Genomic DNA, 53,983 nt, shown 5'->3' on the forward strand with positions numbered 1-53,983 from the left:
CCGGCTTCACGACCACCCTGCAGACCTTCACCTCCAGCGGCGCGACCGGCTACAACCTGATCGCCGACTGGCCGGGCGGCGACCCGAACTCGGTCCTGATGTCCGGCTCCCACCTGGACTCGGTGACCGCGGGCCCCGGCATCAACGACAACGGTTCCGGCTCGGCCGCCATCCTGGAGACCGCGCTCGCCGTCTCCCGGGCCCAGCTCCAGCCGACGAAGCACCTGCGCTTCGGCTGGTGGGGCGCGGAAGAGCTGGGCATGATCGGCTCGAAGTACTACGTCAACAACCTGCCGGCCGCCGAGAAGTCGAAGATCTCCGGCTACCTGAACTTCGACATGATCGGCTCGCCGAACCCGGGCTACTTCGTCTACGACGACGACCCGACGATCGAGCAGACCTTCAAGAACTACTACGCCGGCATCGGCGTCTCCACCGAGATCGAGACCGAGGGCGACGGCCGCTCCGACCACGCGCCGTTCAAGAACGCGGGCATCCCGGTCGGCGGGCTGTTCTCCGGCGCCGACTACACCAAGACGGCGGCCCAGGCGCAGAAGTGGGGCGGCACCTCCGGTCAGGCCTTCGACCGCTGCTACCACTCCTCCTGCGACACCGCGGCGAACATCAACGACACCGCCCTGGACCGCAACTCCGACGCCGTCGCCTACGCGGTCTGGAACCTGGGGGCGGCCACCCCGGTCCCGCCGGGCCCGTCCTTCGAGAACACCGCGGACGTGAACATCCCGGACTCCCCCGCCGCCGCGGTGACCTCGCCCATCACGGTCTCGGGTGTCACGGGCAACGCCCCGGCCACCACCAAGGTCGACGTGAACATCGTCCACACCTATCGCGGTGACCTGGTCCTCGACCTGATCGCCCCCGACGGGACGGCGTACCGGCTGAAGAACTCCAGCTCGGACTCCGCCGACAACATCGTCGCCTCGTACACGGTCAACGCGTCGAGCGAGGTGGCCAACGGGGTGTGGAAGCTCCAGGTCAAGGACGTGGCGGCGCAGGACGTCGGCTACATCAACAGCTGGAAGATCACCTTCTGAGACGTGATCCGCGCGTCATGACGGGGGGAGGGCGGCAGACCGGCCCTAATGGTCTAGACCTCTAGGGCTCCGGTGTGGTCTGACCGGACCATGCCGGAGATCATCGCCGCCCTGCTCGGCATGGTCGCCCAAGCCGCCGCCGCCCTCAACCCCGCACTCCTCGTGCGGGGGCGGCGGCGGCTCCGGCGGCTCACGGACCACGCCCAGGGCCGCTCCGTGCTCGTCCCCTGCGATCTGCGCGACCGCGAGCTGACCGGCGGTACCTGGGCCGAGGGCCACTTGGAGCTGCCGCCCGGCGGACCGGGCGGACCGGTGGGCCGGCGCGCGAAGGGGCGTACGACGTCGCGGACCGCGGGGTTCCCGCCGCTGGAGGCCGTCTCCGCCGACGAGATCAGCGTTGCCTTCCGCTCCGAGGACGGCGCCACCGAACTGCGGCTCCACCCGGGCGAGGCGCCGATGGTGCTACGCGTCCTGCGCGCCGCCCCGTAGCGAGGCCGGCAGGGGCTCCTGGATCCGGGCCCGCAACTCCTCGGCGACCGCCTCGACATCGGCGTGCCCCAGCTTCGCGGCCTCCACCAGATCGCCGAGCTCCTCCGGCGACGGCAGCTGCTTGGCCCCGGCCACGCGCAGGTACGAGCGGGTCGCGGCGGCGGCGTAGAACTCGTTCATCGGGGATTCCAGCGCCGGGCACACCGCGAGGGTGTGCAGAAACGCGGCGGCCCGCCACGCGGTGTCCGGGGCGGGCTGCTCGGGCACCAGGACGAGGTCGTTCTGGTGCCGGGCCACGGCGGCGGCCACTCCGGAGGGATCCCACACGGCGGGATCGGACGGGAGGTGGTGGGCCAGAGCGGTCCAGGCCCACTCCATGGTGATCTTCACTGCCCGAACCGCTCCTGGAAGTAGCCCCAGTGGTCGGCGAACTCCTCGATCCCGGACAGGAAGTTCTTCCGGTCCTCGTCGAGCTCGCGTTCCGTGACTTCGGTGATCAGCGCGGTGACCGTCGTCCCCAGCGCCGCCGCGCGTGCCTTCAGGCGTTCGTGGAACTCTTCTTCCAGGCGGATGGTGACGTGTCTCGACATGCTTTTCACGGTACAGCGGGCCTGCTGTACGCAGGGCCGGAACGACGGAAGGGTGGGCAGGGACACATGTCCCCGCCCACCCTTGCCCGTCCCGCGGCTACTTGTTGGTGTCGGCGGCCTTCACGAGCGCGTCCTTGGTGACGGCTCCGACGTAGACCTTGCCGTCGTCCGTGATCAGCGCGTTGACCACGCGGGTCTTGAAGATCCGGCCCTCGCCGAACTTCCCGGAGACCTTGTCCCCGAGGGCGTCGAGGAACTGCTTGGCCTCCTTGGGGGCCTTCTCGTCCTTCGTCGCGCCCTCCAGGTCCTTCAGAGCGGTGGCCGAGCCGGTCTCGATCCGCGCGATCGACGTCCAGCCCTCGCCGAGCACCTTCATGTCGCCCTCGCCGGCGCCGCCGGTGAGGCCGCCGAGGCCCGGGATGGACTCCAGGGCGCCCAGGCCCCTGTCCTTGTCGCCCTTGCCGTGGTTCCCGCCGCCCTCGTTGACCTTGGCGTCCTTGGGCGGGGTGAAGGCGAAGGTGTCGGCGGCGGGCTTGGCGAAGTCCACCTTGGTGAAGCCCGCGTCCACGATCGGCTTGCCGCCGTCGGTGGACAGGAGCTGCACGCGCAGCGGCACGCCGTTCTTGGCGTCCACCGCGATCTTCACCGAGGCGACCGTGGAACCGGACGCCTTCGGCTTCAGGACCAGCTGGTAGGCGTCACGGCCGGCCACCTGGGCCGTGTCGCCGACGCTGACGTCCGTGGTCGGTCCGGCGGCCTTCAGGAGCTCCTGGGCGATCTCCTGCGGGGTGGCGGCGAGCCGGTCGCCGGTCTTGCGCTCCGCGCTCTTGCCGCCCTTGCCCGCGTCGGCCGGGGCCTTCTCGTGGAAGACCTCCTTGGACTTGGAGTCGTATCCCCAGACGTCGTCGCCGTTGTGGACGAGGCTGTACTCGTCCTTGCCGTCGACGAAGGTGAGCTTCTGCCGGTCCGGGCCGTCGGCGGCCACCCGGAAGGTGTGGGTGCCGCTCGCCAGCTGCGCGATCTTGTCCTCGGGGTCGGCGGAGCCTCCCGTGACCCCGCCGCCGCCGAGCAGGCCGGAGGCCAGCGACGGCAGGCCGAGGTCCGTGCTGATCTTGGCGCTGCCGGACAGCTGCTGTACGTCCGAGGCGGCGATCTTCTCGATGAGCTGCTGGGCCGTCACCTGCGGCAGGTCCGGCCCGCCGGAGTTCGCGAAGGCCGGGACCATCGCGATCGTGCCGGCGACCACACCGAACACCGCGACCGGTACGGCGTACCGAGCGGCCTTGCGGGTCTTTGAGTTCGTTGCCATGTCTGTCTGCCCTACCTCTGTGTGTACGGCGGCGACCTACCCGTCTTGCATGTACACGTCCACCCCGCGCCGCCACTCTCACCCGATCTGGTGGGGATGTGTCTCTATCTGACCAAAGCCAGGGGGTGAAGGCGTCAGCCCCCGGAGCCAACTGCGCGTACGCCCCAGGGATGACAAGAGGCGGGCCCGGCATCCCCTACCCGTAGGGGATGCCGGGCCCGCGCCTGCGTCTTCGGCAAGAACCGCGCCGGGTCAGCCCGCGCGGTGGACCACCGCGTCGCACAGCTCCACCAGCGCCGACTTCGCGAAGCAGTCCGGCAGCGGCGCCAGCGTGGCCCGCGCCTCTTCGGCGTAGCGGACGGTGTCCCGGCGGGCCTGCTCCAGGGCGGGGTGGGCCCGCAGCCGCGACAGCGCCTCGGCGTGGCGGACGTCGTCCGTCAGATCGCCGTCCAGGAGCCGTACGAGGTCCAGGTCGTCCGGGTTGCCGTCGCGTGCGGCCATCTCGCGCAGCCGCAGTACGGGCAGCGTCGGGATGCCCTCGCGCAGGTCGGTGCCCGGGGTCTTGCCGGACTCGTGCGCGTCGGAGGCGATGTCGAGGACATCGTCGGCGAGTTGGAAGGCGGTGCCGAGCCGCTCGCCGTACTGGGTCAGGATGTCGACGACCGACTCGTCGGCGCCGGACATCAGCGCGCCGAAGCGGCCCGAGACGGCGATCAGCGAACCGGTCTTGCCCGCGATGACATCGAGGTAGTGCTCGACGGGGTCTCGGCCGTCGCGCGGGCCGGCCGTCTCCAGGATCTGGCCCGTCACCAGCCGCTCGAAGGCCTCCGCCTGGATCCGTACGGCCTCGGGTCCGAGGTCGGCCAGGATGTGCGAGGCGCGGGCGAACAGGAAATCACCCGTCAGGACGGCCACGGAGTTGCCCCAGCGGGCGTTGGCGCTGTCCACGCCGCGGCGCACGTCCGCCTCGTCCATGACGTCGTCGTGGTAGAGCGTCGCCAGGTGGGTGAGCTCCACGACGACGGCGGAGGGCACGATCCCGGGTGCGTAGGGATCGCCGAAGCGGGAGGCAAGCATCACGAGCAGCGGCCTGAACCGCTTGCCTCCGGCGCGCACCAGATGCTGCGCTGCCTCGGTGATGAAGGGGACTTCGCTCTTGGTGGCTTCCAGCAGACCCGCCTCGACGGCGGCCAGTCCGGCCTGGACATCGGTCTCAAGAGCCTGGTCCCGCACGCTCAGTCCGAACGGCCCGACGACGGTCACGAGGGGTACTCCTGTCTGCTGACGATCACGTTGACGATCACATGGATTGTCGATGTGTCGCTGCCATCACTCAAGCCAGCGTATCGGGTCCCTTTTCGATCACCCAGGGCGGCTGTCCGGTCACCACTCGAGCAGTGCCCGATGCGCACCGGTATGTTCGTGAGGAGCCGAAACAACCGGAGAATACGTTTTGTCCAGAACTGCAACCGATATAGACGAGCCCGCGGACCCGGAGGCGGACCAGCCGCCTCCCGGCGACGACCACGCCTTCCTCGGACACCCCCGGGGCCTCGCCACGCTGTCCGGACTGGAGGTCTGGGAGCGTTTCTCCTTCCTGGGCATGCAGGCCATCCTCGTCCTCTACTTCGCGGACACGGTGGCCCACGGCGGCCTGGGGATGGACCCGGGTACCGCGGCCTCGGTCTCGGCGGCCTACGGGACCATGGTCTACCTCGTCTCCGTCGCGGGCGGTTGGCTCGCCGACCGGATCCTCGGTTCGTACCGCGCCGTGCTGTGGGGCGGAATCCTGATCGCCTGCGGCCACTACGCCATGGCCGTGCCCACGGCCGGCATGACCTGGGTGGGCCTCGGCCTGATCAGCGCCGGCACCGGCCTGCTCAAGCCGAACGTGGCCAGCATGGTCGGCAAGCTGTACAAGACGGACGACCAGCGGCGCGACGCCGGCTTCGCCCTCTACTACATGGGCATCAACATCGGCGCCTTCGCCGGCCCGCTGATCACCGCATGGCTCGGTGAGCACAAGGGCTGGCACTGGGGCTTCTCGGCCGCCGCCATCGGCATGACCGCGGGCCTGGTCCAGTACGTCCTCGGGCGCCGCCACCTGGCCGGCCGCAAGCACTCCGCCACGCTTGTGAATCAGGCCGGCGCGCTCGCGCCCGAGGCGATGCGCTCCGCAGTGACGAAGATCATCGGCGGGTTCCTCGCCTTCGCCGCGCTCGCCACTCTTCTGGCGGTACTGGGCTGGCTGACGATGGGCCGGTTCGTGGACCTGCTCACCCTGATCTCGGTGATCGCGCCGATCGTCTACTTCGCGGTCATGTTCCGCAGCCCCCGGGTGACGGCCGAGGAGCGGGGGCGCCTGCGGCCGTACGTCGTACTCTTCATGGCCTCGGTCGCCTTCAACTTCATCCTCTTCCAGGCGTACTCGACGATGATGCTGCTCGCCTCGACGAACGCCCGCACCGAGATCCTCGGCTTCACCTTCCCCGCCGGCTGGTACGCCTCCGCGCTCGGCGCCTTCGAGGTGCTCCTCGCCCCGGTCGTCGCGGCGCTGTGGGTCCGGATGGGCCGCCGCCAGCCGCACGCCTCCAACAAGATCGCCATCGGCGTGATCCTGGGCGGCCTGTCGTTCCTGCTGATGGTCATCCCCACCTCGGGGCACACCGGGGACACCTACAAGATGGCCGCCTGGTGGATCATCGGCTCCTACCTGCTGCTCGGACTCGGCGACATCCTGCTGGAGACCTCCGGCATGTCGGCCACCACGAAACTCGCCCCCAAGGCGTTCGGCAGCCAGACCATGGCCCTGTGGTTCCTCTCGCTGGCCCTGGCCAACGGCATCCAGGCGCAGGTCGTCAAGGTCTACGGCCAGGTCTCCAACCCCGCCTACTTCGGCGTCAACGGCGCCGTCGCGGTCGCGGTGGGACTGGCCGTGATCGCGCTCGCGCCGTGGCTCAAGCGCACGATGCACCCCGTCCACTGACCGTCCGCCGAGGTGATTGGTGGTCAACCCCCGATGATCATCCGTACCGACTTCCCCTACGAAACCATCCGCGAGGACGTCCGGATTCCGATGCCCGGGGGTACCTCCCGGGCCGAAGGCTCCGGGGGAGGCATCGAGCTGTACGCCCGCGTGTGGCGCCCGGTGACGGACGAGCCCGTCCCGGCACTGCTGGAGTACCTCCCGTACCGGCTGACCGACTGGACCGCGCCGCGCGACTGGCAGCGCCACCCGTGGTACGCGGGGCACGGCTACGCCTCCGTACGGGTCGACGTGCGCGGCCACGGCTGCAGCGGCGGCGACCCGGGCGACGAGTACGACGCCCGGGAACTCGCCGACGGGGTCGCGGTGGTGGAGTGGCTGGCCGCCCAGCCCTGGTGCACGGGGTCCGTGGGCATGTTCGGGATCTCCTGGGGCGGCTTCAACAGCCTGCAGATCGCCGCGCTCGCCCCGGAGCCGCTCAAGGCGGTCGTCACCGTCTGCTCCACGGACGACCGGTACGACAACGACGTGCACTACATGGGCGGCTCGCTGCTCGCCGTCGACATGCACGCCTGGGCGGCGACCATGCTCGCCTTCTCCTCCCGCCCGCCGGACCCGCTCTACGTGGGCGAGGGCTGGCGCGACCAGTGGCTCTCGCGCCTCGGCGCCGTCGAACCCCTCCTCCACACCTGGCTCTCCCACCAGACCCGCGACGCCTACTGGCGCCACGGGTCCGTGTACGAGGACTACGGGGCCGTCCGCGCGGCGGTGCTCGCGGTGGGCGGCTGGCACGACCCGTACCGGGACACGGTGCTGCGGCTGGTCTCCGCCCTGCCCGCCGACCGGGTGCGCGGGCTGATCGGCCCCTGGTCGCACCAGTACCCGGACCGGGGGCTGCCGCCCGGTCCCGCCATCGGCTTCCTCCAGGAGACGCTGCGCTGGTGGGACCACTGGCTCAAAGGCGCCGACAACGGCGTGATGGGCGAGCCGGCGCTGCGGTCGTGGATCTCCGAGTCCCACCCGCCCGCGACGACCTACGAGACCCTGCCGGGCCGGTGGGTCGGCGACCCGTCCTGGCCCTCCCCGAACGTCGACCCGGTCACGTACGCCTTCCAGGGCGCGCCGGTGATCGTGGCCTCCCCGCAGCACACGGGCCTGGACGCGGGCCGCTTCTTCCCCTTCGGCAACGACGCCGACCTGCCGCCAGACCAGCGGGAGGAGGACGCGAAGTCGGCGTGCTTCGAGTTCCCCGTGGGCGAGGGCTCCGGGCCGGTGGAGATCCTGGGCCGGCCGGTGGTCCGGCTGCGCCTGCGGATGGACGTGCCGTACGGGCAGGTCGTGGCGCGGCTGTGCGACGTGGCTCCGGACGGGTCCTCCACGCTGGTCACGCGGGGCGTGCTGAACCTGTCCGCGCGCCAGGGACGGGACAAGGCGGTGCCGTGGCCCGTGGGCTCGTACGAGGACGTGCACTTCGAGCTGAACGGCATCGGGCACTCCTTCCCGCCGGGGCACCGGATCCGCCTCGCCCTCTCCTCCGCGTACTGGCCGTGGATCTGGCCGCGGGCCGGCTCGGAGCGGGGCTGGATCGTGGACCCGGCGGGCAGCGCGGTGGAGCTCCCGGTCCGCGATCCGTCCTCCGACGGGGAGCCGGTCCTCTTCGAGGCTCCCGAGCAGTCGGAGCCGCTGGGGGTCGTCTTCCCCGCCACGCTGGACGAGCCTCGGCCTGAACGGGTGGTCGTACGGGACGTCGCGCGGGGCGTGTGGCGGCTGGAGGTCGACCCGCGGTACGGCGGGACGCGGGTGTATCCGGACGGGCTGGAGTTCAGCGAGGACGCGCTGGAGGTCTACGAGATCCAGGAGGCGGATGCGCTGTCGGCGCGGACGCACTCGGAGTGGACCGTGCGGTTGCACCGGCCGGAGCTCGGGTGGGACGTGTCGGTGGTGACGCGGTCGGAGATCTCGTGCGACGAGGGGGGCTTCGTGACGTCGAACGAGGTGGTGTGCCGGGAGGGGGACGAGGTCCTCTTCCACCGCACGTGGGAGCGCCGCCTCCCCCGCGCGGCGGTGTGACGGGGCCCCGGGCCCGGGGCCCCGGGCTCCGCCCGGACCCCGCGCCCCAAACGCCGGCGGGGCTGGATCGGTCAACCGAAGAGGCGTTCCAGGACCACCGCGATGCCGTCCGATTCGTTCGAGAGGGTGACCTCGTCGGCTACGGCCACCAGTTCGCGGTGGGCGTCGGCCATCGCGACTCCGTACGCCGACCACGCGAACATCGGGATGTCGTTCGGCATGTCGCCGAAGGCGATCGTCGACGACGCGGTGACGTCCAGGAGTTCCGCCGCCACCGCCAGGCCGCTCGCCTTGTCGATGCCCGGCGGCTGCAGTTCGACCGTGTGCTCCCCGGCCATGGTGACGTTGACCAGGTCCCCGACCACCGCCCGCGCCACCTCCGTCAGCTCGTCGTCGGACAGCCGGGGGTGCTGGAGCAGCACCTTGTTGATCGGGGCGGCCCAGAGGCCGGACCGCGAGGCCACCCGCACCGTCGGCAGGTGCGGGTGCCACATCCGGTAGCCCGGCCCTATCAGCATCTCCGCGTCGAGGCCCTCCTGATTGACCGCCGCGAAGACCTCGCCGACCTCCGCTTCGATCTTCCCGAGGGCGACCTCGGCCAGCTCCCGGTCCATGGCCACGGAGTGCAGCAGCAGCCCGGCCGCCGCGTCGTAGACCTGCGCTCCCTGCCCGCACACCGCGAGCCCCCTGTAGCCGAGGCCGTCCAGGACGTGGCGAACCTGCGGGACGGGGCGGCCTGTCACGATGATGTGCCGGGCGCCGGCCGCGCGGGCGGCACGGAGCGCCGAGCGGGAGCGGGCCGAGACGGTGTCTCCGGCGCGCAGCAGAGTCCCGTCCAGGTCGGTGGCCACGAGTGCATAGGGGAGGGCGGAAGTCACGCGTTCAAGGATACGGACCCCCTCGGACAAGTCCTACAAATAGCGCCCGAATCCGGCCTCCCGCACGCCCCACCAGCCCCGTAACGTGTCAACCAGCCCCCGGGACACCCCCGGACCGCGTCGAAAGCGAGGCAGTACCCCATGCCCCAGCAGAGCCCCCTCGATGTTCCCGAGGGCGACCCGTTCGGGCCGCACAACCTCCCCTACGGCGTGTTCTCCACCGCCGGGGAGGACCGGCGCCGGATCGGCGTCCGCATCGGCGGGTACGTGCTCGACGCCGGGGCGGCCGCCGCCGCGCTCGGGTCCCCGTACACCGGACTGCTCGGACAGCCCACGCTCAACCCGCTGCTCGCCGCGGGCCGCACCGCCTGGCACGACGTGCGCCGCGCCCTGACCGCCTGGGTCACCGACCCCGGCCACCGGCCCACCGTCGAGCCGCACCTGCTGCCGCTGGACGAGGTCGTGCTGCACCTCCCCTACGAGGTCGCCGACTACGTCGACTTCTACGCGAGCGAGCACCACGCCACCAACGTCGGGAAGATCTTCCGCCCGGACGGTGACGCCCTGACCCCCAACTGGAAGCACCTGCCCATCGGTTACCACGGCCGGTCGGGAACGATCGTCGTGTCCGGGACTGATGTCGTACGGCCCTCTGGCCAGCGCAAGGCCCCCACCGACCCGGCGCCCGTCTTCGGGCCGTCCGTCAAGCTCGACATCGAGGCCGAGGTCGGCTTCGTCGTCGGCACGCCCTCCGAGATGGGCCGCCCGGTGGCCCTGGGCGACTTCGAGGACCACGTCTTCGGCCTGTTCCTGCTCAACGACTGGTCCGCGCGCGACATCCAGGCCTGGGAGTACGTACCGCTCGGCCCCTTCCTCGGCAAGTCCTTCGCCACCTCCGTCTCCGCCTGGGTGACGCCGCTGGAGGCCCTGGACGGTGCCCGGGTCGCCCCGCCCGCCCGCGACTTCCCCCTCCTGCCCTACCTCGACGACGACGCCGCCGACCGCCCCGGCGGCTTCGACCTGCGCATCACCGTCTCCATCAACGGGCAGGAGGTGGCCCGGCCGCCGTTCGCGTCGATGTACTGGACCGCCGCCCAGCAGCTCGCCCACATGACCGTCAACGGCGCCTCCCTGCGCACCGGCGACGTGTACGGCTCGGGCACCGTCAGCGGCCCGGACGTCGACGAGCGCGGCTCGCTGCTGGAGCTCACCTGGAACGGCCGCGACGCCATCGAACTCGCCGACGGCAAGCGCACCTTCCTGGAGGACGGCGACACCGTCACCCTCACCGCCTGGGCGCCGGGCTCCGACGGCACCCGCGTGGGCCTCGGCGAGGTCACCGGCCGCATCGTGGGCACCCGGTAGTCCGCTCCTTGGTTGGCCGGCGGGGCCGTATACGGCCCCGCCGGCGTTTGAACCGCGGGGTACCGAACGGCCGCTTCGCGCTCCACGACCCGGACGTCCGCTGCCGGCCCGGAACCACCCGTCCGGCCTGAACGTCCGCGCCGGACCCCCGTTCGGAGGCATGCCGCGTGCAGCCCCGCCCCGGCGCCGGGATGGTGGACGAAAGCCCCCGAACGGCAGGAGCCCCGATGTCCCTCCGCCCCCGCAAGGCCTTCCTGACCTGCACGGCTGCCATATCGCTCGGCCTGACCGCCCTCGCGCCCGCCCACGGCGTCGAGGGGCCCGCTCCCGACCCGACCGACAAGCGGGCCATGCGGGACATGGCGACGGCGATCCGGGTGACGGCCAAGTACGCGGACGAGCAGGCGGCCCTGCAGGACGGGTACGTGCCGCACGGCCAGGCGTGCATGAACAACCCGTTCGGGGTGGGCTCCATGGGCTACCACTACGTCAAGGAGGCCTACTGGGGTTCGACGGACCCCAGCAAGCCCGCCGCGCTCCTCTACAGCACCGAGAAGGACGAGCAGGGCCGCCGCAAGCTGCAGGCCGTGGAGTGGATGTCCACCGACCGCGACCAGGACCTGAAGACCACCGACGACCGGCCGAGCATGTTCGGGCTGCCGTTCGACGGGCCGATGCCGGGCCACTGGGCGGGCATGCCCAAGCACTACGACCTCCACCTGTGGGCGTACGAGAACAACCCGGCGGGCCGCTTCCACAACTGGAACCCCGCCCTGACCTGCCCCAAGGCCTCCGACACCCCCGCCCAGTCGTCCCATCCGCACTGATCCCCCGGTCAGCGCGACGCTCCCGTTCACACGTGCGGGCGGTCCCGGGACGATCCCCGGCGATACGCTGGACACACTCGCGAGACTGCACCACATGGGAGCACTACCGATGAGCGTCGAACCCGAGGCTTTCGAGCCGGCGTACCACTGGCCGATCCCCCCCGTGGGTGGCTGGACCGCCGACGACCTGGACCGGCTTCCCAATCTGCCTCCGCATACGGAGCTGATCGACGGGAGCCTGGTGTTCGTGAGTCCGCAGACTCTGTTCCATTCACGAGCAGTGAGCTTCTTCGAATGGCAACTCCAGTCCCTGGTGCCGCCGGGGCTGGAGGTCATCCGTGAGTTCACCATCGACATCGACCGCTACAACCGGCCCGAGCCCGATGTGATCGTCGTCGGCGAAGAGGTGGTCGACGACCCGGAGCAGACCCGCTTTCCGGCTACGGCCGTGCGGCTGGCCATCGAGGTCATGTCACCCGAGTCCATCGCCCGCGACCGGGACACCAAGCCGATCAAGTACGCCCGGGTCAAGATCCCCCATTTCTGGCGGGTCGAGAACAAGGACGGCCGCGCCGTGGTTTACGTCTACGAGCTCGACCCCACCACCGGGGCCTACGTCGCCGCCGGAATCTTCCACGACCGCCTCAAGGTCTCAGTCCCGTTCCCCATCGACCTCGATCTCACCGAGATCACCGCGAAGCGACGCAGGGCCGAGTAGCCCCGCGCAGACGTCAGGGCCCGGCCCCCCTCGAAGGGGAGCCGGACCCTGACGCGTACCTGATCCAGCCGGTCAGCGTACGAACGTGCTCGCCTGGCCCGCGAGGTCCAGGAAGTACTGCGGGGCCACACCCAGGACCAGGGTGACCGCGACGCCCACCGCGATCGTCGTCATCGTCAGCGGGGAGGGGACGGCCACGGTCGGACCGTCCGCCTTCGGCTCGCTGAAGAACATCAGGACGATCACCCGGATGTAGAAGAACGCGGCGATCGCGGACGAGATGACACCGACCACGACCAGCGCTCCCGCGCCGCCCTCCGCCGCCGCCTTGAACACGGCGAACTTGCCGGCGAAGCCCGACGTCAGCGGGATGCCCGCGAAGGCGAGCAGGAAGACCGCGAAGACCGCCGCCGTCAGCGGCGAACGACGGCCCAGCCCCGCCCACTTGGACAGGTGCGTCGCCTCGCCGCCCGCGTCGCGCACCAGGGTGACCACCGCGAAGGCTCCGATGGTCACGAAGGAGTACGCGCCCAGGTAGAAGAGGACGGACTTGACGCCCTCCGCCGAGGTGGCGATCACACCGGCCAGGATGAAGCCGGCGTGCGCGATCGAGGAGTAGGCGAGGAGCCGCTTGACGTCGGTCTGGGTCACGGCGATCACCGCGCCCGCGAGCATCGTGACGATCGCGACGGCCCACATCACCGGCCGCCAGTCCCATCGCAGGCCCGGCAGGACCACGTAGAGGAGGCGGAGCAGGGCGCCGAAGGCCGCGACCTTGGTGGCCGCCGCCATGAAGCCGGTGACGGGGGTCGGGGCGCCCTGGTAGACGTCCGGGGTCCACATGTGGAAGGGGACCGCGCCGACCTTGAAGAGCAGCCCCATCAGGATGAGCGCGCCGCCGATCAGCAGCAGCGCGTCGTTGCCCATGGTGTCGGCGAGCGCCGGATCGACGTTCGCCACGGTGCCGTCGACGACCTCGGCGATGACCGCGTACGAGACCGAGCCCGCGTACCCGTACAGGAGCGCGACGCCGAAGAGGAGGAAGGCGGAGGAGAAGGCGCCGAGCAGGAAGTACTTGACGGCCGCCTCCTGCGACATCAGCCGCTGGCGGCGGGCGACGGCGCAGAGCAGGTACAGCGGGAGGGAGAAGACCTCCAGGGCCACGAACAGCGTCAGCAGGTCGTTGGCCGCGGGGAAGATCAGCATCCCGGAGATCGCGAACAGGGCGAGCGGGAAGACCTCGGTGGTGGTGAAGCCCGCCTTGACGGCCTCCTTCTCGCTCTCGCTGCCCGGTACGGACGCCGCCTGGGCGGCGAAGGAGTCCACCCGGTTCCCGTGGGCGGCCGGGTCCAGGCGCCGCTCGGCGAAGGTGAAGATCGCGACGATCGAGGCCAGCAGGATGGTGCCCTGCAGGAAGAGCGCCGGGCCGTCGACGGCCACGGCCCCCATGGCCGCGATGTGCGCCTTGGTGCTGCCGTACCCGCCGGCGGCGAGCCCGACGACCGCCGCGAAGGCCGAGGCCAGCGCGGCGACCGCCAGGAACACCTGGACGTAGTAACGGGCCTTGCGCGGTACGAAGGCCTCGACGAGGACTCCGATGACCGCCGCTCCCAGCACGATGAGCGTGGGCGAGAGCTGGGCGTACTCGATCTGCGGCGCCGGGATCTTGTCGATCGGCGCCGCGGCCGCCAGTGTCGGCAGCAGGTTCTGGGCAGCAGTCACGGTGCTCACTTCGCCGCCTCCCCGTTCTTGGCGTGCTTGGCCTCGACAGCCACCTCGGGCTTCGGGTCCGTCTGCTTCACGTCCGACATGGTGTGCTCCACCGCCGGGTTGACGATCTCGGTCAGCGGCTTCGGGTAGACGCCCAGCCCGATCAGCAGCGCGATCAGCGGGGCGACGACCAGTACCTCCCGCAGGCGCAGGTCCGGCATGGTGCGGACCTCCTCCTTCAGCGGGCCGGTCATGGTGCGCTGGTAGAGGACCAGCGTGTAGAGGGCTGCCAGCACGATGCCGAGGGTGGCGATGATGCCGGCGACCGGGTACCGGGCGAACGTGCCGACCAGGACCAGGAATTCACTGACGAACGGGGCGAGGCCCGGCAGCGACAGCGTGGCGAGGCCGCCGATCAGGAAGGTGCCGGCCAGGACCGGGGCCACCTTCTGCACGCCGCCGAAGTCGGCGATGAGCCGCGAGCCGCGCCGCGAGATCAGGAAGCCGGCGACCAGCATGAGCGCCGCGGTGGAGAGCCCGTGGTTGACCATGTACAGCGTCGCGCCCGACTGGCCCTGGGAGGTCATCGCGAAGATGCCGAGGACGATGAAGCCGAAGTGCGAGATCGAGGCGTAGGCGACCAGCCGCTTGATGTCCCGCTGGCCGACCGCGACCAGCGCGCCGTAGACGATGCTGATCAGGGCCAGGACGATGATCACCGGCGTGGCCCACTTGCTGGCCTCGGGGAAGAGGCCGAGGCAGAAGCGGAGCATCGCGAAGGTGCCGACCTTGTCGACGACCGCGGTGATCAGGACGGCGACCGGCGAGGTGGCCTCGCCCATCGCGTTCGGCAGCCAGGTGTGCAGCGGCCACAGCGGGGCCTTCACCGCGAAGGCGAAGAAGAAGCCGAGGAAGAGCATCCGCTCGGTGTTGGTCGCCATGTCGAGGGTGCCCGCGGCGCGGGCGGCGGCGATCTCCTGGAGCGAGAAGTTCCCGGCGACCACGTACAGCCCGATGACGGCGGCCAGCATGATCAGGCCGCCGACGAGGTTGTAGAGGAGGAACTTGACCGCCGCGTACGAGCGCTGCGCGGCCGCGTTCTCATCGGACCCGGAGTGGGCCCGGTCCCCGAAGCCGCCGATGAGGAAGTACATCGGGATGAGCATGGCTTCGAAGAAGATGTAGAAGAGGAAGACGTCGGTGGCCTCGAAGGAGATCACCACCATCGCCTCGACCAGCAGGATCAGGGCGAAGAAGCCCTGGGTCGGCCGCCAGCGGGACGAATGCGTCTCCAGGGGGTCGGCGTCGTGCCAGCCGGCCCCGATGACGAAGGGGATCAGCAGCGCGGTGAGCGCGATGAGCGCCACCCCGATGCCGTCGACGCCCAGTTCGTAGCGGACCCCGAAGTCGGGGATCCAGGAGTGGGACTCGGTGAGCTGGTAGCGGTCGCCACCGGGCTCGAAGCGGACGGCGACGAGCACGGCCAGGGCCAGGGTCGCCAGCGAGAAGAACAGGGCGAGCCATTTGGCCGCGGTCCGGCGGGCGGCCGGGACGGCCGCCGTCAGGATCGCGCCGACCGCGGGGACCGCGGCCGTCACCGTCAGAAGCGGGAAACTCATCTCACACCGCCCTCATCAGCAGGGTCGCGGCGATCAGGATCGCCGTGCCCCCGAACATCGAGACCGCGTAGCTGCGGGCGTAGCCGTTCTGCAGCTTGCGCAGCCGGCCCGAGAGCCCGCCGACTCCGGCGGCCGTCCCGTTGACCACTCCGTCGACCAGGCTGTGGTCGACGTAGACGAGGGAGCGGGTCAGGTGCTCCCCGCCGCGCACGAGGACGACGTGGTTGAAGTCGTCCTGGTACAGGTCCCGTCGGGCCGCCCGGGTGAGGAGCGAGCCGCGCGGGGCGGTGACCGGGACGGGCCTGCGGCCGTACATCGCCCAGGCGAGGGCGACGCCGACGACCAGGACCACCATGGTGGCCAGGGTCACCGTCAGGGCGCTGACCGGCGGGTGGCCGTGCTCGTGCCCGGTGACGGGCTCCAGCCACTTCAGGAACCGGTCGCCGACTCCGAAGAACCCGCCGGCGAAGACCGACCCGAACGCCAGGATGATCATCGGGATGGTCATCGACTTCGGGGACTCGTGCGGGTGCGGCATGTCTCCCGGGTGTGCCTCGACGCCGGGCTCCACGCCGGGTGTCGTCTCCGGGTCCGGGGCGGGCTGCCAGCGCTTCTCGCCGAAGAAGGTGAGGAGCATGACGCGGGTCATGTAGAACGCCGTGATCGCCGCGCCCAGCAGGGCCACCCCGCCGAGGATCCATCCCTCGGTGCCGCCCTTCGCGAAGGCCGCCTCGATGATCTTGTCCTTGGAGAAGAAGCCCGACAGGCCCGGGAAGCCGATGATGGCCAGGTACCCGAGTCCGAAGGTGGCGAAGGTGACCGGCATGTACTTCCGCAGGCCGCCGTACTTGCGCATGTCGACCTCGTCGTTCATCCCGTGCATCACGGAACCGGCGCCGAGGAAGAGGCCCGCCTTGAAGAAGCCGTGCGTCACCAGGTGCATGATCGCGAAGACGTAGCCGATCGGGCCGAGGCCCGCGGCCAGGATCATGTAGCCGATCTGCGACATCGTCGAGCCGGCCAGGGCCTTCTTGATGTCGTCCTTCGCGCAACCGACGATCGCACCGAAGAGGAGCGTGACCGCGCCGACCACGACGACCGCGGTCTGCGCGTCCGGCGCCCCGTCGAAGATGGCACCCGAGCGGACGATCAGGTACACGCCGGCGGTCACCATCGTCGCCGCGTGGATGAGGGCCGAGACCGGGGTCGGGCCCTCCATCGCGTCGCCGAGCCAGGACTGCAGCGGCACCTGGGCCGACTTGCCGCAGGCGGCGAGCAGCAGCATCAGGGCGATCGCCGTCAGCTTGCCCTCGCCCGCCCCGGACACCGAGCCGAGCACGGGCCCGAAGGCGAAGGTTCCGAAGGTGGTGAACATCAGCATGATGGCGACCGAAAGGCCCATGTCGCCGACCCGGTTGACCAGGAAGGCCTTCTTCGCGGCGGTGGCCGCGCTGGGCTTGTGCTGCCAGAAGCCGATGAGGAGGTACGAGGCGAGGCCCACGCCCTCCCAACCGACGTACAGCAGGAGGTAGTTGTCGGCGACGACCAGGAGCAGCATCGCCGCGAGGAAGAGGTTGAGGTATCCGAAGAAGCGGCGGCGGCGCTCGTCGTGCTCCATGTACCCGATCGAGTACACGTGGATGAGCGTGCCCACCCCGGTGATCAGCAGGACGAAGGTCATCGACAGCTGGTCGAGCTGGAAGCCGAGGTCGGCCTGGAAGCCCTCGACCGGGATCCAGCTGAACAGCCGCTGGTGGATGGCCCGGTCATCGGCCCCGCGCCCGAGCATGTCGGTGAAGAGGGCCACGCCGATCCCGAAGGAGACGGCGGCGAGCAGGGTGCCGAGCCAGTGGCCGGCCTTGTCGAGGCGGTGGCCGCCGCAGAGCAGCACCGCCGCTCCGAGCAGGGGCGCTGCTACCAGCAGCGCGATCATGTTCTCCACAGCGACCCCTTACAGCTTCATCAGGCTGGCGTCGTCGACCGAGGCCGAGTGGCGGGTACGGAACAGCGACACGATGATCGCGAGGCCCACCACGACCTCCGCGGCGGCGACGACCATCGTGAAGAACGCGATGATCTGGCCGTCGAGGTTGCCGTGCATCCGGGAGAAGGTCACGAAGGCGAGGTTGCAGGCGTTGAGCATGAGCTCGACGCACATGAACAGCACGATCGCGTTCTTCCGGATGAGGACTCCGGCCGCCCCGATGGTGAACAGCAGCGCGGACAAGTACAGGTAGTTGACCGGGTTCACTTGGAGGCCTCCTCACGGCCGAGCCGCTCGGACGACCGCTGCTCCAGCGCCTTCAAGTCGTCCAGCGCCTCGCTGGAGACGTCCCTGATCTGGCCGCGGGCGCGCAGCGTCTGGTTGACGGTGAGCTCGGAGGGGGTGCCGTCCGGCAGCAGGCCCGCGACGTCCACGGCGTTGTGCCGGGCGTAGACGCCGGGTGCGGGCAGCGGCGGGAGCTGCACTCCCTCGCGTACGCGGCGCTCGGCGAGCTCGCGCTGGGTGGCGGCGCGCTCGGTGCGCTCGCGGTGGGTGAGCACCATCGCGCCGACGGCCGCCGTGATCAGCAGGGCGCCGGTGAGCTCGAAGGCGAACACGTACTTGGTGAAGATGAGCGTGGCCAGGCCTTCGACGTGCCCGCCGGAGTTGATCCGGCCGAGTCCGTTGAAGTGGGTGAGCCGGGCGTTGCCGATTCCGGCGATCAGCAGGACGCCGAAGCCGAGTCCGCACAGGGCGGCCAGCCAGCGCTGCCCCTTGATGGCCTCGGTCAGGGAGTCCGCGGCGGTGACGCCGACGAGCATGACGACGAAGAGGAAGAGCATCATGATCGCGCCGGTGTAGACGACGACCTGGACGATGCCGAGGAAGTACGCCCCGTTGGCGAGGTAGAAGACCGCCAGGATGATCATCGTGCCGGCCAGGCTCAGCGCGCTGTGCACGGCCTTCTTCATCAGGATCGTGGCCAGCGCGCCGATGACGGCGACCGTGGCGAGGACCCAGAACTGCACTGCCTCACCGGTGGAGGTGACCGAGGTGGCCGCGGCGATGGCGCTCACGCCCCCACCCCCTCGGCACGAGCGGAAGCTCCCGATGTACCCGCTTCGGCGGACCCGGCGGCCTCACCCTTCGACACGGCGACCTGGCGGACCGTGCCGGGAGCCGCCCCGGTCACCAGCCCGCGGTAGTAGTCGGTGTCGTCGGCGCCCGGGAAGATCGAGTGTGGAGCCTCGACCATGCCCTCGGTCAGCCCGGCGAGCAGCTGCTCCTTGGTGTAGATGAGCGATTCGCGGCTGGAGTCGGCCAGTTCGAACTCGTTCGTCATGGTCAGGGCCCTGGTCGGGCACGCCTCGACGCACAGCCCGCACAGGATGCAGCGGGCGTAGTTGATCTGGTAAACGGCGCCGTACCGCTCACCCGGGGAGTAGCGCTCCTCCTCGGTGTTGTCCGCGCCCTCGACGTAGATCGCGTCGGCGGGACAGGCCCAGGCGCACAGCTCGCACCCGATGCACTTCTCCAGACCGTCCGGGTGGCGGTTGAGCTGGTGCCGCCCGTGGAAGCGCGGAGCGGTGGTCTTGTGCTGCTCCGGGTACTGCTCGGTGAGGCGCTTCTTGAACATGGCCTTGAAGGTCACGCCGAAGCCGGCCACCGGGTTCTGCCACTTCTCGCCCTCGGCGTCAGACTTGTCAGACATTCTCAGCACCCTCCTCTCGGTCACTGTCAGTATTCGCCGCGCCACTGACAATGAGCTCCCGCTCACTGCGAGGCCGCCTGCGCGGTACGGGTGCCAGGTGCTGGCCGGGCTTGGGCGGTACGGGGAATCCGCCCGCCAGCGGGTCGAAGGGCGCCCCGGCCGCGGCCTGTTCGGCGTCCGCGAGGGCCGCCTTCTCCTGCTTGTCGCGGAAGAGGTCCACGACGAAGGACAGCAGCAGGACCGCGATGACCCCGCCGCCGACGTAGAGCACGATCTGGGTGAAGTCGTAGTTCTCGTTGCGCAGCGCCCGGACGGTGGCGACCAGCATCAGCCAGACCACCGAGACCGGGATCAGCACCTTCCAGCCGAGCTTCATCAGCTGGTCGTAGCGCACGCGCGGGAGCGTGCCGCGCAGCCAGATGAAGAAGAACAGCAGCAGCTGGACCTTGAGGACGAACCAGAGCATCGGCCACCAGCCGTGGTTGGCGCCCTCCCAGTACGTGGAGATCGGCGCCGGGGCCCGCCAGCCGCCCAGGAACAGGGTGACCGAGACCGCCGAGACGGTGACCATGTTGACGTACTCGGCCAGCATGAACAGCGCGAACTTGATGGAGGAGTACTCGGTGTTGAAGCCGCCGACGAGGTCGCCCTCGGACTCCGGCATGTCGAAGGGGGCGCGGTTCGTCTCGCCGACCATCGTGATGACGTAGATGATGAAGGAGACCGGCAGCAGGACGATGTACCAGCGGTCCGCCTGGGCCTCGACGATCGCCGAGGTCGACATCGACCCGGAGTAGAGGAAGACCGAGGCGAAGGCCGCGCCCATCGCGATCTCGTAGGAGATCATCTGCGCGCAGGCGCGCAGGCCGCCGAGGAGCGGGTACGTGGAGCCCGACGACCAGCCCGCCAGCACGATGCCGTAGATGCCGACCGAGGCCACCGCGAGGATGTAGAGCATCGCGATCGGCAGGTCGGTCAGCTGCATCGTCGTGCGCTGGCCGAAGATGGAGACCTCGTTGCCCGACGGGCCGAAGGGGATCACCGCGATGGCCATGAAGGCCGGGATGGCCGCGATGATCGGGGCGAGGACGTAGACGACCTTGTCGGCCCGCTTGACGATGAGGTCTTCCTTCAGCATGAGCTTCACGCCGTCGGCGAGCGACTGGAGCATGCCCCAGGGGCCGTGCCGGTTGGGGCCGATGCGCAGCTGCATCCAGGCGACGACCTTGCGCTCCCACACGATGGAGAAGAGCACGGTCACCATCAGGAAGGCGAAGCAGAACACCGCCTTGACGACGACGAGCCACCAGACGTCCCTGCCGAACAGGGAGAGGTCTTCGGCAGCGATCTGAACGGTGTTCACGCGCCCACCTCCGCAGTGGCGTCGCTGGTGTCGGCGGGAGTGGCCGGGCGGATGCGGACCAGGGCCCCCGGTCGGGCACCGGTGTCGGCGAGGACTCCGGAGCCGGTGGAGTTCATCGGGAGCCAGACCACCCGGTCGGGCATCTCGGTGATGCGCAGCGGCAGTTCCACGGAGCCGGCCGGGCCGGTCACCGCGAGGACGTCGCCGTTCTTGACGCCCGTCTCGGCGGCCGTGGCGGCCGAGAGGCGGGCACTGGCCTCGTGCCGGGTGCCGGCCAGGGCCTCGTCGCCGTCCTGCAGGCGGCCCTGGTCGAGGAGGAGCCGGTGGCCCGCGAGGACCGCCTCGCCCGCTCCCGGCCGGGGCAGCGCCGCGGTGTCCGCGGACTGTTCGGCGGCGCGCTCCCCGGCCCACTGGCCGAGCCGGTCGAGCTCGCGGCGTACGGCGTGTACGTCGGGCAGGGCGATCGGCCGGCCGGCGGCGTCGGCCAGCATGTGCAGCACGCGGGAGTCGGCGGGGGCGAGCCGGCGGGTCATCTGCTCGGGCTTGAGCGCGGCCTCGAACGGCCGGACCCTGCCCTCCCAGTTGATGAACGCGCCGGGCTTCTCGGCGACGGCCGCGACGGGCAGGACCACGTCCGCGTGGTCGGTGACCTCGCTGGGCCGCAGTTCCAGCGAGACCACGAAGGCCTCCTGGAGCGCGATCCGGGCGCGGGCCGGGTCCGGCAGGTCGGTGAGCTCGACGCCCGCGACCAGCAGGGCGGACAGTTCGCGTCCGGCGGCGGCCTCGACGATCTGGCCGGTGTCGCGGCCGTAGCGGTGCGGCAGCTCGTCCAGGCCCCACGCGGCCGCGACCTCGTCGCGGGCGCGCGGGTCGGTGGAGGGGCGGGCGCCCGGCAGCAGGGACGGCAGCGCGCCCGCCTCGACGGCGGCCCGCTCTCCGGCCCGCCGCGGGATCCACACCAGCCGGGCCCCGGTCGCGGCGGCCGCCCGTACGGCGGCGGTCAGCGCGCCGGGAACCCCGGCGAGGCGCTCGCCGACGACGATGACCGCGCCGGGCTTGCGCAGCGCGTCGGCGGCTGCCGCGCCGCCCTCCTCCAGGCCGGTCCGCGAGGCCAGCGCGTCGAGCCACTCGGGCTCGGTGCCGGGGGCGGCGGCCAGCAGGGTGCCGCCCGCCTTCTCCAGGCCGCGCGTGGCGAACGGCGCGAGGGCGAAGGTCCGCTGCTTGTGCTTGCGGTGGGCCTTGCGCAGCCGCAGGAAGACGCCGGGGGCCTCCTCCTCGGTCTCGATGCCGACGAGGAGGACGGCCGGGGCCGCCTCCAGCGAGGCGTTGGTGACGCCGCGGCCGTCGAGGTCCTTGCCGGTGCCGGCGACGGAGGCCGCCAGGAACTCGGCCTCCTCGGCGCTGTGCACCCGGGCCCGGAAGTCGATGTCGTTGGTGTCGAGCACGACCCGCGCGAACTTGGCGTAGGCGTACGCGTCCTCGACGGTGAGGCGGCCTCCGGTCAGCACTCCGGCCCGGCCGCGCGCGCCGGCCAGCCCGGCGGCGGCGGCCTCCAGCGCCTCGGGCCAGCTGGCCGGGGCGAGGACCCCGTCGGTGCCGCGCACCAGCGGGGTGGTGAGCCGGTCGGGGCGCTGCGCGTAGCGGAACCCGAAGCGGCCCTTGTCGCAGATCCACTCCTCGTTGACCTCGGGGTCCTCCGCGGCCATCCGGCGCAGCACCTTGCCGCGGCGGTGGTCGGTCCGGGTCGCGCAGCCGCCCGCGCAGTGCTCGCACACGCTCGGGGAGGAGACGAGGTCGAAGGGGCGGGAGCGGAACCGGTAGGCCGCCGAGGTGAGGGCGCCGACCGGGCAGATCTGGATGGTGTTGCCCGAGAAGTACGACTCGAAGGGGTCGCCCTCGCCGATGCCGACCTGCTGGAGCGCTCCGCGCTCCAGGAGCTCGATCATCGGGTCGCCCGCCACCTGGTTGGAGAAGCGGGTGCAGCGCGCGCACAGCACGCACCGCTCGCGGTCCAGCAGCACCTGCGTGGAGATCGGGACCGGCTTCTCGAACGTGCGCTTCCTGCCCTCGAAGCGGGAGTCGGCCTGCCCGTGCGACATGGCCTGGTTCTGCAGGGGGCACTCGCCGCCCTTGTCGCAGACCGGGCAGTCGAGCGGGTGGTTGATGAGCAGCAGCTCCATCACACCGCGCTGGGACTTCTCGGCGACCGGGGAGGTCAGCTGGGTCTTGACGACCATGCCGTCGGTGCAGGTGATGGTGCAGGAGGCCATCGGCTTGCGCTGGCCCTCGACCTCGACGATGCACTGGCGGCAGGCGCCGACCGGGTCGAGGAGGGGGTGGTCGCAGAACCGGGGGATCTCGATGCCGAGCTGTTCGGCGGCCCGGATGACCAGGGTCCCCTTGGGCACGGACAGTTCGATGCCGTCGATGGTCAGGGAGACCGTGTTGGCCGGCGTGCCCGGCGTCCCCGCGGCCTCGCCGCCACCGGCGGGGGCGTTCGTGGTGACGGTCATGCGTTCACCTCGGAGTTCTTCTTGGGACCGTCAGCCCAGAGGGTCGACTTCTTGGGGTCGAAGGGGCAGCCCTTGCCCGTGATGTGCTGCTCGTACTCCTCGCGGAAGTACTTGAGCGAGGAGAAGATGGGGCTGGCGGCGCCGTCTCCGAGTGCGCAGAACGATTTGCCGTTGATGTTGTCGGCGATGTCGTTCAACTTGTCGAGGTCGGACATGACGCCCTTGCCCGCCTCGATGTCGCGGAGCAACTGGACCAGCCAGTACGTGCCTTCGCGGCACGGCGTGCACTTGCCGCAGGACTCGTGGGCGTAGAACTCGGTCCAGCGGGTCACCGCCCGCACCACGCAGGTCGTCTCGTCGAAGCACTGCAGGGCCTTGGTGCCGAGCATGGATCCGGCCGCGCCCACGCCCTCGTAGTCCAGCGGGACGTCGAGGTGCTCGTCGGTGAACATGGGGGTGGAGGAGCCGCCCGGGGTCCAGAACTTCAGCCGGTGCCCGGGCCGCATGCCGCCGCTCATGTCGAGCAGCTGGCGCAGGGTGATCCCGAGCGGGGCCTCGTACTGGCCGGGGCCGACGACGTGGCCCGAGAGCGAATACAGCGTGAAGCCGGGTGACTTCTCGGTCCCCATCGCCTTGAACCAGTCCTTGCCCTTGTTCAGGATCGCGGGAACCGAGGCGATGGACTCCACGTTGTTCACGACAGTGGGGCAGGCGTAGAGCCCCTCGACGGCAGGGAAGGGAGGACGCAGCCGGGGCTGACCGCGCCGGCCTTCGAGGGAGTCCAGGAGGGCCGTTTCCTCGCCGCAGATGTACGCGCCCGCCCCCGCGTGCACGGTGATGTCGAGGTTGAGGCCGCTCCCCATGACGTCCTTGCCGAGGTAGCCGGCCTCGTACGCCTCGCGCACCGCCTCGTGCAGGCGCCGCAGTACCGGCACGACCTCGCCGCGCAGGTAGATGAAGGCGTGCTCCGACCGGATCGCGTAGCAGGCGATGATCATTCCCTCGATGAGGGAGTGCGGGTTCGCGAAGAGGAGGGGGATGTCCTTGCAGGTTCCCGGCTCCGACTCGTCCGCGTTCACGACGAGGTAGTGCGGCTTTCCGTCGCCCTGCGGGATGAACTGCCACTTCATTCCGGTGGGGAAGCCCGCGCCGCCGCGTCCGCGCAGGCCCGAGTCCTTCACGTAGGCGATGAGGTCGTCCGGAGTCATGGCGAGCGCCTTGCGCAGGCCCTCGTAGCCCTCGTGGCGCCGGTAGGTCTCCAGCGTCCACGACTGCGGCTCGTCCCAGAACGCCGACAGCACGGGTGCCAGCAGCTTCTCCGGGCTGGTTCCGTTCTCGTGCATCTCAGCGGTCACCGTCATCACTCCCCCTCCTCGGTCGCGGTCTCGGCACGCGGACGCACGACCTTGCCGAGCTGCGGGGACTCGCCGCGCGCGAGGCGCAGGCCGATCAGCGAGGCGGGGCCCGCGCCGCCGCTCGCCTCGACGGCGCCGGCGCGCTCGTCCGGGAAGCCCGCCAGGATCCGGGCGGTCTCCTTGTAGGTGCACAGCGGCGCGCCCCGGGTCGGCTCGACCGGGCGGCCGGCGAGCAGGTCGTCCACCATGGCCTTGGCGGACTCGGGGGTCTGGTTGTCGAAGAACTCCCAGTTGACCATCACCACGGGGGCGTAGTCGCAGGCCGCGTTGCACTCGATGTGCTCGAGGGTGACCTTGCCGTCGGGGGTGGTCTCGTTGTTGCCGACCCCGAGGTGCTCCTTGAGCTCGTCGAAGATGGCGTCGCCGCCCATGACCGCGCACAGGGTGTTGGTGCAGACCCCGACCTGGTAGTCCCCGGAGGGCTTGCGCCGGTACATCGTGTAGAAGGTCGCCACCGCCGTGACCTCGGCGGTCGTCAGGCCCAGCACCTCGGCGCAGAAGCGGATGCCGGTGCGCGAGACGTAGCCCTCCTCCGACTGGATGAGGTGGAGCAGCGGCAGCAGCGCGGAGCGGCTGTCGGGGTAGCGGGCGATGACCTCGGCGGCGTCGGCCGCCAGCCGTTCGCGTACCTCGGCCGGATAGTCGGGGGCGGGCAGCTGGGGCATGCCCAGGCTGACATCGGAAGTCATCGGTCGACGCCTCCCATCACGGGGTCGATCGAGGCGACGGCGACGATGACGTCGGCGACCTGGCCGCCCTCGCACATCGCTGCCATGGCCTGCAGGTTGGTGAAGGACGGATCACGGAAGTGGACCCGGTAGGGGCGGGTGCCGCCGTCGGATACGACGTGGACCCCGAGCTCGCCCTTGGGCGACTCGACCGCCGCGTACGTCTGCCCGGCCGGCACCCGGAAGCCCTCGGTCACCAGCTTGAAGTGGTGGATGAGGGCCTCCATGGAGGTGCCCATGATGTTCCTGATGTGGTCGAGCGAGTTGCCGAGGCCGTCCGGGCCCATCGCGAGCTGCGCGGGCCAGGCGATCTTCTTGTCGGCGACCATGACCGGGCCCGGCTCCAGCCGGTCCAGGCACTGCTCGACGATGCGCAGGGACTGGCGCATCTCCTCCAGGCGGATCAGGAAGCGCCCGTAGGAGTCGCAGGACTCGGTGGTCGGCACGTCGAACTCGTAGTTCTCGTAGCCGCAGTACGGGTCGGACTTGCGCAGGTCGTGCGGCAGGCCGGCGGAGCGCAGGACCGGGCCGGTGGCGCCGAGCGCCATGCAGCCGGTGAGGTCGAGGTAGCCGACGTCCTGCATGCGGGCCTTGAAGATGGGGTTGCCGGTGGCGAGCTTGTCGTACTCCGGCAGGTTCTTCCTCAGGGTCTTCACCAGGTCGCGGAGCTGGTCCACGGCGCCCGGGGGCAGGTCCTGCGCGAGGCCGCCGGGGCGGACGAACGCGTGGTTCATGCGCAGGCCGGTGATCAGCTCGAAGACGTCGAGGATCAGCTCGCGGTCGCGGAACCCGTAGATCATGATCGTGGTCGCGCCGAGCTCCATGCCGCCGGTGGCGATGCACACCAGGTGGGAGGAGAGCCGGTTGAGCTCCATAAGCAGCACGCGGATGACGGTGGCGCGGTCCGGGATCTGATCGGTGATGCCGAGCAGCTTCTCGACGCCCAGGCAGTACGCCGTCTCGTTGAAGAACGGCGTCAGGTAGTCCATGCGCGTGACGAAGGTGGTGCCCTGCGTCCAGTTCCGGTATTCGAGGTTCTTCTCGATGCCGGTGTGGAGGTAGCCGATGCCGCAGCGGGCCTCGGTGACCGTCTCGCCGTCGATCTCCAGGATCAGGCGGAGCACTCCGTGGGTGGACGGGTGCTGCGGCCCCATGTTGACCACGATGCGCTCGTCGTCCGCGCGGGCCGCGGACCGGACGATCTCGTCCCAGTCGCCGCCGGTGACGGTGTAGACGGTGCCCTCGGTGGTCTCGCGTGCGGAGGCGTGATTCGAAGTGGACATCAGCTGTACGACCTCCGCTGGTCAGGAGCCGGGATCTGGGCGCCCTTGTACTCGATGGGGATGCCGCCGAGCGGGTAGTCCTTGCGCTGCGGGAAGCCCTGCCAGTCGTCCGGCATCATGATCCGGGTGAGGGCCGGGTGCCCGTCGAAGACCAGGCCGAAGAAGTCGTACGTCTCGCGCTCGTGCCAGTCGTTGGTCGGGTAGACGGAGACGATCGAGGGCACGTGCGGGTCGGCGTCCGGTGCGGACACCTCCAGCCGCACGATCCGGCCGTGGGTGAGCGAGCGCAGGTGGTAGACGGCGTGCAGCTCGCGGCCCTTGTCCCCCGGGAAGTGCACGCCGCTGACGCCGGTGCAGAGCTCGAAGCGCAGGGCCGGGTCGTCGCGCAGGGTCCTCGCCACGAGCAGGAGGTGCTCGCGGGCGATGTGGAGGGTCAGTTCCGCCCGGTCGACGACGACCTTCTCGATCGCGTTCTCCGGGACCAGGTCCTGCTCCTCCAGCGCCCCTTCGAGCTCGTCGACGACCTCGTCGAAGTACGAGCCGTACGGGCGGGCGCTCGCGCCGGGCAGGGCCACGGTGCGCACGAGGCCGCCGTAGCCGCTGGTGTCGCCGCCGCCCGCGGCGCCGAACATGCCCTTGCGGACGCCGATCACATCGGGGCCGCGGACGCCGCGGGGCGCCGGCACGTTGTTGCCATCGCTGGCGTGGGGGCCGTTCTCCACGGCCGGTTCGTCGCTCACCGCAGGAGCCCCTTCATCTCAATGGTGGGGAGCGCCTTGAGGGCCGCCTCCTCCGCCTCGCGGGCCGCCTCTTCCCGGTTCACGCCGAGCTTCGATCCCTGGATCTTCTGGTGGAGCTTGAGGATCGCGTCCAGCAGCATCTCGGGGCGGGGCGGGCAGCCGGGCAGGTAGATGTCCACCGGGACGATGTGGTCGACGCCCTGGACGATCGCGTAGTTATTGAACATTCCGCCCGAAGACGCACAAACACCCATAGAGATGACCCACTTGGGAGCGGGCATCTGGTCGTACACCTGCCGCAGCACCGGCGCCATCTTCTGGCTGACCCGGCCCGCGACGATCATCAGGTCGGCCTGCCGTGGGGAGCCGCGGAAGACCTCCATGCCGAAGCGGGCCAGGTCGTACCGGCCCGCTCCGGTGGTCATCATCTCGATGGCGCAGCAGGCCAGGCCGAAGGTCGCGGGGAAGACGGATGACTTGCGCACCCATCCCGCGGCCTGTTCGACGGTGGTCAGCAGAAAGCCGCTCGGCAGCTTCTCTTCCAGTCCCATGGAAATTCAGCCCCTCAGTCCCATTCCAGGCCGCCGCGGCGCCACACGTAGGCGTAGGCGACGAAGACGGTGAGCACGAAGAGGAGCATCTCGACGAGCCCGAAGATCCCCAGCGAGTCGAAGGTGACCGCCCAGGGGTAGAGGAAGACAACCTCGATGTCGAAGACGATGAAGAGCATCGCCGTCAGGTAGTACTTGATGGGGAAACGGCCGCCGCCGGCCGGCATGGGAGTGGGCTCGATGCCGCACTCGTAAGCTTCAAGTTTTGCCCGGTTGTACCGTTTTGGGCCGATCAGCGTGGCCATGACCACGGAGAAGATCGCAAACCCTGCGCCGAGGGCGCCGAGCACGAGGATGGGCGCGTACGCATTCACGCTCCTCGCTCCTTCCAGTCGTCCTTGACCGTTGGACCGCTGTGCCGGCGCCGAGCGCCCCGCCTCGAGAAGATCGCGCTTTGATCGAGCTGATCGAGCACGTGCATGTGAGGCAGTTCACAAGCCGGACTGGTGCGCATCTTATGCCTGCTCGTCTGTGATCTGCGACACGGGTTACAACAACGAGTTTGTGATCTCCACCACCTGACGAACGATCATGAAGTCCGATGAGTGGTGATCTTCATACGCGAAGCATCCACATGATCACCAAAGGTGACATCCACCCCTGTAGCCGCAGGTGGAAGGCCTGCCGCTCTATCAAACCGTGGCCACTGCATGCAAATTGGCGACGTGGTGCACGTGGTGATAAAGGGATCGGCATCGCCCGGCCGGGGGATCCCCCGCGTACGGGAGTGGACGCGTGCGCGCGTTCACTAAGTCGAGGGGTGCGGGCATCGGCGGCCGGAAGGCGACCGGGGGCGAGGGGTGAAGAACCGGCGCCGAGGCGACTGCGACGCGGCTCCGGCCCATCCCCGACGCGGCGGAGATGTGGCGGCGATGTGGCGGCGACTTCACGGTCAGGTCACAGCCGGGCCACAGCGTCCGCATCGCGTGACACTCCTGTGACCTGCGCCACTCCGGATTCGCGGCGGCGAAAGGGGGCTTGGCCATCTGTGCAGGTGGATGGTAGGCCGAGGATCAATCCGGACTTATTGCGGATAACCCATGATCACAGCCTCGCGACGGGGTGTCCGATTGGCCCGTTACGGCGTCAATAAGGAGTCCGACGCGCCCGGTTCGCACCCTTCGCGCACAACTGTGGCGCAGACCACGTTTCTTGAAGGGAACCCTGGCGCCCTGATAGCGGTTGTACCCATGTCCCTTACCGCTCACATACCCAGCCACCGGAAGCCCCGCCGCAGCGCCTCGAAGCTCGCGGTCCGCGCCGGAGTTGCCGGTGGCGTCCTCAGCACCCTGGCCATGGCCGGCACGGCGAGTGCCACCCCCTCCGCCGAGCCCGCGCACGAGACCACGCTCGAAATGCCGGTCCTCGACCTGGACCTGAGCGCCGAGGTCTCCTCCGCGGTCACCAAGGCCGCCGAGAACACCCGCGCCGCCGCCGTCGAGGGCGAGCTCAACGCCCTGGAGGAGAGCGCCCGCACCGGCGCCGCCGCCGAGGCGAAGCAGGCCAAGGCCGACGCGCAGCAGAAGGCCGACGCCGAGCAGAAGGCGAAGGAGGAGGCGGACCGCCAGGCCGGGGCCGAGCGCGCCAGCCGCAGCACCGCCCGCACCTCGCTCCAGGCCAAGTCGTCCTCCGGCGAGGGCTCCTCCTCGCAGGGCACGGGCACTGTCAGCGCCCCGGCGACCGGTTCCGCCGCCGCCATCGTGAACTTCGCCCGCGCGCAGGTCGGCAAGGCCTACGTCGTGGGTGGCACCGGCCCGTCCTCGTTCGACTGCTCGGGTCTCGTCCAGGCCGCGTACCGCACCGCCGGCGTCACCCTGCCGCGCATGTCGCAGGCGCAGTCCTCGGCCGGCACCTCGGTGTCCCTGAGCGCCCTTCAGCCGGGCGACATCCTGTACTGGGGCTCCAAGGGCAGCGCGTACCACGTCGCCATCTACGTGGGCGGCGGCAAGTTCGTCGGCGCGCAGAACTCCGGCACGGGCATCGTCGAGCGCTCGCTGAGCTACGACAAGCCGACCGGCGCCGTCCGCGTCCTCTGATCCACCCCCGGTCCATCCCCGATCCGTCCCAGGCGACCCCGATCCACCGGTTCGCCCTGGTTCCCCCGGATCCCACCGGATGTGTCCTTCGCGTCCCGAGCCGCTCCCGGTGACGCGGAAGGCCGGTACTCCCCCGCACGGGGTCGAGTGCCGGCCTTCCGGCCGCTCCGGCGCCTCCTGGAGCCCCTGAGCACCGCTCTGGCGGCCTGCCGGCCCCTCAGGCGACCGCGGCCGCCAGCCTGAAGCGGGCCTCGCGCTGCGCCTTGTACAGCGCGAGCGTCTCGGCGTGCTCCTCGACGAGCCGCTCCTGGTGGGCCTTCTCGACCGCCCCCCAGACGCCTACGAGGTTCACCTCGTGCTTGCAGGCGACGTCGGCCTTGGCCGCGTTGACGGCCTTCGGGCCGCCCTGTTCGCTCTGCAGGCCGAGCTCCTCGATCACGTCGTACGGGGTCTTGATGCCGCTATAGCCCGATCTGCCCATGCACGCCGACCATTTCTCCAGCACGGCGAGCACGCGCGAGTCGTTCTTGGACCGGTCGTGCGCCTCCGCCGCCAGCCCGAAGGTGAAGAGCAGGTCCACGCTGTCCTTCGTCGGCGCGTACAGCTTGCGGTAGGCCTCCCTCCCGCAACCCCCCGCCGGCACCTTCTGCCCGCCGGCCGTCAGTCCGCTGTCCACGGCCGCGGCCTCCTCCTCGTTCATGGCGTCGGGGGCCCGACCGCCCGGCGCGCCGCGCTGCTCGCCGTTCATGACGGCGTACGCGCTGTCGCTCAGCTCGGGGGCCGCGGGCTTGGCGGCGGAGCCCTCACCCCCGGTCGGGTCGTACCCGTAGGCGGCGGCGTAGGCGAGGTCGGCCGCCCCGAAGAGGTTGCGGTGGCGGTCCTCGGGGCCGCGGCCACCGGCGGGCTCGGACGACTTGGGCCCCTCGTACGCGAACCCGTAGCGGGCCATGCACCGGGAGAGCAGGCGCTGCTGCACCTGCCCCATGCGGATCGACTCGGCCTCGGTGTCCGTGTACGCGTCCATGGGGAGGGCCAGCGCGGCCGTCGGCGGATTGACCTCGACCGGGCCGAGCTTCGGCTCGGCGCCCACCGCGCCGGCGACGCTCCCGCAGCCGGCCAGGAGCGCGGCCGCCGGCAGGGCGGCGAGGGCGGTGGTGCGGAGTCGGGTGCCGTTGCGCATCGGGCGGAACTCCTTCGTCGGCGGCCTGGTTCAGGGGTGGAGGGTGTACTTGGCGGAGCTGATCCGGTTCTTGAAGGTGGTGGAGGCGTTGCCCTCGTAGTTCGAGGGGATCTCCCCGACGCTGCCGCCCAGATCCCTGTCCGTGCCGACCTTCCAGGCGTAGACGTCGCGGTTCCGGTAGGACTCGGTGTTGTCGTTCACGACCGCGCCGCTGCCGGCGCAGGAGCCGCGGAAGGTGTCGTCGGCGAAGTTCAGGTCGTTGGTGACCAGGTCGAAGACGCAGCCGGTGCGGCCCGCGTAGTAGAAGAGCCCGAATTCCTGCTCTTCCAGATTTCCGTCCCTCGCCGAGGCGGCCGAGGGTCCGGCCGCGCCCAGGAGAAGGGCACCGGCGGAAAGGGTGGCGGCGGCGCCGGCCGCCAGCTTGAGAAGCGCCTTCTTCATCACGTATTCCTTGCCCTTGGGGTGAAATGCGGATGGTGCGGCGGGCCTCGACCGGAGAATTCGGCCCGGCCGGAATTCAACAGTCCGTCACTGACCATGAGCAAGCAGTTTCCGGCCTGATGGACCGTCAAAACAGTTGCCTCATAGCCAACTTGTCCACCTCGGGCCCGACTGCCTACCATCGCCGGCGCTCTCGCGGGGCCCCCGTCGCGGGCGGGCCGCCGAACCCCGGCCAAGGCGCGGGCGGGCGGGCGGGCGTGCGGCCGCGCGGGGGCCGCCCCGGGGGCGGGCGACTCGTACCGAACCGGCCGGAGCCCTGCGAAGATGGCCGGGGCGAGCACGCCCGAGTCACCCAGGAGGTGGTGATCCGTGATCACCAGGCCGTCCGACGAAGCCCCCGGCCACGGCTCCGGCGCCCGTCCGCCCGGCGGTCCCGCAGCCGTCCCCGCCGAGGCCGCCGACCCCACCCCGGTCCGGGCCGCCGCCGGGCTCGGGCTGCTGGCGCTGGGCGGCTGGCTGCTGACCACCGCCCGCCCGTGGCACAAGCCCGGCTCCCCCCTCGTCCTCGGCCTCGACTGGGCGGCCTCGGGGGCACTGCTGATCTGCGGGCTGGTGCTGCTGACCCGCTGCATCCGGACGGTCCACGGCGCGGACGAATCCCCGTACGAGCCCGCGGGCGATACCCCCCACGACCGGACGGGCCGCACCGGGGACGTCCCCCCGGCGCGGCCCGCCTGAACGACCCGCCCCCACGTCAGGCCTCGGGGCCACCTCGGTTCCACCGGGGTAGGGATCGGGCGAAGAAGATCATCGACGTCTGAGGGTTCAACCGCCGTGATCCGGGCCGCCCAGCCATGTGCCGAGCGGCCCGCCTTGAAGGATCAAGCCTTGGGGGCCACCTCGGTTTCCCTGAGTCAGAGGTGATTCACGGGACACCCGCGCCAGGCCTGGCAGGCCGGGGGCGATTCCTTGCGCCACACGGCCCACGAGATTTTTCCTACCGGCGGTGTTACGTTTTAGGTATGAGCAGCCACGTAGCCCACCAGGCCGCCGAGCGGGCAGGTAAGAGATCCGTGTCGCTGGCGCAATCGTTGATCAAGGAAGTTGAGGAGCGCACCGGCAAGAACGGCTTCTCCTCCGTCGTGGCCGAAGCCTTGGAAGAGTGGCTCGCCGCTCAGAAGCTCCGTGAGGTCGTGACCGCCGACCGCAAGGAATTCGGCCCCGTCTCCGCCGAAGCACGGCGGCAGGCGGAACAGGAGTGGTGAGCAAGCGCCTCAAGATCAAGGCCAAGAGCGAGGGCACGCTCGTCCTGGACGCACAAGGACTTTCGCTGCACGTCGACGGCGACGAGGGGATGCGTGCGCGCATCGAGGTCGCCCAGCAGAGCGGCCGGCGCGTGGCGCTGTCCGCCCTGACACCCTTGGAAGTACGCGGAACCGGGGAAGCCGCCAAGCGGCTCCGGTTCCTGCTGTCGCGGTTCGACGTGAAGCCTGTCAGTGACGCCGTGATGGACGCCGCGGCAAAGCTGCTGGACGCCTCGGGCCTCGACGGACACGAGTGCCTGGTGGATGCGCTCGTGGTGGCCACGGCCGCCCTTTGCACACCCCCGGTACTGCTGGTGACCTCCGACAAGTCGCACATCCTGGCCCTGTGCAAGGCCGCCGAACAACTCCCCGGCGCACCGACGGTGAAAGTCGTCAACGTCTGAGTGTTCGGCCGGCACCCGCCGGGCCGCTCGGCATCTGTGCCGAGCGGCCCGCCTTGAAGGATCAGGCCTTGGGGGCCACCTTCGAGAGGCCGTTGATGATGCGGTCCATCGCGTCGCCGCCCGTCGGGTCGGTCAGGTTGGCCAGCATCTTCAGGGTGAACTTCATCAGCACCGGGTGGCTCAGGCCGCGCTGGGCGGCGATCTTCATGATCTTCGGGTTGCCGATGAGCTTCACGAAGGCGCGGCCCAGCGTGTAGTAGCCGCCGTAGGTCTCCTTGAGCACCTTCGGGTAGCTGTGCAGGGTCAGTTCGCGCAGCGCGGGGGTGGAGCGGGCGTGTGCCTGGACGATGACGTCGGCGGCGATCTGGCCCGACTCCATCGCGTAGGCGATGCCCTCGCCGTTGAACGGGTTGACGAGGCCGCCCGCGTCACCGACGAGCAGCAGGCCCTTGGTGTAGTGCGGCTGGCGGTTGAAGGCCATCGGCAGGGCCGCGCCGCGGATGGGCTGCGTCATGTTCTCGGGGGTGTAGCCCCAGTCCTCGGGCATGGACGCGCACCAGGCCTTGAGGACCTCGCGCCAGTCCAGCTCCTTGAAGGCGGAGGAGGAGTTGAGGATGCCGAGGCCGACGTTGGAGGTGCCGTCGCCCATGCCGAAGATCCAGCCGTAGCCGGGCAGCAGCCGGTCCTCGGCGCCGCGCCGGTCCCACAGCTCCAGCCACGACTCCAGGTAGTCGTCGTCGTGCCGGGGCGAGGTGAAGTACGTGCGCACGGCCACGCCCATCGGGCGGTCCTCGCGGCGGTGCAGGCCCATCGCGAGGGACAGCCGCGAGGAGTTGCCGTCGGCCGCGACGACCAGCGGGGCGCTGAAGGTGACCGGGGTCTTCTCCTCGCCCAGCTTGGCCTGCACGCCCGTGATGTGGCCGGTGCGGGGGTCGCGGACGGGCTCGCCGACGTTGCAGCGCTCGTAGAGGCGGGCGCCCGCCTTCTGCGCCTGGCGGGCCAGCGTCTCGTCGAAGTCGTCGCGCTTGCGCACGAGTCCGTAATCGGGGAAGGAGGCCAGCTCCGGCCAGTCCAGCTGGAGGCGCTGACCGCCACCGATGATCCGCAGGCCCTTGTTGCGGAGCCAGCCCGCCTCCTCGGAGACGTCGATGCCCATCGACACCAGCTGCTTGGTGGCGCGCGGGGTCAGGCCGTCGCCGCAGACCTTCTCGCGCGGGAACGCCGTCTTCTCCAGGAGCAGGACGTCGAGTCCGGCCTTCGCCAGGTAGTAGGCGGTGGTCGAGCCGGCGGGCCCGGCCCCGACGACGATCACGTCCGCGGAGTGTTCGGAGAGGGGCTCGGTCACAGCGGGGTCTCCCGAAGGCTCGATAAGGGGTGCCCAACGGCACAAGACACGTGCAGTCTATGCAGCGAGAGAGATCACGATCCGAAGGGCTGCCCTGATGACCACCTCGCCGACCCGGCCACTGCCCACCGTCCAGCTCCGTGTGCCCACGGACGAGGACGCGCGCGCCTGGCACGGCGTCTTCGACGACGCCGAGGTCATGGAGTTCCTCGGCGGACCGGCCGAGCTGTCCGCGTACGAGGAGTTCACCGCGCGCCAGCGCATGCACGACGCGCAGCTCGGCTACTGCCTGTGGACGCTGCTGGACGACGAGGGCGAGGTCCTCGGCTTCACGGGGGCCCAGCCGTGGCCCGCGGCGAAGGAGTGGGGGCCGGTCGGGGAGATCGAGATCGGCTGGCGGCTGGGGCGGGCGGCGTGGGGGCAGGGCTACGCGTACGCCGCTGCGCTGGCGACGCTGGAGCGGGTGCGGAAGGCGGGGCTTTCGCGGGTGGTGGCGATGATCGATGACTCCAACGTCCGGTCGATCGCGGTGGCGGAGCGGCTGGGGATGGACCTGGAGGAGCGGTTCCCGCTGCCGAGCGGGACCCGGTACGGGCGGCGCTACGTCCTTTCCCTGCGGGACGAGTAGGCGGCCGCTGCGCGGGCTCGTCCCCTACCCGCCCTTCCACCGTTCCCCGGGCTGTGATGGGCCGGCGCCGGGGGCCGGTGCGGGTCAGAAGACCGAAAGGCCGGTCAAGGTGGTGAAGCGGTCCAAGGCGGCGACGGCGGCGACCGAGTTGCCCTGGGGGTCCAGGCCGGGGCTCCAGGCGGCCAGGGTGCACGCGCCGGGAACCACCGCCACGATTCCGCCGCCGACGCCGCTCTTGCCCGGCAGGCCGACGCGGTAGGCGAACTCCCCCGCCGCGTCGTAGGTCCCGCACGTCAGCATGACCGCGTTGATCTGCTTCGCCTCGCTGCGGGTCAGCAGCCGCGTGCCGTCCGCGCGCAGGCCGTGCCGGGCCAGGAAGCGGCCGGCGCGCGCGAGGTCCGCGCAGGACATCTCGATCGAGCACTGCCAGAAGTAGTGCTCCAGCAGGGCCGGCACCGGGTTGTCCAGGTTGCCGTAGCTCGCCATGAAGTGGGCGAGCGCGGCGTTGCGGTCGCCGTGCTCGGATTCGGAGGCGGCGACCTCCGCGTCGAAGCCGAGGTCAGGGTTCAGGCTCTCCTCCTGCAGGAAGCGCAGCAGTTCGCTGCTCGCGTCGCCCGTCAGCGTCTGGAGCCGGTCGGTGACGACGAGCGCGCCCGCGTTGATGAACGGGTTGCGCGGGATGCCGTTCTCGTACTCCAGCTGCACCAGGGAGTTGAAGGGATTGCCGGAGGGTTCCCGGCCCACCCGCTCCCACAGGCTGTCGCCGCCTTCGGCGAGCGCGAGGGCCAGCGCGAAGACCTTGGTGATGGACTGGGCGGAGAAGGGGGTGCGCCAGTCCCCGACTCCGAAGACGTTGCCGTCGAGGTCGGCGACGGCCATCCCGAACTGCCGCGGGTCCACGGACGCCAGCGCCGGGATGTACTCGGCGGGCGTCCCGCTGCCGACCAGCGGGGCGATGTCCTTCGCGACCTGTTCCAGCAGCGCCTGGTAGTCCACGGCGAACTACTCCTTGGTACCGCGGTGCAGGGCCACGATGCCGCCGCTCAGGTTGCGCCAGGCGACCTTGGACCAGCCGGCCTTCTGCAGCAGCGCGGCCAGCGCCGGCTGGTCGGGCCAGGCGCGGATGGAGTCGGCGAGGTACACGTACGCGTCCGGGTTGGAGGAGACCGCGCGGGCCACCGGCGGCATCGCGCGCATCAGGTACTCGGTGTACACGGTCCGGAAGGGCGCCCAGGTGGGCTGCGAGAACTCGCAGATCACGACCTGGCCGCCGGGCTTCGTGACCCGGTACAGCTCGCGCAGGGCGGCGTCGGTGTCCTGGACGTTGCGCAGGCCGAAGGAGATGGTGACCGAGTCGAAGACGCCGTCCTTGAACGGGAGCTTCGTCGCGTCGCCGGCGGTGAGCGGGAGCCAGGGGTTGCGCTTCTTGCCCTCGCGGAGCATGCCGAGGGAGAAGTCGCAGGGGACGACGTACGCGCCGGTCGCGGCGAAGGGCAGCGAGGACGTGGCCGTCCCGGCGGCCAGGTCCAGGACCAGGTGCCCGGGGCGCGCTCCGACCGCCTTGGCGACCTCCTTGCGCCACAGGCGGGCCTGCCCGAGGGAGAGGACGTCGTTGGTGAGGTCGTAGTTCGCCGCCACGCCGTCGAACATGGAGGCGACTTCGTGCGGCTGCTTGTCCAGGGAAGCGGTGGTCACTGGCGTTGGCCCCTCGGGTCTCTGCGGTGCGGTACGGGTGCGGTGCACGGCGGATCGGTGCGCGGCACCGCTGGTGCGTCGTGCGTGCTCTGCGGGTACCCGGCCATTCTCGCAGGCCGCACCCGCCGTCCGCTCAGCGGCGGCGGTGCAGCAGCCGCCCGCCGATGACCGTGGCCACGCAGCTGGTCGGGCCCTGCTCGAACAGCTCCGCCGGGCCGGCCACCGCGAAGGCCGCGAAGCGGGCCGGGGCGCCGGGCTCCAGGACCCCGTGGAAGGCCTGCTCGGCCGAGTCCCGCCCGGCGAAGGGGTTCAGTCCGGCCGGGCCCTCGTAGGGGGTGGGCGGCAGGATGGTGAGGCCGGAGCGGGCCACCGCGGTCCGTACGGACGGGACGGTGATGCGCCCGGTCAGCGCGACCACCCCGCGGGCGAGGAGCTTCTGCGTGCCGCGCCGGGCGCTGTTGCCCCAGCGGGCTTCGGTCATCTTCAGGCCGGCCAGTGCCTCGGCGCCGCTGATCGGCTCGGCCCCGAGCTCGGTGATCTCGTAAGGGTCGTCCGGGTAGTACGTGCGCTCCAGCAGCTCGTCGCCGCCGCGCACCAGCAGCCCCGGGGTCAGCACCCCGGGCCAGCTGCGGGCCCGCGCGTGCGGGTAGGCGGCGGCGAGCTCCTGGTACGGGCCCACCCGGGCGATCCGGTCGCCCTCGACCAGGACCGCGCCGCCGGGAAGCGGCGCGGATCCGGGACCGGTGAGGCCGGTGACGAGGAGTTCTGCGGTGTGGATCGTCAGCACGGGCGCGTCAGTTCGAGGAGATGAGCTTCAGCTCGGGGTGGGCGGTGCCGCCCTCGATGGCGGTGGAGGAGATGTGCGAGACGACGCGGTCGTCGACCGGGTCGTTCGCCGGGTCGTCGTGCACGAGGAGGTGCTCGTACGTCGTCGCGCGCTGGGCCGGGGTGCGGCCCGCCTTGCGGATCAGGTCGATGATCTCCATGCGGTTGGAGCGGTGCTTGGCACCGGCCGAGGAGACGACGTTCTCCTCGAGCATGATCGAGCCGAGGTCGTCGGCGCCGTAGTGCAGGGAGAGCTGGCCCGCCTCCTTGCCGACGGTGAGCCAGGAGCCCTGGATGTGGGCGATGTTGTCGAGGAACAGGCGCGCGATGGCGATCATGCGCAGGTACTCGAAGACGGTCGCCTGGGTGCGGCCCTTGAGGTGGTTGTTCTCGGGCTGGTAGGTGTACGGGATGAAGGCGCGGAAGCCGCCCGTACGGTCCTGGGTGTCCCGGATCATCGCGATGTGCTCGATGCGCTCGGCGTTGGTCTCGCCGGTGCCCATCAGCATGGTGGAGGTGGATTCCACGCCCAGCTTGTGGGCGATCTCCATGATCTCCAGCCAGCGTTCGCCGGACTCCTTCAGCGGGGCGATCGCCTTGCGCGGCCGCTCCGGCAGCAGTTCGGCGCCGGCGCCCGCGAAGGAGTCGAGGCCGGCCGCGTGGATCCGGCTGATGGCCTCTTCGGCGGAGACGCCGGAGATGCGGGCCATGTGCTCGACCTCGGACGCGCCGAGGGAGTGGATGACCAGCTGCGGGTAGGCCTGCTTGATGGCGGAGAAGTGCTCTTCGTAGTACTCGACGCCGTAGTCCGGGTGGTGCCCGCCCTGGAACATGATCTGCGTGCCGCCCAGCTCGACGGTCTCCGCGCAGCGGCGCAGGATGTCCTCGAGGTCGCGGGACCATCCCTTCTTCGCGTCCTTGGGGGCCGCGTAGAAGGCGCAGAACTTGCACGCCGTCACACACACGTTGGTGTAGTTGATGTTGCGCTCGATGATGTACGTCGCGATGTGCTCGGTACCGGCGTAGCGCAGGCGGCGCGCGGCGTCGGCGGCTTGGCCGAGCGCGTGCAGCGGTGCGTGGCGGTAGAGGTCGAGTGCCTCTTCCTTGGTGATCCGGCCCCCAGCGGCGGCTCGGTCGAGGACAGACTGGAGAGCGGCCTGGTCGGTCACCGGTGCGTCACCTTTCGGCTGTGTCGTTCGGCTGTGTCAAGGGTCCGGACCGATCCAGCCTACGCCAGGGTCATGACCACTTCCGGGACACCCCTGGAGATCGCGCTCAGCCGAGTCCGCCGTACACCACCGCGGCCAGCGCACCGGCGAGCATGAAGGGGCCGAAGGGCATCGCGGTCCTGCGGCCCGCACGGCGCAGCAGGATCAGGACGAGCCCGTGGACCGCGCCCGCGAGGAAGGCCGCGAAGGTCCCCAGGAACAGGACGGGCCAGCCGTACCAGCCCATGACCTGGCCGAGCGTGAGCGCGAGTTTGACGTCCCCGAACCCCATGCCGCGGGGGTTGATCAGGAAGAGCACCAGGTAGCAGCCGCCGAGGGCCGGGCCGCCGAGCAGAGCGGTCGGCCAGGAGCCCGCCGCCCCGGGAAGGAGCACGGCCAGGCCGAGGCCGGCCGCCGTCAGCGCGGCGAGCGGCAGGGTCAGTACGTCGGGCAGCCGGAACACGGCCGCGTCGACGAAGGCCAGCAGGACGCCGAACGGCGCGAAGGCCAGCCACACGAACAGCTCGGGGCGGCCCCCGACGGCCGCGGCGAGCGCCCCGCAGGCCGCGGCCGTCACGAGTACGGGCGGCAGCGCGGGCCGGTAGGCCCCGGCGGCCCCGCCGCACGGCACGCAGACCGCGCGACCCAGCCAGCCCCCGGCCGGGCCCGTCAGCGGGTGCCCGGCCGGGCACCCCGTACGCCACGCGTCGTCCCGTTCGACGGCGAGCCGGTAGGCGGCACGCGGTACGAGGAAGCCGGAGGCGACGCCCCACACGGCGGCGCCGGCCACGACCAGGGCCTGCGTGACGTCCAACGTCAGCTCGCCGTCGCGCTGTCGCCGCGCCAGGTCGGCAGGAGCTCGTCGAGGAGGGCCGCCGTGCGCGGGGGCAGGCCGCGACCGCCGCCGAGTTCGCCGGCGCGCGTGGTCAACGTGGCGGCGAGCGCCGCCAGGCGTCCCGTGTCGCCGGTGGCGTGGGTGGCCCGGAGCATCTCGTTCCACAGCCGCTCGTCGGCGGGCGACAGCGTCATGGCGGTGGAGAGCGCGCCGATGGCCTGCTCGGGCCGGTCCTTTCCGAGCTGGTGCTCGGACAGGGTCAGGGCGACCTCGGTGACGAGCAGGGGCAGTTGCGCGTCGATGATCTCGTGGGAGAGCCACCTGTACCGCCCCGCGGGCCGGTCCGGGAGCAGGTCTCCCCGTACGAGGCCCAGCGCGTCGGTGAGCAGCCGCTCGCGGATGCCCGCGTTCCGGGCTCCGCGGCCCTGCGTCGCCTCGTAGTGCAGCGACCGCAGCACGTCGAGGTCGGAGACGACGGACGGGGCCAGGGTGAGCCGGCCGGCCGCGCCCGCGCGCAGCCTCGGGGTGCCGTCCGGTTCGGTGCCGAGCCACTCCCCCAGCCGCTCGATGAGCGCGTCACGGACGTCATCGGTCACGCCCCGCGGCCACAGCGCGGCGGCGAGCACCCTCGGGTTGACCCCCTCGCGGTGCAGCAGGCACATGGCGAGCGCCTCGGTCATCAGCGCGGCGCGGTCGGGATCCGGGGTGCCGAGGCCGATGAGCTCGACCGGGCCGATGATCCGGGCGTAGACCGCCGGGCGGCCCTGCTCGGTGACGTCGACGAGGAAGGGCGGGGCGCCCGGGTCCGGGTCGTGGCCGATCTCGCCGTCGGCGTCCCGGAAGAGCTGTACGACGGCTTCGTGCTGGGCCCGGGGCAGCGTCTGGGCTTGGAGTTCGAGGCCCAGCACCGGGGCGAGCAGCCGGCCGTCGGAGGTGGCCTCCAACTCCCAGACCGCGCCGGGAAGGTTCTGCGTCGGCGTACCGAGGAGGTATCCGATGCCGAGGCGGGCCGCGTCGGCGCCGAGTGCGGCGAGCGCGGAGGCCTGGGCCTCGGTCGGCTCGGCGGCGAGCAGCACGAAGTGCGGCGCCCACCGGTTGTCCTGCGCGTGGCCGGTGCGCCCGGTCAGGACGGAGTCGTGGCCCGCCGCGCCCAGTGCACCGGCCCGCTGGCGGGTCTCGGCCTCCATGACGGGCAGCAGGTCGTCGATCTCGGGCAGGTGGTGCAGCCGGGTGGGTGCGAGGGCCGTGAGCTCCTCGCCGAAGCCGACCAGGGTGATCGTCAGGCGGTCGGACCAGCCGTTGGTCGCGAGTTCGGCGGCGATCGAGGACATGACCGCCGACCGGTCCGCCGGAGCGCCGGTCAGGGCGACCACGCCCGGTACGGCCTCCAGGTTCAGCAGCAGGCGGTTCCCGCCCAGCGTGCCGATGCTGACCAGACCGGGGTAGGGGGCCGCGCTGTCGCCGGCCGGGGCGGCCTCGGCGGCCGCCGGGTCCAGGCGCCAGACCGTCTGGTCCTGGCCGTACTGCCACGGCGCAGGCGGGGCGGCCTCCCCGTCGCCGAGCTGGAGGTGGATCTCGCCGCCGGCGAGCCAGGCCGCGTACACGGTCGGCAGCGGGCGGGAGGCGGCGGTGAGTGCCGCGGACAGGCCGCGCAGGGAGCGGTCGAGGCGGCGTACGGCATCGGGGTCCGCGCCGACGAACAACGCGTCCTGCACGTTGGCCGCTTCGCCCGTGGGGACGGGCGGGGGCGTGGCGCCGCGGCCCGTGAGGGTGCCCATCGCGGACTGCCACAGGGCGGTGCGGCGACGGCGGCCGAGGGCGGCCAGCAGTCCCGCGGCCAGCAGCGGGGACGCGAGGAGGGCCTCGGGGAGGCCGAAGGAGGAGTCGTCGGCGTCCGCCGCCTGCGCCTGGGCGCCGGCTTCGGCGGCGGAGGCGTGCGCGGCGTCGGCGGGGCCGGCCGTGGCCGCGGACCTGTCCTGGGTGGCCCAGTCCCGGGGGAGGACGAACTGTGTGGTGTCCGTGTCCACGGCACCCGTGGAGGCGGCCGCGCCCCCCTTGGCCGTGTTGCCCGTGGCCTGCGCGTGGTCGCCGCTCCGGGAGTACTCCACGATCTGCTCGCGCACCTTCTCGGACACCTTCGGCGCCTCGTCCGGCATCTCCACGAGATCACCGCCGTACGCGTCGGCGGGCATCTCCATGATCCAGCCGGGCCGGATCAGGCTGGCCTTCGAGAGCTTCTCGCCGTCCGGCTGGACGCGGTCCTTGTTGAGCTCGTAGATCTCGGAGTAGCGCCGGCCGTCGCCCAGATGCCGCTCGGAGATCTCCCACAGCGAGTCGTGGTGGCGGCCTTCCGGAGGCTGGATCCGGTAGAACTTCGTCCCGTCCTCCCTGGCCTGCTCGGCCGCCTGCCGGTCGGACTCCGCCTGTTCCGCGGCCCGGTCCTGGGCCGCCTGCTGTGCCTGCTGTCCGGGGGTCTGCTGGGCGGAGGCCGCCACACCCGGCCGGGGCTGGTCCTCGAGCGACTGGCCCAGCTGTGAGAGACCGGGGGCGAAGCTCGCCGCTCCGGCGGTCACCAGCAGCAGGGCCGCGACGAGTTGCCGGGCGAGGGCCTGGCTCGCCCCGGCGGCGGGGACCCGCGTGGGCATCCCGAAACCGGAGACGGCGGCCTTGACCTCGACGAGGACGCACGCGGTGAACTGGGCCCAGGCCAGCCACACGACCGCGGTCAGCACGTAGATGAAGGTCTTGACCGTGATCTGCTGGCGGAGCATGTCCAGCGAGGGCACCTCGTCCGGCAGCGGCCAGCCGACCTGGGACGCGAGCGCCACCGGGACGCCGAGCACGAGCACGGCCAGCGCGAGGAACGCGAGGAACGCCTTGACGAAATCGCCGAAGGTCCGCCGCGGTCTCGGTGCGGCGCTCGTACGGGGGGTGCTGCGTGCCATGGCGGCTTCCTGTGTGGAGAGGGCGGTGGGGCGGAACGGGGGTCGCGCGGGCTATCCGGTCACGGACTCGGCGACCGCTCTGCCGCGTACCGTGACCGGTCCGCGGTGGTACAGGCCGAGCACGGGCTTGTAGGTCAGCTGGATCTCGACCTGGACCTGCCGCGCGCTGGCCGAGACACAGTAGGACGCGTTGACGTCCGGGAGCGCCATCTTCGACTCTTCCGCGAAGCGACGGACCCGGCGGTCGCAGTTCTGGAAGTTGATCGGGGCACCGCCCGAACCCGCGTACAGGGCGGCCCGGTCGATGTCCTGCGCCGCGAACCGGGCGGCCTGCTCGGCGATGTCCGCGGCTCGTTCCCGCTGGGAGATCGCCATGCCGCCGTCGACCACGAAGGCGGCCAGGGCCAGGAAGAGGATGCTGAAGATGATCAGCGCGCCGGCGCCGGAACCGCGGTCGTCCAGCTCCGCACCGCGCGCCTTCAGCCGGGCCTTCAGCCCGTCCGGCCCGCTCATGCCGCCCTCCGGTAGCGGTCGAGCGACGAGGTGGCGTTGCCGCTGATCCTGGTCGGGACGTCGAGTCCGAGCATGCGCAGGCCGCGGATCTCGCAGCTGACCTCCACGGTGAAGAACCCGCCGGGGTCGAAGCCCGCGCTCGTCTTGCGCACCGTCACCGGACCCGAGCACACGTCGCTCAGGTCGGCCTCCGCGGCCTTGACCGCTTCGGCCATCGCGATGTCCCGGTTCTTCTGGATGGAGCCGGCCCGGGCCGCGTCGCGCGCGGCGCCGTCGACCGCGCCGCGACCCTGTGCGAGCTGGCCGAAGGCGACGAGGACCAGGATGAAGAGGAAGAAGACGGGGGCGATGATGACCACCTCGATGGTGGAGATCCCACGCTCGTCGGACCTGCCGTCGCGTGCCCACTGCTCGCGTGCCCACTGCCGTATCCGAAGACTCATCGGACCGTCACCCCCCGTCCCGTACGAACCGCTCGACCGGCCCGCTCGACTGCGCGTGGACCGTCAGATCGAGGCCCGGCACGATGCTGGGCACTTGCGCCGTGATCTCGACGCGCACCGTGTTCGCCGTCGGCTGGTCGACCACGACGTCGGGCCGGAGCACCAACTGCGGCCCCAGCTGCTGGATGTAGCTGTCCACGGTGTCACGCGCCTTGCCCCTCCAGGCACCCGGATTGGCGTCCGCCGAGGCCCGGGCCTCGCGCGCGCCGGCCTGGGCCGCGGCCTGCGCCACCTGGTCCGCGAAGGAGTACATGGCGAACTGCACCGCCGCGAAGATCATGAAGAACAGCAGCGGTGTGAGGAAGACGAACTCGATCGCGGTCATGCCGGAGTCACCGCGGGCGGAGGCGGCCTCCACCCTGCGGCGTACGGCGCTGCGAAGTCGGGCAGCGCGGCCGTTCACGACATCGGTCACCGGGAACGTACGGCTACTTGCAGGTGCCGGACTGGTTGGCGCCCGCGATGCAGTTGCCGACCTTCGTGGCCCCCGTGCTGAGCGCGGCGTTGATGATCGCCGCGACGACGCCGACGATCGCCACGACGACCGCCGAGATGATCACCCATTCGACGGCCGAAGCGCCGCGGTCCAGCTCACCGGACCGGGCGCGCTGCACCCGGCCCTGCAGGAACGTGATCAGGAAGTCGACGGCCGGGTGGCTTTTGCGGAAGCCGTTCATGTGGGGAGATCCTCTCGGAGATGGGAATCGGGACTGGTTCGGGAGGGTCAGGCGCCCTGGAAGACGCGCACTGCCGCCGGGAAGATGAGGAAGACCAGGAAGCCGGCGCAGAGCAGGAGTTGGGCCACGAGCATCGACTGCGACTTCTCGCCGGCGCTGCCCTCGATCTCGGCCATCTCCCGGTGGCGCATCGTTTCGGCGCGGGAGGCCAGGGACTCGCGGACCTTCGCGCCGTCCTCCGCGACGAGGCCGAGCGCGCTCGCCAGGTCCTTGAGTTCCTCCACGCCCAGCTCTTCGCCGAGCATGCCGAGCGCCTGCCACTGGCTGGTGCCGGTGATCCGGGCGTCCGCCAGGGTGTTGCGGATGCGCCGCAGGGCCCAGCCGTCACTGACCTCGGCGGCCGCCATCAGCGCCTCCGGCAGGCCGCGGCCGCCCGCCAGGTTCATCGCGACCAGGTCGAGATAGGCGCCGATGACGCGTCGCAGGTCACGGCGCTTGTCCGCCGCGTCCCGCCGTACCTCCAGGTCGGGGAGGAAGAAGAAGACGGCGCCGCAGACCAGGGCCATCCAGAGCGGGATGACCGCTCCGCTGCCGATGCCGAGGGTCCAGACGATCGCGAAGAGGAACGGGCCGAAGAAGAGCCCCACCGTACCCAGCAGGATCTTCGTCGCCAGGAAGTTCTCCCAGCTGCGCTCCAGGACGTTCAGGTCGGCCCGCAGCGAGCGCTGTTCCCAGCCCTGCTGCCGGTAGAGGTCGGCGACCCGGACGCCGATGCCGGCGCGGAGGCTGCCGAGCCGGCCGGAGTCCGCCTCCTGCGAGACCACGCGGCCGGGCGACTCGTACAGGGCGCCGCGCGCCCGCATCGCGTCGATCCGGGCCACGGTCGCCACCGCGCCGGACTTGGAGGGCACCAGGGCCCGGACGAGCGCGTAGACGCCGAGACCGAGGATCGCCCCGATCACGATCGGAAGGGTGAGGCTCACCTCGGACCGACCTCCTCGTGTTCGGACGGGGGCTGTGCGAAGCGCACCGGCTGGGCGTCGCGGACCAGGAAGCGCTCGGGCGTCTCGATGGTGGACAGCTTGCGCAGCCACCAGAAGCCCAGGGCGAAGAGGCCGCACACGCAGGCCAGGACGGCCTGGCCGATCGGCGAGTTGTACGGCGACACGAAGTCCGGATTGAAGATCGACAGGCCGAGGACGAAGGCCACGCTGACGCCGACGACGATCTGCACGCTGCGCCGGGTGCTGGAGCGCTGGGCCATCACGCGCTGGCGCATGTCGACCTCCTCGCGCGCGGACTTGGCGAGCGCGCCCAGGACCTGCCGCAGACCGGGGCCGCGGAGCCGGGCGTTGAGGATCAGCGCGGCGACGATGATGTCGGCGGACGCGTCGTCGATCTCGTCGGCGAGGTGCTGCAGCGCGTCCGGCAGCGGCATGCGGGCCCGCAGCCTGTCGACCAGGGTCTCCAGGTGAGGTCGCAGGGCCGGAGCCGCGGCGCGGGCCGAGGCGGGGATGGCCTGCTCCAGGCCGACCGCGCCCGCGATGGTGTCGCGCAGCGACTCGGTCCAGGCCGCGAGGGCCTCGACGCGGCGCATCGCGGCACGTTCCTCGGCGGCGCCGCCGAAGAGGCGCTCCCAGAAGAACACGAGCACGCCGGTGGCGATGCCGGCCACCGCCCACCGGGTCAGCAGCAGGATGACGAGGCCGGTACCGATCGCGATGGAGCCGCGACGGCCGGCGAACCGGGCCAGCTCGGCGAGACGCTCGCGCGAATTGGCCCGCTCGTGCTCCGGTTTGACGGGCAGCCCCCGGATCGCGGCCGTGAGCAGGGCGAGCCCGCCACCGACCACGAGGCCGCACAGCAGCGCGTACAGGACGGGCAGCGAGAAGATGCCGCCCATGGAGGTGATGCCGTTCATGTCCGCCTCACCCCCAGGATCCGCTGGGGCGGTAGCCGAAGGGAACGAGCTCCTCGATGCAGGAGATCGGAGCGTGCGGGACGACCCGGCCGTCGGTGGTCTCCGCGAAGACCTCGCTGGAGAGCACGCGGCCGTCGACCCCGTTCACCTCTCGTACGGAGGTGACGACGCGGCGGAGCGTGCCGCCGCTCTGGAAGGCGTTGCGGCGCTCGACGAAGACCACGAAGTTGATGGCTCCGGCGACCAGCATCTGGCTGGCCTCGATGGGCAGCCGTTCGGCGGCCTGCAGCGCGTAGGTGGAGATACGGCTGAAGACCTCGCTGGAGCTGTTGGCGTGGATCGTGGAGAGGGAGCCGTCGTTGCCCTGGGACATCGCGTTGAGCATGGTGACGATCTCGTCGCCGAGCACCTCGCCGACGATGACCCGGGAGGGGTTCATACGCAGCGAGCGGCGCACCAGCTCGGACATCATGATGGCGCCCTGGCCCTCGGAGTTGGGCAGCCGCTCCTCGAAGGCCACGACGTTGGGGTGCAGCTCCGCGAACGTGTCGAGGCCGAGCTCCAGGGCCCGTTCCACCGTGATCAGGCGTTCGTGTTGCGGGATCTCGTTGGCGAGCGCGCGCAGCAGCGTGGTCTTGCCGGCGTTGGTCGCGCCGGCGATCATGATGTTCTTGCGGGCGCGGACGGCGCAGGACAGGAAGTGGCCGAGCTCCGGGGTGAGGGTTCCGTTGCCCACCATGTCCGACATGAAGACCTTGCCCATGCGGGACCGGCGGATCGACAGCGACGGCCGTCGCGTCACGTCCATGACCGCCGACAGGCGGGAGCCGTCGGGCAGTCGCAGGTCGAGCTGCGGGTTGGCGGAGTCGAAGGGGCGCGAGGAGAGGCCGGAGTAGGCGCCGAGGACCTGGATGAGTTCGACGAGCTCCTCGTCGGTCTCGGCCACCGGGTCGGCCCGGACCTCGCTGCCGTTCGCGTACCCGACGAACACCTGGTCACAGCCGTTGATGTCGATGTTCTCGACTTCGGGGTCGTCGAGCAGCGGCTGCAGCCGGCCGACCCCGAAGAGCGCGGCGTGCACGGCGGCCGCGAACTGCTCCTCGGTCTCGGCGTCGAAGGGGGTGCGGCCCGCGTTGATCTCGCCGCGGGCGTAGTCCTCCAGGATCTGGGCGATGACGGCGCGGGCGTACTGCCGCTCGTCCTCCCCGGACATCTGCATGAGGCCCGACAGCTGGTCCACGCGGCGCTGTTCGGCGATCCGGTCGCCGGCCTCCTGCCGGAAGCGCTTGACGAGCTGATGGTCCACCGCGCTCATCGGGCCATGCCCGGTGCCGCGCCCGACGGACCCTGGGGAGCGGCCCACACGGCGCCGTACTGCTGGTTCAGATCGAAGGAGACCTGCCGGGCGGACCGGATCAGCAGGGACTTGTCCAGTCGGCCCCGCCGGCGCCCGGCCAACTGGTCCGCCCCCTGCGGGTCGTACGCGAGGGAGCCGACCACGCGGATGCCCGAGTGCGAGGCGACCAGCATGTCGTTGACCTGGCCGACCACCCTGGCGGAGTCCTTGGGGTCGGCCACCAGCAGTACTCCGATCAGCGGGGTGCCGAGCTGTCCGGCGCCGCGCTGGGAGCCGTGCAGCCGGGCGGACAGCGCGAGGGCCCTGTCCCGTACCCGGGCGATGCTCTCGGGCTGCGTTCGGCCGACCAGCAGCACCAGGCTGGCATGGGCGAAGAGCTCCAGCGCGGGGCCGTCGCCGCCGATCCGGCCGCAGTCGGCGATGACGTCGGCGGGCGCGTGCGGGGACTCGGCGAGCGAGGCGAACGCCCGGCCGAGCAGCGGCCACTGGCCGACGAGGCCGGCGGACTGCTCGGACGAACCGATGCCGACGAGTACGTCGAGGCCGCCGGACATCGTCTGCGCGTGGTCCCAGAGCTGGTCCGGGGCGAGGCCGCGACGCGCGGTCGCGGCGATCGACAGCATGCCGGAGTTGGGGTTGAGCGGTCCCCCGTGGGAGGCCGCGCCGCGGTATACGAGGTCGCCGCCGGCGGGGTCCGCCTCCGCGAGCAGCGTGCGCCGCGGCCAGACGGCCGCGAGCGCGACCGCCGCGGTGGTCACACCGGGTGACCCCTTGTCGGCGGCGAGTGCGATGAGCGCCATGTCTTCTGCTTTCCTGTGCGCCCGTGAATCAGCCGGAGGCCGACGGGATCAGCACCAACGAGACCTGGCCGGCCGCGGCCGCCTGGGTCAGTGGCGCGATCTCATTGGCGCTGACCATGACGGTGACGGGCAGATTGCCGCTGCCGATGGTCTTGCCGTCGCCGACGAAGACGTCGTTGACCTTGGCGTCACGCACGAGCAGCGTGTTGGCCTCGGCCGCGCCGTTGCCCGCGGGCTTGGTGGCGTCGGCGCTCACCCGGTAGGCGGCGACGTGATCGCCGGCCTTGAGCCCGGAGGGGTACTGGCCGTCCTTGAGGGAGAGGCCGACGTAGGCCTTCCCGTCCGGCAGGCCCTTGCCCTCCGAGAACATCTCGCCGATCGCGACGGTGCCCTTGACCAGGGAGTTCTTGGCCTGGAGCGCCTTCAGCGCCTCCCGCTGCTCCCACCGGACGTAGTGGACGGCGGGGTCGTCCGCCACCAGCACGGGCGTCATGGTGTCGTCACTCACGGACTTGCCCGCGGGGACGTCCGCCGAGATCCGGACGACCTCGATCCGCTCACCGGCCCGCAGGACGAGCACGGTGGCCCCGAGGGCACCGACGAGGATGAGCAGAACCGCCAACGCGGCCAGCGCGGGCTTGCGTTCCCGCCCCGAGGAGGGCAGACGCTCACCAACGCCCTGGGCGGACCCGGAACCCCTGTGGCTCGCCCCACCCGAACGTTCCTGGACCTTCACTCCACCGCTCCCCAGTGCACTACCACAGACAAAATCGGTCATTCTCTAACAGAACAAAGCCTGTTGGAGACTTTACCGAACCATAGAAAAAGTAAGCTGATCGCACGGTAGCAGTAGCACATAAGCGCCTCAAGGCGAGTCCGCCCCAGCGGGACCCAGCGGCGCATAAATGAGTACGCGTACTCAGACGGCGCCCCCTCCCGACCGGGAGGATGGTCCCCGAACAGCCCGCCAGCCGGAGGGAACCCGCGATGCACACCCCACCACCCGGCCCGCCCCGGCCGCCCACCCGCCCCCACGGAGCCTGGTACGCCGCCCCGGCGGCACTGCTGCTCGCCGCCCTCGCCCTCACGGGTATCGGTGTGACCACGGGCCTGGTGCTCACCGCGGGCAAGCACTTCGTGTGCGACGCCACCACCGAATGCGCGAAGACCCCGTACGAGCCGGGCTACGCCGATCCCGCTTGGCCGCACTGGCCCTTCATCGCCGCGGCGGTGTGCGCGTGCGTCGCAGGCGTCACATTCGCCGCAACCCTCCTCGCCCGGCGGCGCAGCAGCCTATCGAACGGGATCCAATCCCCTTCGCCCTGGCGAAACCATTCACCGCGCGGGTAGCGTCAGACAGCTTCAGATGACCCTCGCCCCACCAGGAGCCGCCCAGTGAACCGCCGCACTTTGCCCGTTGCAGTCGCCGCCGCGGCAACTGTCTCCCTTCTCCTAACCGCATGCGGCGGAGGCGACGACAAGACCAACGACAAGATCGCGGGCTCGGAACAGAGCGCGCCGCCGTCGGCGTCGGCGTCGCCGAGCGCGAGCCCGTCGGACGTGACGGGGCGCCCGAAGATCACGCTGCCGGCGGACTTCAAGAACGAGTTCGAGGGCTGGACCACCGGCGACCCCGTGAAGGACGCCGTACTGACCGACGTCACTCACCGCATCAACGCCACCGACGCGGCTATCGCCAGCGACGAACCCGCCTCTCCCGCCATCCCCTTCTACTACCAGCGCGACGCATTGATCGGCGCCGACAAGTGGATCGCCGACTACAAGAAGGACGGCCTGACCGTCACCGGGACGATGCGCTTCTTCAGCCCGAAGATCGAGGTCTTCAGCGCGAGGTCCGCCGCCGTCACCTACTGCTCTGACGACACCAAAGCATTCAACAAGGACAGAAAAACGGGCAAGGTCGACATGAGTGCATCGAGCAGCCCCTATGTCACCTACAGCACCGCGCTGGAGAAGAACGACAAGGGGATCTGGCAGACCACTCGGCTCGACTCGAAGAGGGGGGACAAGACATGCGCGCCGTGACCGATGTCGGCCGGCGGGTGATGGTGGCAATGACAGCCACGACGGTGGCTCTCATACCAACCGCCGCGATGGCCGGGACTGAACGACCTGGCGGCGGCGATCAGGGCGGGACCCAGACGGGTGGCGGGCAGAGCGCCGGAAAGCTCACGTCGTTCGTCCAGACCACAGGTGACAAGAGGGAGCCGGGCGCCAAAAGCGAAGGCTTCACCGCCGAAGGCAACTGGACCCCGCCCGCCTGCTGGTACGAGCCTCGCTCGCCCGAGCAGCTCAAGGCGTACATCGAAGCCGTCTACAACGAGACGGCGAACACGCCCGGCCAACTGCCCCACGCGGGGGCAGCCGTCGCTCAGTTCAAGCAAATATACGAGGACGGCGAGTACAAGAACTACAACCTCGACAAGGCTGGTCAGGGCGCCTTCTGGGTGGGCGTCCGGGCAGAGGGGCGCGAGCTCGAACCCGCCGCCCAGGCATGCAATGACCTGCCCCGCTGGGTCGACAACGGAGCTGCGCCACCCCAGAACGCCATCACGCCCGAAATGCTGGGGCGGATCGCCTACGGCGAGATCAACCTGCCGCAAACCAAGGTCAGCCTGGCTCCGGCCGGTAACACCAAGGTCAACCTCGGCACTTGGGCCTGGCTCGACAAGGGCGTCTTCAACGACAAGAGCGTCACTGCCACGCTCAACGCGGGTGGCGTGACCATTTCGGCGACCGCCACCGCCAGACCCGCGTCCGTCCGCCTGAAGCCCGGGACTCAGGACGCCACGCTCCACCCCGGCTCCGGTGAGTGCGCGTTCAACCCCGGCGGCGGGGCCGGCGTTCCGTTCGCCGCGGGCTCCGAGAACCAGACCCCGCCCTGCGGGATCACCTACCTGCGCTCCTCCGGGAACGGCACGTTCCCGCTGCAGGCCTCCGTCACCTGGAATGCCGGCTGGACCGGCAGCAACGGCCAGCGAGGCGGCCTCCCCTCGGGCGCCATGGAGGGCGAGCCCCAGAACGTGACGGTCCAGGAGATCCAGGCCGTCAACCGCTGACGACGCGACTGCCGCCGCCCCCCAGGGACACCCTGGCGGGCAGCGGCACTGCCGTTCAGCCGAGTTCCGAGCCCTCCGGCAGGAGGTCGGCGATCATCTGCCACAGCTCCTTGGCGTTGGTCCGGCGGACCCGCAGCGGGCTCTCCAGGGTGACGTCACCCTCGCGTACGGGCTCCACAGGCAGCTCGCGGACCCAGTAGCCCTCCAGCCCGCAGTCCCAGACCGCCAGACCCGTGAAGGTCGGCTCGGGGTTCTCGACGTGGGCGTTCTTCCACACCACCGTCATCCGCCACATGCAGTTGAGCTGCGCGAGCACCTCGACCAGGCGCTCGGGGGCGCCGGTCTCCGCCGCGACCTCCTCAGTGTCACGACGCCCTGGCTGGCCTCCATGCGCACCATCAACGCGTCGAGCCCACCGGTGGTCGCGGTGATCACCTCGGCGAGGTCGGCGCCCTCCAGGATGTCGCCGTGCAGGTCGACGCTCCGGGCAAGGGCCGGCACGAGCAGGGGCGCCTCGACGGGGACGTACTCGGACTCTTCCTCGCCGGGCCAGCCCTCGTGCACGAAGACGAAGTCGTTGCCGATCACCGCGCCGCTCTCCAGGACGCCCTGGGGGCCGGTTATCTCCGTACGGACGATCACACCCGGCTCCAGCAGCGTGGACACGAGCGGGTAGAGCTCGCCCGTGAGGAGGCCATCGGCGTCGACCATGCTGGCTGCCCGGAGTTCGGCCAGCGCCGTTTCGAGCTCGGCGGGCACCGCCTCCTCCTCGACGAGGAGGCCGAGCACGCTGATGTGGGAATCGGCGAGGCGCAGTCGACGGCGCGCGGCGTCAAGCGAAGGGCATTTTTAATTCCTTTGATACAAAGACAGTTTGGATAGCTCAGAAATCCGGCAGATCCGCCCGGCTCAGCATTCGCCCGGGCAGGGAGTACAAAGCGCCACCGAAAGTGAGGTTGCGGGTGTACATGCTCTGCAGCGCGATCGCGAGAGCGACGTCGACATTGTCGATGTTTCCCTGCGCGACGCCAGAGATCTTCCTGGGGTGTCTCCACTCGGAACGAGTCGTGGTGATGCTGGCGCCGTCGCGCAGGAGCACGTGCTGACGCTTTCCGGCGAGCACCTGGTAGCGGTAGTCGCGCCCCCACACGTTGATGTGCAGGGCGCGTCCGCGCCGGGTCAGGGCCAGGCGGCGTCGCTTGAACAGCGCCGGCCACTCATTGACGTTCAACTGCATATCGGCCATCCGCAGGTAGTTGCGGAATCCTATGGAGATGTAGGTGACGGCCGGGAAATTCTCGCCCCAGGCAGCTCCGAGGAGCAAGTTGGCATCACGGTCGACCCGCTGCATCGGAAACTTCAGCTCGATGGATCCGAATCCGGGCACGGATCCTGACCATGCATGGGTGGACGCCTTGTAGACGAGCTCCTCGGTGGCGCCCGCGTAGGAAAGTTCAAATGAGATGCTATGCATTCGGCGCCCCTCGGTCGAATGGGTCGATTTAGTGGTCCGCCCGCCCGCGGCTCCGGCTCGGCCGGGCCACGGTCCGGGAAAACGGAGTCACATCACGTCGAACCTACTGAAGAACTGCCCTGGCCGGGAATGCGCCCCCGAGAGCCGCAGGTTGCGCGTGTGGACGCCTTCCAGCATGGCGGCCAGGGCGACATCGAGCCCGTCGACCTGCCCCTGCGCGGTGCCGGGAACGTCGGCGGAACGGGCCCGAAGCCGCCACCGCGCCGGACCATGAACAGGTGAGCCCGGCAGAGTGGTGCGTGTTGTCGCAGGCCACGTCTGCGAGCTCGATGCGTACGGTGCCCTTTCGGCGACTCTCAGTCGAACGGGTTGTATTTGCTCACCAGATTCTTGGCGCCGTCGGCAAGTTTGCCCGCCCCTTTCTTGATCGCGTCATTCGCCCTATCCACTCCGTCCGCGACCTTCCCGCCGAACTCTGCTATTTTCTCCCGGTTGTCCCAGATCGAGAGCCCGGCATAGACCGCTCCGGTGACCACTGCCGCACCGATCGTCATCGGGTTGGGGGAATCATCGCCGCTGTCATCGAGGCGTTGAATGCCACGCCCGAGACCTGCTTCGCGTAGCCGAGCTTGTCCGCCTTGAAGGCCTCGACCGGATTGCCCTTCTGGTACAGCTCGTAAGCCCCCCATCCGGTTGCGGCGACACTGCCCACGATGCCGGTCGCGCGCCAGAAGCCCGCCGTATGCAGGGAAGTCCCGGCTCCCGTAGCGAACTTCGACAACACGCCGCCATTGACCTGGCGCCCGCGTTCGTCCCGACCTTTGGCGGTCAGCAGGCCGAGGCCGCCG

The 53,983-nt window shown here is 70.6% G+C and carries 57 protein-coding genes and 1 pseudogene (1 of these 58 only partly in view); 16 read left to right on the forward strand and 42 right to left on the reverse strand.

The genetic code is table 11. The annotated features are described in order from the left end of the window. Nucleotides 1–1,055 carry the 3' portion of a M28 family metallopeptidase gene (locus J7F03_RS02455; protein ID WP_214946921.1) on the forward strand. 262 nt of this gene lie to the left of the window's left edge, so 1,055 of the gene's 1,317 nt are visible here — the last part of the coding sequence; its start codon lies beyond the left edge, outside the window; the stop codon is at nt 1,053–1,055. Nucleotides 1,056–1,145: 90 nt separating this feature from the next. Beyond that, nucleotides 1,146–1,544, forward strand: a complete 399-nt coding sequence (locus J7F03_RS02460) for a hypothetical protein (protein WP_214946922.1) — start codon at nt 1,146–1,148, stop codon at nt 1,542–1,544. Here the strand turns inward: J7F03_RS02460 and J7F03_RS02465 are convergent. The 4 genes from J7F03_RS02465 to J7F03_RS02480 form a co-directional block, all read right to left on the reverse strand. Continuing rightward, nucleotides 1,518–1,934 carry a hypothetical protein gene (locus J7F03_RS02465; RefSeq protein WP_308378936.1) on the reverse strand — a complete coding sequence of 139 codons (417 nt, stop codon included), beginning with the start codon at nt 1,932–1,934 and terminating at the stop codon, nt 1,518–1,520. The genes J7F03_RS02460 and J7F03_RS02465 overlap by 27 nt on opposite strands. Continuing rightward, a complete protein-coding gene (locus J7F03_RS02470; RefSeq protein ID WP_251071243.1) occupies nt 1,931–2,134 on the reverse strand; it encodes a ribbon-helix-helix domain-containing protein in 204 nt (67 codons plus the stop codon). Before J7F03_RS02470 ends, J7F03_RS02465 begins: the two co-directional genes overlap by 4 nt. Before the next feature lie 97 nt (nt 2,135–2,231). Then, nucleotides 2,232–3,443, reverse strand: a complete 1,212-nt coding sequence (locus J7F03_RS02475) for a DUF2092 domain-containing protein (protein ID WP_214946924.1) — start codon at nt 3,441–3,443, stop codon at nt 2,232–2,234. A 252-nt stretch (nt 3,444–3,695) separates the two neighbouring features. After that, on the reverse strand, nt 3,696–4,706 hold the full coding sequence (locus J7F03_RS02480) for a polyprenyl synthetase family protein (protein WP_214946925.1): 1,011 nt from the start codon (nt 4,704–4,706) through the stop codon (nt 3,696–3,698). A gap of 190 nt (nt 4,707–4,896) precedes the next feature. On the opposite strand from J7F03_RS02480, the gene J7F03_RS02485 reads away from it, so the two are divergent. Continuing rightward, nucleotides 4,897–6,429: a peptide MFS transporter gene (locus J7F03_RS02485; protein WP_214946926.1), complete on the forward strand. Its 1,533-nt coding sequence runs from the start codon at nt 4,897–4,899 to the stop codon at nt 6,427–6,429. A 33-nt stretch (nt 6,430–6,462) separates the two neighbouring features. Continuing rightward, nucleotides 6,463–8,499 carry a CocE/NonD family hydrolase gene (locus J7F03_RS02490; protein WP_214946927.1) on the forward strand — a complete coding sequence of 679 codons (2,037 nt, stop codon included), beginning with the start codon at nt 6,463–6,465 and terminating at the stop codon, nt 8,497–8,499. A gap of 71 nt (nt 8,500–8,570) precedes the next feature. Here the strand turns inward: J7F03_RS02490 and J7F03_RS02495 are convergent, their stop codons facing one another. Beyond that, on the reverse strand, nt 8,571–9,377 hold the full coding sequence (locus tag J7F03_RS02495) for an HAD family hydrolase (protein ID WP_214946928.1): 807 nt from the start codon (nt 9,375–9,377) through the stop codon (nt 8,571–8,573). 141 nt (nt 9,378–9,518) lie between these two features. On the opposite strand from J7F03_RS02495, the gene fahA reads away from it, so the two are divergent. The 3 genes from fahA (at nt 9,519) to J7F03_RS02510 (ending at nt 12,287) form a co-directional block, all read left to right on the forward strand. Next, complete coding sequence (gene fahA / locus J7F03_RS02500; protein ID WP_214946929.1) at nt 9,519–10,742, forward strand: fumarylacetoacetase; 1,224 nt, start codon at nt 9,519–9,521, stop codon at nt 10,740–10,742. 227 nt (nt 10,743–10,969) lie between these two features. Next, nucleotides 10,970–11,569, forward strand: coding sequence for a hypothetical protein (locus tag J7F03_RS02505; RefSeq protein WP_214946930.1), 600 nt, complete (start codon nt 10,970–10,972; stop codon nt 11,567–11,569). Between the two features lie 109 nt (nt 11,570–11,678). Further along, nucleotides 11,679–12,287, forward strand: a complete 609-nt coding sequence (locus J7F03_RS02510; RefSeq protein WP_214946931.1) for a Uma2 family endonuclease — start codon at nt 11,679–11,681, stop codon at nt 12,285–12,287. Between the two features lie 72 nt (nt 12,288–12,359). Here J7F03_RS02510 and nuoN read toward each other — a convergent pair whose 3' ends face one another. Genes nuoN through J7F03_RS02580 form a run of 14 tightly spaced genes read right to left on the reverse strand, consistent with a single transcriptional unit; the run spans nt 12,360 to nt 28,278 of the window. Continuing rightward, nucleotides 12,360–13,979 (reverse strand): NADH-quinone oxidoreductase subunit NuoN, encoded by a 1,620-nt coding sequence (nuoN, locus tag J7F03_RS02515; protein ID WP_214946998.1) that lies wholly within the window; start codon nt 13,977–13,979, stop codon nt 12,360–12,362. 35 nt (nt 13,980–14,014) lie between these two features. Continuing rightward, on the reverse strand, nt 14,015–15,616 hold the full coding sequence (locus tag J7F03_RS02520; RefSeq protein WP_214946932.1) for an NADH-quinone oxidoreductase subunit M: 1,602 nt from the start codon (nt 15,614–15,616) through the stop codon (nt 14,015–14,017). Between the two features lies 1 nt (nt 15,617). Further along, nucleotides 15,618–17,558 carry an NADH-quinone oxidoreductase subunit L gene (gene nuoL, locus J7F03_RS02525; protein ID WP_214946933.1) on the reverse strand — a complete coding sequence of 647 codons (1,941 nt, stop codon included), beginning with the start codon at nt 17,556–17,558 and terminating at the stop codon, nt 15,618–15,620. 9 nt (nt 17,559–17,567) lie between these two features. Beyond that, the gene (gene nuoK / locus J7F03_RS02530; protein WP_112449176.1) at nt 17,568–17,867 is read right to left on the reverse strand and encodes an NADH-quinone oxidoreductase subunit NuoK; all 300 of its coding nucleotides are present in this window, start codon (nt 17,865–17,867) and stop codon (nt 17,568–17,570) included. Beyond that, entirely contained in the window at nt 17,864–18,676 is an 813-nt protein-coding gene (locus J7F03_RS02535) for an NADH-quinone oxidoreductase subunit J (protein ID WP_214946934.1), read from the reverse strand. Before J7F03_RS02535 ends, nuoK begins: the two co-directional genes overlap by 4 nt. Further along, the gene (gene nuoI / locus J7F03_RS02540) at nt 18,673–19,311 is read right to left on the reverse strand and encodes an NADH-quinone oxidoreductase subunit NuoI (RefSeq protein WP_214946935.1); all 639 of its coding nucleotides are present in this window, start codon (nt 19,309–19,311) and stop codon (nt 18,673–18,675) included. Before nuoI ends, J7F03_RS02535 begins: the two co-directional genes overlap by 4 nt. Further along, nucleotides 19,304–20,674 (reverse strand): NADH-quinone oxidoreductase subunit NuoH, encoded by a 1,371-nt coding sequence (gene nuoH / locus J7F03_RS02545; protein ID WP_214946936.1) that lies wholly within the window; start codon nt 20,672–20,674, stop codon nt 19,304–19,306. Before nuoH ends, nuoI begins: the two co-directional genes overlap by 8 nt. Continuing rightward, nucleotides 20,671–23,187: an NADH-quinone oxidoreductase subunit G gene (locus J7F03_RS02550; protein WP_214946937.1), complete on the reverse strand. Its 2,517-nt coding sequence runs from the start codon at nt 23,185–23,187 to the stop codon at nt 20,671–20,673. The genes nuoH and J7F03_RS02550 overlap by 4 nt, the downstream gene beginning before the upstream one ends. Next, nucleotides 23,184–24,548, reverse strand: coding sequence for an NADH-quinone oxidoreductase subunit NuoF (nuoF, locus tag J7F03_RS02555; RefSeq protein ID WP_214946938.1), 1,365 nt, complete (start codon nt 24,546–24,548; stop codon nt 23,184–23,186). Before nuoF ends, J7F03_RS02550 begins: the two co-directional genes overlap by 4 nt. Beyond that, complete coding sequence (nuoE, locus tag J7F03_RS02560) at nt 24,548–25,291, reverse strand: NADH-quinone oxidoreductase subunit NuoE (protein WP_214946939.1); 744 nt, start codon at nt 25,289–25,291, stop codon at nt 24,548–24,550. The genes nuoF and nuoE overlap by 1 nt, the downstream gene beginning before the upstream one ends. Continuing rightward, nucleotides 25,288–26,613, reverse strand: a complete 1,326-nt coding sequence (locus J7F03_RS02565) for an NADH-quinone oxidoreductase subunit D (protein ID WP_214946940.1) — start codon at nt 26,611–26,613, stop codon at nt 25,288–25,290. Before J7F03_RS02565 ends, nuoE begins: the two co-directional genes overlap by 4 nt. Beyond that, the gene (locus tag J7F03_RS02570; RefSeq protein ID WP_214946941.1) at nt 26,613–27,353 is read right to left on the reverse strand and encodes an NADH-quinone oxidoreductase subunit C; all 741 of its coding nucleotides are present in this window, start codon (nt 27,351–27,353) and stop codon (nt 26,613–26,615) included. The genes J7F03_RS02565 and J7F03_RS02570 overlap by 1 nt, the downstream gene beginning before the upstream one ends. After that, nucleotides 27,350–27,904, reverse strand: coding sequence for an NADH-quinone oxidoreductase subunit B family protein (locus J7F03_RS02575; RefSeq protein WP_123079911.1), 555 nt, complete (start codon nt 27,902–27,904; stop codon nt 27,350–27,352). The genes J7F03_RS02570 and J7F03_RS02575 overlap by 4 nt, the downstream gene beginning before the upstream one ends. 14 nt (nt 27,905–27,918) lie before the next feature. Next, nucleotides 27,919–28,278 (reverse strand): NADH-quinone oxidoreductase subunit A, encoded by a 360-nt coding sequence (locus J7F03_RS02580; RefSeq protein ID WP_030010013.1) that lies wholly within the window; start codon nt 28,276–28,278, stop codon nt 27,919–27,921. A gap of 876 nt (nt 28,279–29,154) precedes the next feature. Between J7F03_RS02580 and J7F03_RS02585 the strand changes: the two genes are divergently transcribed. Further along, nucleotides 29,155–30,000, forward strand: a complete 846-nt coding sequence (locus tag J7F03_RS02585; protein WP_214946942.1) for a C40 family peptidase — start codon at nt 29,155–29,157, stop codon at nt 29,998–30,000. 217 nt (nt 30,001–30,217) lie between these two features. Here J7F03_RS02585 and J7F03_RS02590 read toward each other — a convergent pair whose 3' ends face one another. After that, nucleotides 30,218–31,180, reverse strand: a complete 963-nt coding sequence (locus J7F03_RS02590) for a hypothetical protein (protein WP_214946943.1) — start codon at nt 31,178–31,180, stop codon at nt 30,218–30,220. Between the two features lie 30 nt (nt 31,181–31,210). Beyond that, nucleotides 31,211–31,621 carry a hypothetical protein gene (locus J7F03_RS02595; protein ID WP_214946944.1) on the reverse strand — a complete coding sequence of 137 codons (411 nt, stop codon included), beginning with the start codon at nt 31,619–31,621 and terminating at the stop codon, nt 31,211–31,213. Nucleotides 31,622–31,990: 369 nt separating this feature from the next. Here J7F03_RS02595 and J7F03_RS02600 point away from each other — a divergent pair, with 369 nt between their 5' ends. From J7F03_RS02600 to J7F03_RS02610, 3 genes are all read left to right on the forward strand, one after another. Continuing rightward, on the forward strand, nt 31,991–32,359 hold the full coding sequence (locus tag J7F03_RS02600) for a hypothetical protein (RefSeq protein WP_214946945.1): 369 nt from the start codon (nt 31,991–31,993) through the stop codon (nt 32,357–32,359). A 284-nt stretch (nt 32,360–32,643) separates the two neighbouring features. Continuing rightward, nucleotides 32,644–32,886, forward strand: a complete 243-nt coding sequence (locus J7F03_RS02605; protein ID WP_214946946.1) for a hypothetical protein — start codon at nt 32,644–32,646, stop codon at nt 32,884–32,886. After that, on the forward strand, nt 32,883–33,329 hold the full coding sequence (locus J7F03_RS02610) for a DNA-binding protein (RefSeq protein ID WP_214946947.1): 447 nt from the start codon (nt 32,883–32,885) through the stop codon (nt 33,327–33,329). Before J7F03_RS02605 ends, J7F03_RS02610 begins: the two co-directional genes overlap by 4 nt. A 61-nt stretch (nt 33,330–33,390) precedes the next feature. Here the strand turns inward: J7F03_RS02610 and J7F03_RS02615 are convergent, their stop codons facing one another. Then, on the reverse strand, nt 33,391–34,674 hold the full coding sequence (locus tag J7F03_RS02615) for a geranylgeranyl reductase family protein (protein ID WP_214946948.1): 1,284 nt from the start codon (nt 34,672–34,674) through the stop codon (nt 33,391–33,393). 97 nt (nt 34,675–34,771) lie between these two features. Between J7F03_RS02615 and J7F03_RS02620 the strand changes: the two genes are divergently transcribed. Next, on the forward strand, nt 34,772–35,302 hold the full coding sequence (locus J7F03_RS02620) for a GNAT family N-acetyltransferase (protein WP_214946949.1): 531 nt from the start codon (nt 34,772–34,774) through the stop codon (nt 35,300–35,302). 84 nt (nt 35,303–35,386) lie between these two features. On the opposite strand, the gene J7F03_RS02625 is transcribed toward J7F03_RS02620, so the two are convergent. From J7F03_RS02625 to J7F03_RS02695, 15 genes are all read right to left on the reverse strand, one after another. Further along, on the reverse strand, nt 35,387–36,298 hold the full coding sequence (locus J7F03_RS02625) for a glutaminase (RefSeq protein WP_214946950.1): 912 nt from the start codon (nt 36,296–36,298) through the stop codon (nt 35,387–35,389). 6 nt (nt 36,299–36,304) lie between these two features. Continuing rightward, the gene (locus J7F03_RS02630) at nt 36,305–36,997 is read right to left on the reverse strand and encodes a demethylmenaquinone methyltransferase (protein ID WP_214946951.1); all 693 of its coding nucleotides are present in this window, start codon (nt 36,995–36,997) and stop codon (nt 36,305–36,307) included. Between the two features lie 133 nt (nt 36,998–37,130). Next, nucleotides 37,131–37,784: a hypothetical protein gene (locus J7F03_RS02635; RefSeq protein ID WP_214946952.1), complete on the reverse strand. Its 654-nt coding sequence runs from the start codon at nt 37,782–37,784 to the stop codon at nt 37,131–37,133. Nucleotides 37,785–37,791: 7 nt separating this feature from the next. Beyond that, nucleotides 37,792–38,991 carry a cyclic dehypoxanthinyl futalosine synthase gene (gene mqnC, locus J7F03_RS02640; RefSeq protein ID WP_214946953.1) on the reverse strand — a complete coding sequence of 400 codons (1,200 nt, stop codon included), beginning with the start codon at nt 38,989–38,991 and terminating at the stop codon, nt 37,792–37,794. A gap of 106 nt (nt 38,992–39,097) precedes the next feature. Next, nucleotides 39,098–39,844, reverse strand: coding sequence for an A24 family peptidase (locus tag J7F03_RS02645; RefSeq protein WP_214946954.1), 747 nt, complete (start codon nt 39,842–39,844; stop codon nt 39,098–39,100). Nucleotides 39,845–39,846: 2 nt separating this feature from the next. Next, nucleotides 39,847–42,810 carry a BTAD domain-containing putative transcriptional regulator gene (locus J7F03_RS02650; protein WP_214946955.1) on the reverse strand — a complete coding sequence of 988 codons (2,964 nt, stop codon included), beginning with the start codon at nt 42,808–42,810 and terminating at the stop codon, nt 39,847–39,849. 51 nt (nt 42,811–42,861) lie between these two features. Continuing rightward, nucleotides 42,862–43,323: a Tad domain-containing protein gene (locus tag J7F03_RS02655; RefSeq protein WP_214946956.1), complete on the reverse strand. Its 462-nt coding sequence runs from the start codon at nt 43,321–43,323 to the stop codon at nt 42,862–42,864. Then, nucleotides 43,320–43,766 carry a TadE/TadG family type IV pilus assembly protein gene (locus J7F03_RS02660; protein WP_214946957.1) on the reverse strand — a complete coding sequence of 149 codons (447 nt, stop codon included), beginning with the start codon at nt 43,764–43,766 and terminating at the stop codon, nt 43,320–43,322. Before J7F03_RS02660 ends, J7F03_RS02655 begins: the two co-directional genes overlap by 4 nt. Nucleotides 43,767–43,773: 7 nt before the next feature. Next, nucleotides 43,774–44,151 (reverse strand): TadE family protein, encoded by a 378-nt coding sequence (locus J7F03_RS02665; RefSeq protein ID WP_214946999.1) that lies wholly within the window; start codon nt 44,149–44,151, stop codon nt 43,774–43,776. Nucleotides 44,152–44,254: 103 nt separating this feature from the next. Continuing rightward, complete coding sequence (locus tag J7F03_RS02670; protein WP_214946958.1) at nt 44,255–44,503, reverse strand: hypothetical protein; 249 nt, start codon at nt 44,501–44,503, stop codon at nt 44,255–44,257. Between the two features lie 47 nt (nt 44,504–44,550). After that, entirely contained in the window at nt 44,551–45,486 is a 936-nt protein-coding gene (locus J7F03_RS02675) for a type II secretion system F family protein (protein ID WP_214946959.1), read from the reverse strand. Further along, on the reverse strand, nt 45,483–46,424 hold the full coding sequence (locus J7F03_RS02680) for a type II secretion system F family protein (protein ID WP_214946960.1): 942 nt from the start codon (nt 46,422–46,424) through the stop codon (nt 45,483–45,485). The genes J7F03_RS02675 and J7F03_RS02680 overlap by 4 nt, the downstream gene beginning before the upstream one ends. Nucleotides 46,425–46,431: 7 nt before the next feature. Then, entirely contained in the window at nt 46,432–47,739 is a 1,308-nt protein-coding gene (locus J7F03_RS02685) for a CpaF family protein (protein WP_214946961.1), read from the reverse strand. Next, nucleotides 47,736–48,581 carry a hypothetical protein gene (locus J7F03_RS02690; protein ID WP_214946962.1) on the reverse strand — a complete coding sequence of 282 codons (846 nt, stop codon included), beginning with the start codon at nt 48,579–48,581 and terminating at the stop codon, nt 47,736–47,738. Before J7F03_RS02690 ends, J7F03_RS02685 begins: the two co-directional genes overlap by 4 nt. 28 nt (nt 48,582–48,609) lie before the next feature. Continuing rightward, nucleotides 48,610–49,317, reverse strand: a complete 708-nt coding sequence (locus J7F03_RS02695; protein ID WP_214946963.1) for a hypothetical protein — start codon at nt 49,315–49,317, stop codon at nt 48,610–48,612. A 251-nt stretch (nt 49,318–49,568) separates the two neighbouring features. On the opposite strand from J7F03_RS02695, the gene J7F03_RS02700 reads away from it, so the two are divergent. The 3 genes from J7F03_RS02700 to J7F03_RS02710 all read left to right on the forward strand — a co-directional run bounded on the left by J7F03_RS02700 (nt 49,569) and on the right by J7F03_RS02710 (nt 51,661). Continuing rightward, the gene (locus J7F03_RS02700; RefSeq protein ID WP_214946964.1) at nt 49,569–49,931 is read left to right on the forward strand and encodes a hypothetical protein; all 363 of its coding nucleotides are present in this window, start codon (nt 49,569–49,571) and stop codon (nt 49,929–49,931) included. 45 nt (nt 49,932–49,976) lie between these two features. Further along, nucleotides 49,977–50,627, forward strand: a complete 651-nt coding sequence (locus J7F03_RS02705) for a hypothetical protein (protein WP_214946965.1) — start codon at nt 49,977–49,979, stop codon at nt 50,625–50,627. A 68-nt stretch (nt 50,628–50,695) separates the two neighbouring features. Continuing rightward, the gene (locus tag J7F03_RS02710; RefSeq protein ID WP_251071247.1) at nt 50,696–51,661 is read left to right on the forward strand and encodes a hypothetical protein; all 966 of its coding nucleotides are present in this window, start codon (nt 50,696–50,698) and stop codon (nt 51,659–51,661) included. Between the two features lie 55 nt (nt 51,662–51,716). Here the strand turns inward: J7F03_RS02710 and J7F03_RS40700 are convergent, their stop codons facing one another. The 3 genes from J7F03_RS40700 to J7F03_RS02720 form a co-directional block, all read right to left on the reverse strand. Next, nucleotides 51,717–51,947 (reverse strand): hypothetical protein, encoded by a 231-nt coding sequence (locus J7F03_RS40700; protein ID WP_251071248.1) that lies wholly within the window; start codon nt 51,945–51,947, stop codon nt 51,717–51,719. Continuing rightward, nucleotides 51,944–52,450, reverse strand: a complete 507-nt coding sequence (locus tag J7F03_RS02715) for a hypothetical protein (protein ID WP_251071249.1) — start codon at nt 52,448–52,450, stop codon at nt 51,944–51,946. Before J7F03_RS02715 ends, J7F03_RS40700 begins: the two co-directional genes overlap by 4 nt. A gap of 94 nt (nt 52,451–52,544) precedes the next feature. Further along, nucleotides 52,545–53,135 carry a hypothetical protein gene (locus tag J7F03_RS02720; protein WP_214946966.1) on the reverse strand — a complete coding sequence of 197 codons (591 nt, stop codon included), beginning with the start codon at nt 53,133–53,135 and terminating at the stop codon, nt 52,545–52,547. Nucleotides 53,136–53,294: 159 nt separating this feature from the next. On the opposite strand from J7F03_RS02720, the gene J7F03_RS41870 reads away from it, so the two are divergent. Further along, on the forward strand, nt 53,295–53,417 hold the full coding sequence (locus J7F03_RS41870) for a hypothetical protein (RefSeq protein ID WP_285440374.1): 123 nt from the start codon (nt 53,295–53,297) through the stop codon (nt 53,415–53,417). Between the two features lie 74 nt (nt 53,418–53,491). Here the strand turns inward: J7F03_RS41870 and J7F03_RS02725 are convergent, their stop codons facing one another. Beyond that, on the reverse strand, nt 53,492–53,689 hold the full coding sequence (locus J7F03_RS02725) for a hypothetical protein (RefSeq protein WP_214946967.1): 198 nt from the start codon (nt 53,687–53,689) through the stop codon (nt 53,492–53,494). Continuing rightward, nucleotides 53,686–53,983: pseudogene (locus J7F03_RS02730) on the reverse strand (mucin-2); the annotation flags it as partial. The pseudogene J7F03_RS02730 and the gene J7F03_RS02725, both read right to left, overlap by 4 nt.

The organism is Streptomyces sp. ISL-43 (genome assembly GCF_018614195.1).
In the GTDB taxonomy this organism is placed as follows: Bacteria; Actinomycetota; Actinomycetes; order Streptomycetales; family Streptomycetaceae; genus Streptomyces.

Excerpts from the sequence above, each read along its gene's own strand:
- J7F03_RS02585 (WP_214946942.1), top strand. The coding sequence starts at position 29,155 with ATGTCCCTTACCGCTCACATACCCAGCCACCGGAAGCCCCGCCGCAGC.
- J7F03_RS02605 (WP_214946946.1), top strand. The coding sequence starts at position 32,644 with ATGAGCAGCCACGTAGCCCACCAGGCCGCCGAGCGGGCAGGTAAGAGA.
- J7F03_RS02490 (WP_214946927.1), top strand. The coding sequence starts at position 6,463 with ATGATCATCCGTACCGACTTCCCCTACGAAACCATCCGCGAGGACGTC.
- J7F03_RS02470 (WP_251071243.1), bottom strand. The coding sequence starts at position 2,134 with ATGTCGAGACACGTCACCATCCGCCTGGAAGAAGAGTTCCACGAACGC.
- J7F03_RS02620 (WP_214946949.1), top strand. The coding sequence starts at position 34,772 with ATGACCACCTCGCCGACCCGGCCACTGCCCACCGTCCAGCTCCGTGTG.
- J7F03_RS02575 (WP_123079911.1), bottom strand. The coding sequence starts at position 27,904 with ATGGGACTGGAAGAGAAGCTGCCGAGCGGCTTTCTGCTGACCACCGTC.
- J7F03_RS02670 (WP_214946958.1), bottom strand. The coding sequence starts at position 44,503 with ATGAACGGCTTCCGCAAAAGCCACCCGGCCGTCGACTTCCTGATCACG.
- J7F03_RS02680 (WP_214946960.1), bottom strand. The coding sequence starts at position 46,424 with ATGAACGGCATCACCTCCATGGGCGGCATCTTCTCGCTGCCCGTCCTG.
- J7F03_RS02595 (WP_214946944.1), bottom strand. The coding sequence starts at position 31,621 with ATGAAGAAGGCGCTTCTCAAGCTGGCGGCCGGCGCCGCCGCCACCCTT.
- J7F03_RS02685 (WP_214946961.1), bottom strand. The coding sequence starts at position 47,739 with ATGAGCGCGGTGGACCATCAGCTCGTCAAGCGCTTCCGGCAGGAGGCC.
- J7F03_RS02550 (WP_214946937.1), bottom strand. The coding sequence starts at position 23,187 with ATGACCGTCACCACGAACGCCCCCGCCGGTGGCGGCGAGGCCGCGGGG.
- J7F03_RS02690 (WP_214946962.1), bottom strand. The coding sequence starts at position 48,581 with ATGGCGCTCATCGCACTCGCCGCCGACAAGGGGTCACCCGGTGTGACC.
- nuoF (WP_214946938.1), bottom strand. The coding sequence starts at position 24,548 with ATGACGGTGACCGCTGAGATGCACGAGAACGGAACCAGCCCGGAGAAG.
- J7F03_RS02520 (WP_214946932.1), bottom strand. The coding sequence starts at position 15,616 with ATGAGTTTCCCGCTTCTGACGGTGACGGCCGCGGTCCCCGCGGTCGGC.
- J7F03_RS02665 (WP_214946999.1), bottom strand. The coding sequence starts at position 44,151 with ATGACCGCGATCGAGTTCGTCTTCCTCACACCGCTGCTGTTCTTCATG.
- J7F03_RS02650 (WP_214946955.1), bottom strand. The coding sequence starts at position 42,810 with ATGGCACGCAGCACCCCCCGTACGAGCGCCGCACCGAGACCGCGGCGG.
- nuoE (WP_214946939.1), bottom strand. The coding sequence starts at position 25,291 with ATGACTTCCGATGTCAGCCTGGGCATGCCCCAGCTGCCCGCCCCCGAC.
- J7F03_RS02475 (WP_214946924.1), bottom strand. The coding sequence starts at position 3,443 with ATGGCAACGAACTCAAAGACCCGCAAGGCCGCTCGGTACGCCGTACCG.
- J7F03_RS02505 (WP_214946930.1), top strand. The coding sequence starts at position 10,970 with ATGTCCCTCCGCCCCCGCAAGGCCTTCCTGACCTGCACGGCTGCCATA.
- J7F03_RS02725 (WP_214946967.1), bottom strand. The coding sequence starts at position 53,689 with ATGACGATCGGTGCGGCAGTGGTCACCGGAGCGGTCTATGCCGGGCTC.
- J7F03_RS40700 (WP_251071248.1), bottom strand. The coding sequence starts at position 51,947 with ATGACGGTGGTGTGGAAGAACGCCCACGTCGAGAACCCCGAGCCGACC.
- J7F03_RS02460 (WP_214946922.1), top strand. The coding sequence starts at position 1,146 with ATGCCGGAGATCATCGCCGCCCTGCTCGGCATGGTCGCCCAAGCCGCC.
- J7F03_RS02710 (WP_251071247.1), top strand. The coding sequence starts at position 50,696 with ATGGCCGGGACTGAACGACCTGGCGGCGGCGATCAGGGCGGGACCCAG.
- J7F03_RS02720 (WP_214946966.1), bottom strand. The coding sequence starts at position 53,135 with ATGCATAGCATCTCATTTGAACTTTCCTACGCGGGCGCCACCGAGGAG.
- J7F03_RS02565 (WP_214946940.1), bottom strand. The coding sequence starts at position 26,613 with ATGTCCACTTCGAATCACGCCTCCGCACGCGAGACCACCGAGGGCACC.
- fahA (WP_214946929.1), top strand. The coding sequence starts at position 9,519 with ATGCCCCAGCAGAGCCCCCTCGATGTTCCCGAGGGCGACCCGTTCGGG.
- J7F03_RS02590 (WP_214946943.1), bottom strand. The coding sequence starts at position 31,180 with ATGCGCAACGGCACCCGACTCCGCACCACCGCCCTCGCCGCCCTGCCG.
- J7F03_RS02660 (WP_214946957.1), bottom strand. The coding sequence starts at position 43,766 with ATGAGTCTTCGGATACGGCAGTGGGCACGCGAGCAGTGGGCACGCGAC.
- nuoI (WP_214946935.1), bottom strand. The coding sequence starts at position 19,311 with ATGTCTGACAAGTCTGACGCCGAGGGCGAGAAGTGGCAGAACCCGGTG.
- J7F03_RS02655 (WP_214946956.1), bottom strand. The coding sequence starts at position 43,323 with ATGAGCGGGCCGGACGGGCTGAAGGCCCGGCTGAAGGCGCGCGGTGCG.
- J7F03_RS02700 (WP_214946964.1), top strand. The coding sequence starts at position 49,569 with ATGCACACCCCACCACCCGGCCCGCCCCGGCCGCCCACCCGCCCCCAC.
- J7F03_RS02510 (WP_214946931.1), top strand. The coding sequence starts at position 11,679 with ATGAGCGTCGAACCCGAGGCTTTCGAGCCGGCGTACCACTGGCCGATC.